The sequence below is a fragment of the Candidatus Parakkermansia intestinigallinarum genome, from assembly GCF_944389695.1.
Classification (GTDB): domain Bacteria; phylum Verrucomicrobiota; class Verrucomicrobiia; order Verrucomicrobiales; family Akkermansiaceae; genus Akkermansia; species Akkermansia intestinigallinarum.
On record NZ_CALXNG010000006.1, the window covers coordinates 56,029 to 113,699 of the forward strand.

The 57,671-nt window shown below is 63.5% G+C and carries 47 protein-coding genes (2 of these 47 only partly in view); 26 read left to right on the forward strand and 21 right to left on the reverse strand.

Features of this window, described 5'->3' with window-relative positions; genetic code table 11:
• Both AC6UAL_RS02900 and lipA read right to left on the reverse strand, forming a co-directional pair.
• Nucleotides 1-565, reverse strand: the start of a protein-coding gene (locus tag AC6UAL_RS02900) for a glutamine synthetase III family protein (RefSeq protein WP_500681859.1). The gene continues 1,541 nt to the left of window position 1, outside the view; only the first 565 of its 2,106 coding nucleotides appear in the window; the start codon lies at nt 563-565; its stop codon lies off the left edge, out of view.
• Nucleotides 566-785: 220 nt separating this feature from the next.
• Nucleotides 786-1,757 (reverse strand): lipoyl synthase, encoded by a 972-nt coding sequence (gene lipA, locus AC6UAL_RS02905; protein ID WP_500681860.1) that lies wholly within the window; start codon nt 1,755-1,757, stop codon nt 786-788.
• Nucleotides 1,758-1,858: 101 nt separating this feature from the next.
• Between lipA and obgE the strand changes: the two genes are divergently transcribed.
• Nucleotides 1,859-2,899 (forward strand): GTPase ObgE, encoded by a 1,041-nt coding sequence (obgE, locus tag AC6UAL_RS02910; RefSeq protein WP_500681861.1) that lies wholly within the window; start codon nt 1,859-1,861, stop codon nt 2,897-2,899.
• 76 nt (nt 2,900-2,975) lie between these two features.
• Nucleotides 2,976-3,737, forward strand: a complete 762-nt coding sequence (locus AC6UAL_RS02915; RefSeq protein WP_500681862.1) for a metallophosphoesterase family protein — start codon at nt 2,976-2,978, stop codon at nt 3,735-3,737.
• A gap of 217 nt (nt 3,738-3,954) precedes the next feature.
• Here the strand turns inward: AC6UAL_RS02915 and tmk are convergent, their stop codons facing one another.
• Nucleotides 3,955-4,578, reverse strand: a complete 624-nt coding sequence (gene tmk, locus AC6UAL_RS02920; protein ID WP_500681863.1) for a dTMP kinase — start codon at nt 4,576-4,578, stop codon at nt 3,955-3,957.
• 280 nt (nt 4,579-4,858) lie between these two features.
• Nucleotides 4,859-5,152 (reverse strand): 30S ribosomal protein S21, encoded by a 294-nt coding sequence (gene rpsU / locus AC6UAL_RS02925; RefSeq protein ID WP_500681864.1) that lies wholly within the window; start codon nt 5,150-5,152, stop codon nt 4,859-4,861.
• 147 nt (nt 5,153-5,299) lie between these two features.
• Between rpsU and AC6UAL_RS02930 the strand changes: the two genes are divergently transcribed.
• From AC6UAL_RS02930 to AC6UAL_RS02940, 3 genes are read left to right on the forward strand one after another with little or no spacing between them, the layout of a single operon-like run.
• Nucleotides 5,300-6,403 carry a radical SAM protein gene (locus tag AC6UAL_RS02930; RefSeq protein ID WP_500681865.1) on the forward strand — a complete coding sequence of 368 codons (1,104 nt, stop codon included), beginning with the start codon at nt 5,300-5,302 and terminating at the stop codon, nt 6,401-6,403.
• 55 nt (nt 6,404-6,458) lie between these two features.
• Entirely contained in the window at nt 6,459-7,730 is a 1,272-nt protein-coding gene (locus tag AC6UAL_RS02935; protein ID WP_500681866.1) for a radical SAM protein, read from the forward strand.
• 50 nt (nt 7,731-7,780) lie between these two features.
• The gene (locus tag AC6UAL_RS02940) at nt 7,781-8,212 is read left to right on the forward strand and encodes an exosortase system-associated protein, TIGR04073 family (RefSeq protein ID WP_500681867.1); all 432 of its coding nucleotides are present in this window, start codon (nt 7,781-7,783) and stop codon (nt 8,210-8,212) included.
• 269 nt (nt 8,213-8,481) lie between these two features.
• On the opposite strand, the gene AC6UAL_RS02945 is transcribed toward AC6UAL_RS02940, so the two are convergent.
• From AC6UAL_RS02945 to AC6UAL_RS02960, 4 genes are all read right to left on the reverse strand, one after another.
• Nucleotides 8,482-10,080 carry a phage terminase large subunit family protein gene (locus AC6UAL_RS02945; protein WP_500681868.1) on the reverse strand — a complete coding sequence of 533 codons (1,599 nt, stop codon included), beginning with the start codon at nt 10,078-10,080 and terminating at the stop codon, nt 8,482-8,484.
• Nucleotides 10,077-15,776, reverse strand: coding sequence for a hypothetical protein (locus tag AC6UAL_RS02950; protein WP_500681869.1), 5,700 nt, complete (start codon nt 15,774-15,776; stop codon nt 10,077-10,079). The genes AC6UAL_RS02945 and AC6UAL_RS02950 overlap by 4 nt, the downstream gene beginning before the upstream one ends.
• Nucleotides 15,777-15,784: 8 nt before the next feature.
• Nucleotides 15,785-17,029 carry a hypothetical protein gene (locus AC6UAL_RS02955; RefSeq protein ID WP_500681870.1) on the reverse strand — a complete coding sequence of 415 codons (1,245 nt, stop codon included), beginning with the start codon at nt 17,027-17,029 and terminating at the stop codon, nt 15,785-15,787.
• A 191-nt stretch (nt 17,030-17,220) separates the two neighbouring features.
• Nucleotides 17,221-18,804, reverse strand: a complete 1,584-nt coding sequence (locus tag AC6UAL_RS02960) for a glycine--tRNA ligase (RefSeq protein WP_500681871.1) — start codon at nt 18,802-18,804, stop codon at nt 17,221-17,223.
• Between the two features lie 182 nt (nt 18,805-18,986).
• On the opposite strand from AC6UAL_RS02960, the gene AC6UAL_RS02965 reads away from it, so the two are divergent.
• The 11 genes from AC6UAL_RS02965 (at nt 18,987) to AC6UAL_RS03015 (ending at nt 29,384) form a co-directional block, all read left to right on the forward strand.
• Nucleotides 18,987-19,802 (forward strand): hypothetical protein, encoded by an 816-nt coding sequence (locus tag AC6UAL_RS02965; RefSeq protein WP_500681872.1) that lies wholly within the window; start codon nt 18,987-18,989, stop codon nt 19,800-19,802.
• Nucleotides 19,803-20,107: 305 nt separating this feature from the next.
• Entirely contained in the window at nt 20,108-21,922 is a 1,815-nt protein-coding gene (locus AC6UAL_RS02970; RefSeq protein WP_500681873.1) for a sulfatase family protein, read from the forward strand.
• 169 nt (nt 21,923-22,091) lie between these two features.
• Nucleotides 22,092-23,156: a Rossmann-fold NAD(P)-binding domain-containing protein gene (locus tag AC6UAL_RS02975; RefSeq protein WP_500681874.1), complete on the forward strand. Its 1,065-nt coding sequence runs from the start codon at nt 22,092-22,094 to the stop codon at nt 23,154-23,156.
• Between the two features lie 216 nt (nt 23,157-23,372).
• Nucleotides 23,373-24,482 (forward strand): hypothetical protein, encoded by a 1,110-nt coding sequence (locus AC6UAL_RS02980; protein WP_500681875.1) that lies wholly within the window; start codon nt 23,373-23,375, stop codon nt 24,480-24,482.
• Between the two features lie 186 nt (nt 24,483-24,668).
• A complete protein-coding gene (locus AC6UAL_RS02985; protein WP_500681876.1) occupies nt 24,669-25,106 on the forward strand; it encodes an acyl-CoA thioesterase in 438 nt (145 codons plus the stop codon).
• A gap of 124 nt (nt 25,107-25,230) precedes the next feature.
• Entirely contained in the window at nt 25,231-25,575 is a 345-nt protein-coding gene (gene rplS / locus AC6UAL_RS02990) for a 50S ribosomal protein L19 (protein WP_500681877.1), read from the forward strand.
• A gap of 238 nt (nt 25,576-25,813) precedes the next feature.
• Nucleotides 25,814-26,257, forward strand: a complete 444-nt coding sequence (fucU, locus tag AC6UAL_RS02995) for an L-fucose mutarotase (protein WP_500681878.1) — start codon at nt 25,814-25,816, stop codon at nt 26,255-26,257.
• A 13-nt stretch (nt 26,258-26,270) separates the two neighbouring features.
• Entirely contained in the window at nt 26,271-26,729 is a 459-nt protein-coding gene (locus tag AC6UAL_RS03000; RefSeq protein WP_500681879.1) for a 6-pyruvoyl trahydropterin synthase family protein, read from the forward strand.
• On the forward strand, nt 26,726-27,940 hold the full coding sequence (locus tag AC6UAL_RS03005; protein WP_500681880.1) for an aminotransferase class I/II-fold pyridoxal phosphate-dependent enzyme: 1,215 nt from the start codon (nt 26,726-26,728) through the stop codon (nt 27,938-27,940). Before AC6UAL_RS03000 ends, AC6UAL_RS03005 begins: the two co-directional genes overlap by 4 nt.
• Nucleotides 27,937-28,569, forward strand: a complete 633-nt coding sequence (locus AC6UAL_RS03010; RefSeq protein ID WP_500681881.1) for a pimeloyl-ACP methyl esterase BioG family protein — start codon at nt 27,937-27,939, stop codon at nt 28,567-28,569. Before AC6UAL_RS03005 ends, AC6UAL_RS03010 begins: the two co-directional genes overlap by 4 nt.
• The gene (locus tag AC6UAL_RS03015; protein ID WP_500681882.1) at nt 28,569-29,384 is read left to right on the forward strand and encodes a methyltransferase domain-containing protein; all 816 of its coding nucleotides are present in this window, start codon (nt 28,569-28,571) and stop codon (nt 29,382-29,384) included. Before AC6UAL_RS03010 ends, AC6UAL_RS03015 begins: the two co-directional genes overlap by 1 nt.
• Nucleotides 29,385-29,447: 63 nt before the next feature.
• Here AC6UAL_RS03015 and AC6UAL_RS03020 read toward each other — a convergent pair whose 3' ends face one another.
• On the reverse strand, nt 29,448-30,839 hold the full coding sequence (locus AC6UAL_RS03020; RefSeq protein ID WP_500681883.1) for an O-antigen ligase family protein: 1,392 nt from the start codon (nt 30,837-30,839) through the stop codon (nt 29,448-29,450).
• A gap of 255 nt (nt 30,840-31,094) precedes the next feature.
• Nucleotides 31,095-32,948: a biosynthetic-type acetolactate synthase large subunit gene (gene ilvB, locus AC6UAL_RS03025; RefSeq protein ID WP_500681884.1), complete on the reverse strand. Its 1,854-nt coding sequence runs from the start codon at nt 32,946-32,948 to the stop codon at nt 31,095-31,097.
• A 199-nt stretch (nt 32,949-33,147) separates the two neighbouring features.
• Here ilvB and AC6UAL_RS03030 point away from each other — a divergent pair, with 199 nt between their 5' ends.
• A complete protein-coding gene (locus AC6UAL_RS03030) occupies nt 33,148-33,942 on the forward strand; it encodes a phosphodiester glycosidase family protein (protein ID WP_500681885.1) in 795 nt (264 codons plus the stop codon).
• Here the strand turns inward: AC6UAL_RS03030 and AC6UAL_RS03035 are convergent.
• From AC6UAL_RS03035 to AC6UAL_RS03065, 7 genes are all read right to left on the reverse strand, one after another.
• The gene (locus AC6UAL_RS03035; RefSeq protein WP_500681886.1) at nt 33,896-35,197 is read right to left on the reverse strand and encodes an APC family permease; all 1,302 of its coding nucleotides are present in this window, start codon (nt 35,195-35,197) and stop codon (nt 33,896-33,898) included. The genes AC6UAL_RS03030 and AC6UAL_RS03035 overlap by 47 nt on opposite strands.
• A gap of 88 nt (nt 35,198-35,285) precedes the next feature.
• Nucleotides 35,286-36,137, reverse strand: coding sequence for a LysM peptidoglycan-binding domain-containing protein (locus AC6UAL_RS03040; RefSeq protein ID WP_500681887.1), 852 nt, complete (start codon nt 36,135-36,137; stop codon nt 35,286-35,288).
• Nucleotides 36,094-36,618, reverse strand: coding sequence for a hypothetical protein (locus tag AC6UAL_RS03045; protein WP_500681888.1), 525 nt, complete (start codon nt 36,616-36,618; stop codon nt 36,094-36,096). Before AC6UAL_RS03045 ends, AC6UAL_RS03040 begins: the two co-directional genes overlap by 44 nt.
• A 76-nt stretch (nt 36,619-36,694) precedes the next feature.
• Nucleotides 36,695-36,934, reverse strand: coding sequence for an acyl carrier protein (locus tag AC6UAL_RS03050; RefSeq protein WP_500681889.1), 240 nt, complete (start codon nt 36,932-36,934; stop codon nt 36,695-36,697).
• A 198-nt stretch (nt 36,935-37,132) separates the two neighbouring features.
• Nucleotides 37,133-37,876, reverse strand: a complete 744-nt coding sequence (locus tag AC6UAL_RS03055) for a type III pantothenate kinase (protein WP_500681890.1) — start codon at nt 37,874-37,876, stop codon at nt 37,133-37,135.
• The gene (locus tag AC6UAL_RS03060; RefSeq protein WP_500681891.1) at nt 37,873-38,988 is read right to left on the reverse strand and encodes an MGDG synthase family glycosyltransferase; all 1,116 of its coding nucleotides are present in this window, start codon (nt 38,986-38,988) and stop codon (nt 37,873-37,875) included. Before AC6UAL_RS03060 ends, AC6UAL_RS03055 begins: the two co-directional genes overlap by 4 nt.
• A gap of 67 nt (nt 38,989-39,055) precedes the next feature.
• Nucleotides 39,056-39,679: a polysaccharide biosynthesis/export family protein gene (locus AC6UAL_RS03065; protein WP_500681892.1), complete on the reverse strand. Its 624-nt coding sequence runs from the start codon at nt 39,677-39,679 to the stop codon at nt 39,056-39,058.
• A 567-nt stretch (nt 39,680-40,246) separates the two neighbouring features.
• Here AC6UAL_RS03065 and AC6UAL_RS03070 point away from each other — a divergent pair.
• Both AC6UAL_RS03070 and AC6UAL_RS03075 read left to right on the forward strand, forming a co-directional pair.
• A complete protein-coding gene (locus AC6UAL_RS03070; protein WP_500681893.1) occupies nt 40,247-40,567 on the forward strand; it encodes an ArsR/SmtB family transcription factor in 321 nt (106 codons plus the stop codon).
• Between the two features lie 56 nt (nt 40,568-40,623).
• The gene (locus AC6UAL_RS03075) at nt 40,624-42,738 is read left to right on the forward strand and encodes a heavy metal translocating P-type ATPase (RefSeq protein WP_500681894.1); all 2,115 of its coding nucleotides are present in this window, start codon (nt 40,624-40,626) and stop codon (nt 42,736-42,738) included.
• A 109-nt stretch (nt 42,739-42,847) separates the two neighbouring features.
• Here AC6UAL_RS03075 and AC6UAL_RS03080 read toward each other — a convergent pair whose 3' ends face one another.
• Both AC6UAL_RS03080 and AC6UAL_RS03085 read right to left on the reverse strand, forming a co-directional pair.
• Complete coding sequence (locus AC6UAL_RS03080) at nt 42,848-43,765, reverse strand: hypothetical protein (RefSeq protein WP_500681895.1); 918 nt, start codon at nt 43,763-43,765, stop codon at nt 42,848-42,850.
• A complete protein-coding gene (locus AC6UAL_RS03085) occupies nt 43,762-44,595 on the reverse strand; it encodes an ankyrin repeat domain-containing protein (protein WP_500681896.1) in 834 nt (277 codons plus the stop codon). Before AC6UAL_RS03085 ends, AC6UAL_RS03080 begins: the two co-directional genes overlap by 4 nt.
• A 58-nt stretch (nt 44,596-44,653) precedes the next feature.
• Between AC6UAL_RS03085 and AC6UAL_RS03090 the strand changes: the two genes are divergently transcribed.
• A complete protein-coding gene (locus AC6UAL_RS03090) occupies nt 44,654-46,078 on the forward strand; it encodes an ADP-ribosylglycohydrolase family protein (RefSeq protein ID WP_500681897.1) in 1,425 nt (474 codons plus the stop codon).
• Between the two features lie 180 nt (nt 46,079-46,258).
• On the opposite strand, the gene AC6UAL_RS03095 is transcribed toward AC6UAL_RS03090, so the two are convergent.
• Nucleotides 46,259-46,537 (reverse strand): 30S ribosomal protein S6, encoded by a 279-nt coding sequence (locus AC6UAL_RS03095; RefSeq protein ID WP_500681898.1) that lies wholly within the window; start codon nt 46,535-46,537, stop codon nt 46,259-46,261.
• A gap of 155 nt (nt 46,538-46,692) precedes the next feature.
• Nucleotides 46,693-47,661: a KpsF/GutQ family sugar-phosphate isomerase gene (locus tag AC6UAL_RS03100; protein WP_500681899.1), complete on the reverse strand. Its 969-nt coding sequence runs from the start codon at nt 47,659-47,661 to the stop codon at nt 46,693-46,695.
• 237 nt (nt 47,662-47,898) lie between these two features.
• On the opposite strand from AC6UAL_RS03100, the gene AC6UAL_RS03105 reads away from it, so the two are divergent.
• From AC6UAL_RS03105 to gltB, 6 genes are all read left to right on the forward strand, one after another.
• The gene (locus AC6UAL_RS03105; protein ID WP_500681900.1) at nt 47,899-48,822 is read left to right on the forward strand and encodes a dihydrodipicolinate synthase family protein; all 924 of its coding nucleotides are present in this window, start codon (nt 47,899-47,901) and stop codon (nt 48,820-48,822) included.
• Between the two features lie 35 nt (nt 48,823-48,857).
• Nucleotides 48,858-50,048, forward strand: a complete 1,191-nt coding sequence (locus AC6UAL_RS03110) for an AGE family epimerase/isomerase (protein WP_500681901.1) — start codon at nt 48,858-48,860, stop codon at nt 50,046-50,048.
• Nucleotides 50,049-50,084: 36 nt separating this feature from the next.
• A complete protein-coding gene (locus tag AC6UAL_RS03115; protein WP_500681902.1) occupies nt 50,085-51,239 on the forward strand; it encodes a 6-phosphofructokinase in 1,155 nt (384 codons plus the stop codon).
• A complete protein-coding gene (locus AC6UAL_RS03120) occupies nt 51,236-52,243 on the forward strand; it encodes a D-alanyl-D-alanine carboxypeptidase family protein (RefSeq protein ID WP_500681903.1) in 1,008 nt (335 codons plus the stop codon). Before AC6UAL_RS03115 ends, AC6UAL_RS03120 begins: the two co-directional genes overlap by 4 nt.
• A 3-nt stretch (nt 52,244-52,246) precedes the next feature.
• Nucleotides 52,247-53,359 carry a 6-phosphofructokinase gene (locus AC6UAL_RS03125; RefSeq protein ID WP_500681904.1) on the forward strand — a complete coding sequence of 371 codons (1,113 nt, stop codon included), beginning with the start codon at nt 52,247-52,249 and terminating at the stop codon, nt 53,357-53,359.
• A 384-nt stretch (nt 53,360-53,743) separates the two neighbouring features.
• Nucleotides 53,744-57,671, forward strand: the 5' portion of a protein-coding gene (gene gltB / locus AC6UAL_RS03130; RefSeq protein ID WP_500681905.1) for a glutamate synthase large subunit. It continues 593 nt past the right edge of the window; 3,928 of the gene's 4,521 nt are visible here — the first part of the coding sequence; it begins with the start codon at nt 53,744-53,746; the stop codon falls past the right edge of the window.

A 57,671-nucleotide genomic window follows, 5' to 3' on the forward strand; every position in this document is an offset into this window, starting at 1 on the left:
TGAGCACGCGGGTCGTCTGGCGAGCCACCGCCGTCATGGCGCGCAGCAGCGGCGTCTTCTTGTCGAGCGCCTCACCCGTGTACGAACAGAAAGCCGTCGGAATGCAGAGCGTCGCCGTGTTGGCCGTGCGCTTGATGAAAGCCGGCGACGTCGGATCCCAAGCCGTGTAGCCGCGAGCCTCAAAGGTCGCGCGAATGCCGCCCGAGGGGAAGGACGAAGCATCGGGCTCACCCTGAATGAGCGACTTGCCCGTGAACTCGCAAATCATGCCGCCCTTGCCGTCAGGCTCAACAAAGGAATCATGCTTTTCAGCCGTTGCATCCGTGAGCGGTTGAAACCAGTGCGTGTAGTGCGTCGCACCCTTGGAAATCGCCCACACCATCATCGCCTGAGCCACCTCATCGGCAATGCTCGGATCGAGGCGACCGCCCTTCTGGATGGTCACCATCAGCTTCTTGTACGAGGACTTCGAGAGGTATCTCTCCATCGTCTTGATTCCGAAGGTATCGCTGCCATAGAGAGCCGAAAGACCCTCTGCCGAATCAGTCATGGTGTGCGTAGACATAGTGTTTGGGGAAATGAGTCTGTGAGGCCGGAGGTGCCGAATCACGCAAGCACCTGCCTTCGCCTTTCTTTAAGCAAAGCGCGTGCCAACTTTTGCACAATCGCGGCAAATCCTGCTCTGTAAAGGCTTTTTGGGGTAAAAGAAAAAGGAGACGAGAGTTTCATATTGACAAAAATGTAAAACACTCCGATGTTGTTTGCATTTTTGTCATACATTTTTGTCAAATCAGCTCACCTCGCCTGCGGAGATCGGCGTTGATAGCCTCCATGATCTCCAGCTCGGGGCTGAAGTTGGCATCGTGGTGAGAGGAGCGGATGAGCGGGCCGCTGGCGACATGGCGGAAGCCCTTGGCAAGGCCGATTTCCCTCAGCTCGTCAAACTCTTCGGGGCGCACATAGCGAATCACCGGCAGGTGGCGGGGCGAGGGGCGTAGGTACTGGCCGAGGGTGAGCACGGTGACGCCCTGCTCGCGCAGGTCGTCCATGCTGCGCTCGAGCTCGTCGCGAGTCTCGCCCAAGCCGAGCATCAGACCGCTCTTGGTCACCACCATCCCGGGAGCCAGCTCCGACGCGCGGCGCAGCACGTGAAGCGAGCGCCGATACTGCGCGCGGAAGCGCACCATAGGCGTGAGCCTCTCGACCGTCTCGAGGTTGTGGTTGAAGATATGCGGGCGCGCCTCCATCACCGTTGCGAGAGCCTCCTCATTGCCGTTGAAATCCGACGTCAGCACCTCGATGACCGTCTGCGGACTCGCCTTGCGAATCTCGCGAATGGTCGCCGCGATGTGTCCGGCCGCGCCGTCGGGAAGGTCGTCGCGCGTCACCATCGTCACCATGGTGTGGCGCAACTTCATCTCAGCGACCGCTTCGGCCACCTTGCGGGGCTCATCGGCATCGAGCGGCTTCGGGCGAGCCGTGCGCGTCGCACAGAACCCGCAAGCACGGGTGCAGACCTCACCGCAGACCATGAACGTAGCGGTGCCGTGGCTCCAGCACTCGCCGCGATTCGGGCAGAGAGCCTCCTCGCAGACCGTCACGAGGCCATTGTCGCGCACCAGACGATTGACGTTTTTGTAAACCTCTCCCTTGGGAACCTTGACCTTGAGCCACGAGGGCTTGTGCTTCATATCATCCGTCATGCTGCCCCCTTTATGCCTGAAAGGCCGGAGAAAAGCAAGGCCAAAGGTCGGCATGAAGCAAAAAGCGGCACCTTGCGTGCGCGTGCGCGCGAAAGTTTCGCTCGGCGATAGGAATTAAGCTTGCATTCCGGTGTCAACTCCGCTATCATCAAGCCATGTTTGTCGATAACATCCGAATCTTTGCCAAAGCAGGCAAGGGCGGCAACGGTCTGGCCAGTTTTCGCCGCGAGAAGTTTGTTCCCCGAGGCGGCCCTGACGGCGGCGACGGCGGCGACGGCGGCAGCGTGATTCTGGAAGTCAGCGCGGGCACGAACGACCTGCGCAGCTACTTCTACGACCCGAAGCTGATCGCCACGGACGGCATGCCCGGCATGCACGCCCGCAAACACGGACGAGACGGCAAGACCGTCATCGGCAAAGTTCCCCCCGGCACCATCGTCTACCGCAGCAACGCCTCCACCCTGCAGGAAGCCACCTGGCTCGAACGCGAGGGCGACGGCATCGAGCTCGAGCAGATTGCCGACCTCACCGAGCCCGGCGAGCGCTTCGTTCTCTGCCAAGGCGGCAAAGGCGGGCGCGGCAACTGGCACTTCCGCACGGCCACCAATCAGGCGCCGCTCGAGTTTGAGTACGGCACCGAGGCCGAATCGGGCGTCTTTTTCTTTGAGCTGCGCCGCATTGCCGACGCCGGGCTCGTCGGCTATCCCAACGCCGGCAAAAGCACCCTGCTGGGCGCCATTTCGCGGGCCACGCCGAAAGTGGCCAGCTACCCCTTCACCACGCTGCAACCTATTGTGGGCGTCGTCGAGTTCCCGGACTACAGCCGAGCCATCGTGGCCGACATTCCGGGCATTATCGAGGGAGCCTCGCAAAACCGAGGTCTGGGGCATGAATTTTTGCGCCACATCATGCGCTGCCACCTTCTGCTGTTCGTGGTGGACATGACCGGGCTGGAGCACGACCCGATCGAGGCCATTGAAACCCTGCGAAAGGAAGTCAAGCTCTACTCCGAAGAGCTCGCCGCACGCCGCTGGGTGATCATCGCAAACAAGATGGACGGCTCCGGAGCCACCGAGAATCTCGAAGCGCTGCGCCTCCGCTTCCCGAAGCAGGAGATCATCCCCATCTCCGCCGCAATGGGTGAGGGCCTGCCGGCCTTCAAGCAGCGGCTTCAGGAGCTTCTGCAGACCTCCTGAGCTCCCGGCGCACCGCATCACCCACCCCTTTTCTCTCTCCGCACCTAGTTCTCATTCACCGCTCTCATCACTTGTCATGCTGCTGGCCATTCTCAGCGATATTCACGCCAACCTTGAAGCTCTCCGAGCCGTTCTGGCAGATGCCCGAGCGCGCGGAGCTTCGCGTTTTCTGAGTCTCGGGGATCACATCGGCTTCAACGGAGACCCCTCCGCCTGCCTCGATGAGCTGATGCCCCTGCTGCACGCCGCCGTTCAGGGCAACCACGAAGCCGCCATCACGCACCACGGTCTCTTCGGCGTTGCGCTCTACACCCGCATGATCACCAAGAGTGCCGCGATGCTCAGCAACGCGCAGAAGCAGTGGCTCGCCGCCCTGCCGCTCACCACCGTGCACGAAGGCCTGCGCCTGATGCACGCTCCGCATCGCGGGGTGCGCTGGGGGCGCGTCAGCAACTGCGAACAGGCCGCCGGCGTCTTCAGCCTCTATCCCGAAAAGCGACTTCTCAACGGGCATACCCACCGCCCCGCCGTGTTCAGCAAAAATGCGGAGGGCATCATCGAGGAGCTGAGCCCGACCTCCCCCGGTGCCGACGGCGACACCCTCACCCTCGCCCTCGACCCGCAGAGACGCTACCTCATCAACCCGGGCTCCGTCGGACAGCCGCGCGACGGCGACCCCCGCGCCGCCTACCTGCTCTTCGATACCGAGGCCGATGCCGTCACCTTCTGCCGCGTCCCCTACGACGTCGAAGCCGCAGCCGCGAAAATCGCCGCTGTCGGCCTGCCCCGGAGCTTTGCCGAAGCCCTCAAGCGCGGCGAATCACCCACGGGAGATTGATCTGCACCCGCCGACCGCGACCCGCGGCGCACCGGGCTGACTCCCTTTCGACGCGCGAGACCGACTCCGCCTCAAAGCGCCGAGCTGAATCCGTTTCGGCGCACCGAGCCGACTCCGCCTCAGAGCGCCGAGCTGAATCCGCTTCGGCGCGCGGGGCGGCGGATAGTCGGGCGCCTCAATCGCCGAGCCGGGCGCCTCAGTCGCGCAGTCAGGCGCCTCAATCGCGGCTGGCCAACATCTCGCGAATCACCTCGCGGATGCGCGCCTGCGTCTCATCGACCTCGCCGTCTGCCTCGATGCGGCGCAGCCAAGGCATCTCCATGCTCGAGTAAATCTGAGCGCAGCGCGCCAGAAAGGGCTCCTGTTCAAACGCATCGCCGGGGCCGCCGCGAGTCTTCCGGCGTTCGAGAGCCGTCTCAATCGGAATATCAAGCCAGAAGGCAACATCGGGAATCGTCGCGAAGGCTTCGTTCCACTCGCGAATATCCTCAACACCGGCGCCGCTGGCGCCTTGGTACGCCATCATGGAGAGGTAATAGCGGTCCAGCAGCACCCACTTGCCCTGCTCCAGCGAGGGCTCGATCACATCGCGCACATGCTCGCGCCTGTCCTCGAGCAGGCAGGCAATCTCATCGCTCAAGCTCAGGCGCTCGCCCGCGAGAGCCGCCTCGCGCACCTTCATACCCCAAGGACCGTGCGTCGGCTCACAGTCCGTAACCACATCAATGCCGCGTGCACGCAGATACTGCGCCAGCAGCTGAATATGCGTTGACTTGCCTGTGCCGTCAATGCCCTCAAAGACGACCAGGCAGCCCCTTAGGTGAGGAGAATCCGATTCCATGGCGAGTAGCGTAACACAGCCCCCCTGCATCAGCAAGCATAAAAGCGCCGACGCACGAAATTAAGCTTCTCCTGCCCGCGTGCCCTCAGCTCGGCCGCTCAGCGCGGGCGGGCGGGCGTCGGGCGGTGAGCGGTGAGCGGCGGACAGCAAGAGCGGGCGGCGAGCACGTCGGCGCGGGCAGGCGGCAAGCGCGGGCGGAAGAGCGGCCGGGCTAAAAAACGAAAACCCCGCCTGATTCACATCAGGCGAGGTCTCAGAAAACTTCCCGAACAATAGGGGTTCAGGCCTCAGGAGTCGCGGGGGTCACGGCAGAAGCCGGAATCTCTTCCTTGTTCGTAAAACGCCACTTGACGCTGTTGCGCTTGTTGGCGGAGCGAGCCTTGCGGCGCTTCTCATCCATGGGGCTTTCAAACGCGCGGCGGCGGCGCATTTCTTCGAGGATACCCTCGGTGTCGAGCTTGGTCTTCAGGCGCTTCAGAGCGCGGTCAATCGGTTCTCCTTTACGTACGGTGACGGAACGCATGATGTTGGTGATGTTGTTTATTTGTCCGGGAACGGGGCAGCAGAATATCACGAGCCTACCGAGCTGTCAAGAATTTTATCACGCCGAACGCAAATTTTGTGCAATGACGCACGGGGGACAGCCGCCGATGAGACCGCCGCACCGCTGCCTCAGATGAGGCTTGCCAAGGCGGGCATCGGCGGGTACAATACGCGCACCGTGGCTACGCACCCCTCTTTTTCGGAAATTGATTACGCGCAGCGTCCCTTCATTCTGTTCTGGGAGCTGACGCGAGCCTGCGCCCTCGCCTGCCGCCACTGCCGCGCCGTCGCCCAGCCTCAGGCCCATCCCGACGAGCTCAGCGCGGCGGAGGCCCTGAAGCTCGCCGACGACATCGTACGCCTCGCGCCCCCGATGCTCGTGCTGACCGGCGGCGACCCCATGATGCGGCGAGACATCTTTGAGATCATCGAGCGCGCCGCCTCGCAGGGGCAGCGCGTCGCCCTGAGCCCCGCCGCCACCCCGCGCCTCGTCAACACGGACTTTGCGCGCCTTCGCGACGCCGGCGTGCGCAGCATCAGCCTCAGCCTCGACGGCGCCACGCAGGAGCGCCACGACGCCTTCCGCGGCGTGCCGCACACCTTTGAGCGCACCCTCGAAGCGGCTCGCAAGGCCAAGGAAGCCGGCATCGAGCTGCAAATCAACACGACGGTCGCTCACTCCACCCTGGATCAAACGGACGCCTTCATCGAGCTCATGAAGCAGATTCAGCCCGACGTCTGGAGCGTCTTTGTGCTCGTGCCCACGGGGCGCGCGACGCGCGACGACCTGCCCGGCGCCGACGAGCTCGAAGCGCTCTGGAACCGCCTTGAATCGCTGCGGCGCGAGCTGCCCTTCGCCGTCAAAACCACGGAGGGGCACCACTACAGGCGCACCCTGCTGCAGGCGGCGCGGCGCACGGGGATACCGCCCAAGCACCTCGCCAAGACGCGCGACGGCAAGGGCGTCATGTTCATCTCTCACGTGGGCGAGATACAGCCCAGCGGCTTTTTGCCGCTCACCGCGGGCAACGTCCGACACGACGACCTCGGCGAGGTGTACCGCACGCACCCCCTCTTCACGACCCTGCGAAACGACGATGCGCTGGGCGGCAAGTGCGGCGTTTGCGAATACCGACACATCTGCGGCGGCTCGCGAGCCCGTGCCTACGGCATGACCGGCGACATGATGGCCTGCGAGCCCCTCTGCAACTACATTCCCGCAGCGCTGCGAAAGGCGCCGGGGCACGGCTCCGACGCCGCAGCAACCCCGACCGCCGACTGAGCAGCCCCGCTCCCCCTCCCTCTTTTTCTCCCTTCCCCGATTTCCCCCGCAACACATGATCAACATCACCCGACTCTGGACCGGCATGGCACAACCGGCCGATCACCTTCGCTACGGCAGCGGCCACGGCTCTACCGACCACCTTGCCAGCACGGCCGCCTGCACCCCGACCTCCTCGCGCACCCGCAAGCCCATCGTGGTCTGGAACATCACGCGCACCTGCAACCTGCGCTGCGTGCACTGCTACGCCGACTCGCACGCCGAAATCTACCCCGGAGAACTCAACTGGGAGCAATGCTGCGACGTGATTGACGATCTGGCCGCCTACGGCGCCAGCGCTCTGCTGCTCTCGGGCGGAGAGCCGCTGCTGCACCCGAGGCTCGCCGACCTGCTGCGCCGCGCCACCGAGCGCGGACTCAAAGTCACCATCTCGACCAACGGCACGCGCATCACCCCCGAACTCGCCCGCCTCTTCAAGGAGCTCGGCGTTGCCTACGTGGGCATCTCGCTGGACGGCATCGGTGAGGTGCACGACAAGTTCCGAGGTGTCCCGGGCGCCTTCGAAGGAGCCATACGCGGCTTCCGCCTCTGCGAAGAGGTGGGGCAAAAGACCGGCCTGCGCCTCACGCTCACGCGCAACAACGTGCAGTGCATGGGGCAGATTCTCGACTTCATCGAGCAGCAGGACATCAAGCGCGTCTGCTTCTACCACCTCGTGCCCACCGGGCGCGGCGTCGACGTCGCAAGCCTTGAGCCGAACGAAGCGCGCGCGGCGATGGACATGCTCATCGAACGCGCGAGCCGCTGGAAAGAGAGCGGTCATCCCCGCGAGCTGCTCACCGTCACGCAGCCCGCCGACGGCATCTACCTGCTGCTGCGCCAAATCCGCGAGGGCTCGCCGCTGGCCGCCGAAACGCTGCGCCTGCTGCGCTGGAACGGAGGCGGAGCCAACAGCTCCGGCCGCGGCATCGCCAACATCGACACGCAGGGCAACATTCACCCCGACCAATTCTGGCAGGGCGTCACGCTCGGCAACGTCAAGACGCAGAAGTTCTCGGAAGTCTGGGAGGCCTCGACGGCTCCCTCCGCCCCCCTGTTGCAGGAGCTGCGCGGCAGCGAGGACCCGGCCGAGCGCCAGCGCAAGCTCAGCGGCCGCTGCGCCGGCTGCGTTCACTTCGGTCTCTGCGGCGGCGGATTCCGCACCCGCGCGGCCTTCGCCAACGGTCACTGGTACGGTTCGGACCCCGGCTGCTACCTCAGCGATGAGGAAATTCACACGCCTCTGCCCGATTCTCTCGAGGAAATCCCGAAAAGTAGCACTTTCTGAGACTTTTTCTCTTGCATGAACCGGGCTAATATGGTATGACTGGTGGTGTCATGAAGCGCTTACTCCTTACAACACTCCTCTTCGCCGTTGCCGGCACTGCGTACGCCGATATTCAGGCGCCGCCCGCCTCCGAGTACACGGCTACCCGCAAGCTGGGACGCGCCATCGGCAACATTATTTATGCTGTCGAGGAAATCCCCGTCACGATGATTCGCTGGAACTCGGCACAGGGTGACTACGCCGGTTTCTCCGTCGGTATCGTCGATGGTGTCGCCCGCACCTTCACCCGCATCGGCTACGGGTTCTACGAGCTGGTGACCTTCTGGGCTCCGACCTACAAGTGCACCTACCGCCCGCCCTATCAGGGCAGCTGCGGGCGCAACGGCCTCAAAGAGTACAACGTCTGGTCGGGCTTCTCCGAATTCCCCGAAGAGCTCGGCTTCCAGAGCAAGTACAACTACAGCCGCGTTCAGGCCGACTGATCTCGGTTGACGAAAGTCTTGTCGCAGCGCCCCACCTGTCGCGACGCGGGGCGCTGTTTTGCTTTTGGGTTACGCACCCCCGACGGGACGGCGAACTTGCCCTCCGACGCCCCGAGGCGGCGATTTTTTGTTGTGATGATGCGTTGCGCCCGGTGGGGCTGCGGGGGTGGGCTCTGCTCCTCGCGGGGTGAGAAAAAGGCGCCTCCCTGCCGGCAGGAAGGCGCCTTTCACACACAACAAACGGCCCTCGGCCGCAAACCTTGCCAAGCTCACATCAGTGCGCGTCTGGCACTGTGGCGCAGCGCGACGGGAGCAACCATGCCGTGGCTGAGCGCCTCGGCAAACATGCGCGCCGCATCGGCACTGTGCGAGCAAGCGTCGTGCAGCGGAGCGTCGCGCAGCGTCCCCGAAGCCCCGGGCGGGGCCGTGCGATAGCGCTCAAGACAGCTGAGCCCCGAGGGCTCCGCCTCTCCGCGGGCATTGACCCGCTGCGCAAGCGTGCGACGGTGAAACCAACTGCGCGCCAGCAGCCCGCGCAGACCATTGATGCCTCGCCAGATATCGGGCGTGCGGGGAACGACCCGCACCGCGCTGATGCCGCAAGCGTCGAGACTCTCTACATAGGAGTGGCCGTGGGGATCGCGGTGTGCGGCATCGTGCGGCAGAAAGTGCGCGGCAATGGGGCCGTAAGCCTGTTCCCACTCGCGAATCTTTCCGGCAAAATGCTCGAGAGGCAGCTGATTGGCCGCGTAATGATCGAGCCAGTAGACCTGACCTCCGTATTGCTGAATCAGCCAGATGGCCGTGTGATCACTCAGCCCGAGATCCCACGAGGTGTAGAGCGGCTCATCGGGGCGGAACGCAAAATCGACACCGATGCGCCCGGCCTCGCGCAGCAGCGCAATCTGCGAGCCGTAGATCGCGCCGTCGTTGCCCGTGCAGAAAGCCTCCTCGGGCGTCGACGGGTACTCCTGCCGCATGGCGGCCCCCATCGTGCGCTCCATGCGTGCGTACCAGAGCCTCTGCTCCGTACTGAGCCGCACCCCCGCCTCGGCGAGCTTATCGAAATACGCCCCCATGGAATCGCTCCAGTGCGGGCGCCCCTTCAACGCGTAGTCCGGGTTGTCAAACCAGCTGAAGAAAAAGAAGCGAAAATCGAGCGGCAGCAGCTCGTCCCGCGCCGCATTCTCCATCGCCTGTTGCATCATCTCGTAATTCACCCCGTAGCGACCGCCCTCGTGGGTGCTCTCCAGAATGACGGTACCGTCCGCCGCTACCGTATTGATAGCGCCCGTGCGAATCTCGCGTGCTCGCCACGGCGCATGAACCGACACATGAGCCAGCTCGGAAACATGCAGCAACTGGAGCGTCCCGCCGCGCAGCGTCGTGCCCAGCCTCACATCACTGCCGTTGGCGAAGGCGAGCCGCGTGCGTGCATCACTCAGCGGCTTGCAGGCGCCCGACTTCATCTGCCCGCTGCGCTGCTTGATCATGGCGCCGAGGCAGGCAAGCGCCCGCTCCTCCGCCTCGGCGCCCGGCGGCTCATAGTCGAGGTGCTCCCAAGCAAAGCGCAGCTTCTCCAGCTTCTGCTCCGCATCCGGCAGCGTCTTATCAATGATGCCCGCGTGATAATTCGGCGTAAAGAGGCAGCGGTCAAGCATCAGCAAAGCCACATAAGTTGAAATGCCGAGCTGGCGCGCCTTGAGCACCGCGTTGCGAAACCAGAGCCCGCGATGCAGGCGCATCTGAGCCGCATTGAGGCGGAAGCGCCGCATGCGTCCGGCCTTATCCTCAATCCAGTAGAGATTCTGCAAGCGCCACAGCGGATCATCGAGGCGCCCGCGCAGAGGCTCGGGCAGCACCCTCATGCCCCCTCACCTCCCCGGCCCCGTGTCGACGCCCTGTTTGCGCGGCGGCGCTCGGCGCGGCTGCGTTCGAGGCAGTTGCTCAACTCGTCGATCAGAAGGCGACGCAGATCCGGGCAGCTGCGGAGGCGAGAGGCCAAACGGCGCAAGCGCTCGGGAGCCTCGGGATCACTGCCCGCCTGCGTCAGTATCATCTCGCGAGCCAGAGACAGCGCCAGCGCCTGCCCCGCACGCATCTGCGAAGGCTCCAGCTCCGCGAGCACATAGCTCAGCGATGTATCCTCGCAAAGCCTCATCACCAGCTCGCGCCAACCGAGAGCCGATGCCGAGCCGTCGAAAGACTCGCCCGCTTCCGCCATCGCCCCGTCGGGCGAACCCGCTGCGCCGGACTCATCGGCCAAGGGCATCATCGCCTCGGCTCGCGCCACGATACCGTCGAGCGTGTGCGCAATCGCCTCGCGCCCCCAGCTCGCCATATTCTCATCCGAATAGAAGCGCAGTTCAAAGGGCCGGAAGTAGTTGAGCGGCACCACACCCAGACAGAAATCCGCCGCTTGGCGCACGCGCATGCGTTTTTTGTTCTGCACATAGAAGCCGTGGCAGCAATTCACCACATAGGGGCGGCGCATCGGCACGCCGGGCGCATCGGGCTCCCCCGGCATGAGGCGGTAGAGCAACTCGGGATGCGCGGGGTCGCGATAAAGCGAGACAAGCTTCCAAGGCGACAGATCGAGAGCCTCCCCCGTCGGCAGCAAACGCACACCGCAGAGCTGCATCTCACCCTGCCCCGAAGCAGCGAGCTGCGCGTCGATGCGAGCCAGCATCGAGCGAACACCCTCCAGAGCCGGACGATCGAGCCAATTTTCGGAAAGATCCGGCAGCATCTCGCCATCGGCACCGCCATACCGCCGCCCGCGCCACCAAATCCCCTGCTCCGTCGCATACGGGCGAGAAACCACGAAACTGCGGAGCGCATCCAGCGTGCGAAGAGCCGGCATCACGCGCGCATCCTCGCTCAGAGAAGCCGGCAACTTCCCGGACTCGCTCACGCGATAATCCACCCTCGGCAGCGTTTGATTCACCACGCGGAACGGGCCGCCCGCACCGCCCACTCCATAGCGCAGATGCGTGGGCAGAACCTCCACCTCCGACGGCGGCGTCTCCACATAAGGCTCCGGCAGCATCTCGTGCACCTGTCCCGGCACGCCCGCGCTCTGAGAATAGGAGTGCAATTCGGGGAAATCGCGCAGCGTCTCTTCCAGCTGCCCGAGGCGCGTCGTCAGCTCAGCCGCGTCCGCCGAATCATCCGCAAGAGCCAAGCTCTCCCTGAGCTCCCGCTGCTCTTCGGGCTGCATGTGGCGCCAAGCATCAAGCGGATGCAGCAGCAGGTTCACGTAGTCCTGATACACATTGAACTGACCCTTCACATCCTCGAAGTGATAACACCAAGCCTGTTCGGCATTGGTGCCCGGGTCGAGCCCCAGAGAAGCACGCAACAACTCGGCCAGCCTTTCGCTCGGCTCAAACATCTCCGTCGCAAGTTCCCGCCCCTTGCCCAAGACATCACCATAGCGCCGCAGGCGCAGCATGCTGCGGCGATTCGCCCAGCGCAGCAGCTCCGGCGCGCCGCCGGAAATCGGGATACTCGTCTCGCGCTTCTGGCTTTGGTCATTGATGCGAACCTCCGGTGTCGCGCGGCAGAAAGGAGCGAGCGACAACCACTCGCGCACCGACGAGGGCAGCGACAAGCGGTCCATGTGCGTCATCATGTAAAAGAGACTGATGCGAGACAAATAACGCCCGAGCACCCGGTTGCGCCTCTCGACCGCCGCAGGCGTCGGCCCCATGCCCCTGAGGCGTGCGGCCCCTCGCGGCTCGACCATGCGGGAAATGCGCTCCACCTGACTCCCGGAAAGCAAGTGCTGCTCCCCGAGCATCCGGACAAGCTCATCGGCACGGATCGACTCGCTGTTCAACTGGCGCATCCAATACGTGTTGAAACGCGCCTGCATCAGAGCCAGCGGCGTCGCCACCGAGTAGGCATCAACATCATAACCGCCGCTCGCCTCACGGCTGAGCTGCAACTTCGGCGAAATCCCCACATTGCGCGTGCCGATGCGGAAGCGGTAACGCATCGGCTTGATATCCATCCCCGGCTGCATGCGCAGCACGGAGCCCTGCCAAAACTGACTCAGATCGCGCAGAGCCACACTGCAGAGCCTGTCGTAGGCCGAATACTCGTGCCGAGGCTCCGGCAGCCACTCGGACAATCGGAAATCGCGCCGAGCCGCCGCCTCCTGCAACAAGCGGCGAGCCGGCACCCCGTAGAGCATGAAAGCAAGCGACGACTGAGCCGCCAGCTCATTAATGGCCTGATCCGGCGTTTGGTGCCAGTGAGTCAACTCCCCGTTCGGGCGGCGCACGCGCCAGTAGCTCTTGCCGTCCTCGCCCGTACAGGACTCCAGACGGCGCCCCGTCATGCGGCTGTAGACTTCGTAAAGCCTGCGATTCTCCCTCGTGTAAGCCGACTGATCCGGCGGCTCCGCCTCGTTGAAACGCACCTCCGGCGGCAGAGCCTCCACCTGCTTCTCGTCCAGCTGCAACTCGCGAATCAGCAAATGAGCGTACGCCTGCACGGGAGACATACCGCGGGATAGCGCCGTCACGAAGTCAGGGCTGAGCGGCAGCAATTCGAAAAGAGCGCGGGCATTGGCCTCCACCCCGCTCATCACGCGCACGGCCTCGACCAGCTCGGGCGGCTGCCCGTCCAGCCCCACCCTGTTTGCATCGTGCAGCAAATTGCCGAGGTGATTCAAGAGGTGATACGGCGTCAGACGCATCCACTCCGGAGCCGACAACTGCGAACTGCGACGCGAATAAGAGCGGCTGAACTTGCTGCGGAAAAACGCACGCACCTTGCTCGGCTCCTCGCCCGAAGCCAGCCGCAGCACCACATCGCCCACCAGCCCCAGCAAATTCTGCCGCGAGCGCTCCGCCCGCTTGCGAATGACCGCCTCCGTCTCGACGGAGCGCGTCAGCGCATCCAGCGAGTAAGAGCTCAGCAAATACTGATACGAAAGGTCCTGAATCTCCGCGAAACGATCCGCGAGCACCACGCGTCTCTCGAGCTCGGCATTCGGCGCATACGCCCCGCTGAGCTCAATGCGCGAGGGGACAAGCTTCTCCGGGTGCATCAGCTCCCATTCATAGCGCAGGCGGCTGCGGTAGCCCTCCGTCAGAAGGCGGCTCTGCAAAGCTCGGGGCGTCTCGGGGCGAGCACTGAGCAAATGCGACTTGGCCCACCACTCATCCCAGAGCGGCAACACCGTGCTCAAGCGCTTCGATTTCCTGAACGCCTCCACCCGAACACCGGGACGCGACAACAACGACGCCTCGCGCGCCGCGGCATCGCCCTCGGGCGCAGGGAGCTCCGGCCGCTTTACCTGAGCACTATCAGCGGGCAGTTTCAGGAAGTCGCGAACCACCTCCGGCCGGGAAAAACCGTCGAAATACTCCGTATGGAGCAGGCGCAGCGCACGCGCGGCCTCCTCGGGGAAGGAAGGCGACGACCAGCGAGGGCTGCCGCGCAGCGCCTCGAGCAGCATCCGGCTCTGAAGATCAGGATCCGTCTCCCTCATAATCGCCTCCTTCTGTTGCTCGGAAATTCCCCACCCGAGCAGCGGAGACCCGTCGCCAAGCACCTGAGCCCGATTGCGAAAGTGGCGCAGCGACACGCGCCCGGAACCGATCAACACGTAGGGAAGCAGCATCGCCGCCTCGCGCATGTTCGTCTCAATATCCGTCACACTCTCGCCGTAAGCGCGCCAGTCGATGTGAGAAGCGGTACCGTCGATGCGAGCCGCCAGCTCCTGCAACCCGAGATCCGTCGCCGCCGCAGCCTTTCCGGCCAGCAGCAGCCGCACCCCCTCACCCGTCATATGCTCAAGAGAACGCAGCGCCGCCATCGAATACCCGGCGGCACCGGAACCCGAGGCCCGTGCAAACTCTGCAAGGGACTGCTCCAGCGCCCGGCCGCCCAGCTTGCTCATTCCGGCGTAAATCCCGGCCTGAATCGCCCCGCCGATCACCCCGGCGACCAACTGCAAATCGCGATCGCCCTCGGGTGCCCTCAAACGCGCCTCGGCCACCGACTCGCCCACGCCGCTGAGCGTCAGGCCGGCAAAGCCCGCCCCGGACGAAAAGGCCAGCACCGCGCCGGGCGTCGCCTCGGCCGCATCAATCATATACTGCTCCATGCGGGAAGCCCCCGCCGCACGCCCCAGAGGATAAACCTCGTGCTGGGCCAAGCGGCGCAGCTCCTCGTGAACCGCCAGACGGCGATCAAGAGCCTCCGCACTGCTGCCGAAACTCGTCCCGACGCGCTCATCGAGACCGCGCCCCACACCCCTCAGCACAGCCGCAGACAAATGCCCCAGCCCCTGAGCCGCACCCACACCGAGATTCAGCGCCCCGCGTCGCGCGGCACGCATCACCGAAGCAGCCGTCCCCGACCGCTGATCGGGGGACAGCCCCTGCGCGATGTGATAAACCACGTGGCGCTCATCCTCCGACATCTCGCTGAGCTCGTCCGCTGCCGCAAACAAATCCGGCGCCGCAGACAGCACATCCGAAGCCGAGAAAAACTCACTCTCCGCAGCATGATACCCCTTGAGGCCCTCGGACAAACGCGTTGCCAGCGGCAAAAAGCGTTCGCGTTGCAGGCGCCCCTCATCCAGGCCCCTTTCAACGATACGGCGGGCGGCTCTCTGCCGCCGCAGCGGCAACTCGGCCATCTCGCGCCCCGTCTCAAGAGAGCTGCGACCATCGAGCCCGGCGACGTAGGCGCGCTGATAGAGATCGGACGCCATGCGGCGCAACGGCTCCTCATCCTCGCGCAGAGAAATTGCCCGGTAAAACTCCTCCTCATTGTCGATAATGCCCATGTTGCGAGCCATATCGGCGCGCAGACGCCCCCAGTTCTCGGCAATCTCCTCGCGGGTCAGCGTGCTGTGATCGGCCACCCACGAACGATTAATCGCACTTGCCAAGCGGTAGCGCCGCTCCTCCTCGCTCAGGTCGGCCTCGTCCGCCCCGGCGCGGCGGCGCACCTCCTCGGGCACGCGGCGCAAATCGCCCACCAGCACCCGCTTCCAATAGCGAGCACTCTCCGGCGAACGCAGAAAAACACCGCTATGCCGCAAGACACTGCCTGCCCCCTCCCCATCAGCCAAGGCCTCCTCCTCTTCCGCCAAGGCTTCCTCTTCCGCCAAGGCCTCCTCTTCCGCCAAGGCTTCCTCATCCGCAACCGCTTCTTCATCCGTCAAGGCCGACTCATCCGTCGACGCCTCCCCATCTGCCGCTGCACCTGCCGCCGCCGCATCCGCCGCCCCGACATCGGGAAGCGCCGAAGCGCCTTGCGCCGACGTCGAGCTCTCCTCATCGGAAGGCCGCCGCAAAAGCCCTGTTCGTATATCATCCGGCGCGGACGCCGCAAGTCGGCTCCCCACTCCCAACAGTACCGCGCCGCCGGCCGTACCCGAGCCGACCGTACCCGAGACGCCACCCCCGACGGCACCTTCCGCCGCCGTGGCCGCCGTCGGCTCCTCCGTCCGTAGCGCCGCGCGATCCGTCGGTGCCGTCCCCATCAGCGCGACCTGCTGCTCATCAGCATCCGATGCGCCGTCCTTCACTCTTTGCATTTCTGCCGTCATACTCGATTCTCCTTCTGTTCAAAACAAACCCAACGCCCCGCAGCCTCGCGGCGGCTCTCCAGCCACGCCGCCACAGCCTCACTGCCCTCATCATGCAGCAGCCTGAAGCCCTCGCGCTGCAAGCGCAAATAAAATCGCTGCGCCGGCTCATCCGACGCACACCCGAAATAGCCGCGACCGAACCAATCGAACAGACGTCGGCTCAAACCCGCGCGATCCGACGCGCACAAGCCGCCGCCCTCACTCAAGCGCTCCAGCAACTCCGTGCGCTCCTCCGGCGGCATCGGCGCCGTCGCTATGCTCAGCCCCAACTCCGTGCGCTGCTCCTCGTCATCTCCGCACTCATCCACGCGGCGCAACCACGACGAAAAAGCCTCCGGGCTCTGCGGATGCACCTCTTGCTGCACCGCCGCAAACTGCTCATCACTGAGCAGCCCGGCCTCATGCCAAGAACGCAGCCCCTCCGCATCGAGAGCCCGCCCCGCGCGCAAATCATCCGCCATGCGAACCACGGCCTCGCGGCGCAGGCGGCGGCGCGACTCCTCGGCCAGCTCCTGCAAACGCTGCCGCTCGGGCTCTCCGGTCGGCAAAAGCTCCTCCTCCGACGCGCGGAGAGACTGCAGCGCCTGCGTCGGGTTCTCGTCAAATCGGCTGCGCCAGCGCACCAAACTGCAACGGCTGGCGACCTCGGCGCTCTTCTGCTCCATCTCGGCTTCGGGCACGAAAACACGCTGACCGGCGGACAGCCAATGCTGCGCCCTCTGCTCATCGCCGCTCGCCACCGCATCATCCAGCTGCCGCTGCCAACTGCGGCGCGAAAGCTCAATGCGATTCAGCTCATGATCGCGCTGCGACTCCAGAGAAGCGCGCGCATTCAACCAGTCGGCCATCGCCCGACCGGCAGCCCGCTGCTCCTCAGGCAACTCGGCAAGCGCCTCGGCAATGCCGGGAGCGCTCGCGCGATTCCACGCATAAGCCCAATCGCGCGGCTCCTCATCGGCCATCGCCTCACTCGTCTCGCGGCACAACTGCTGCAACTTCGCCGCCAAGCGCGCCTCATCGGCCACCTGCTCCACCTCGCGGCGCTCCTCGGCCAGCGACGAGCCCGCCTGCACCAGATCGCGCACCGCGCCTCCGAGCTGCGCCGCCGCCTGATCCTGCCCGGCAAGACCGGCGACCGGCACCCTGATGTTATTTTGCGGAGCACGCAGCATGCCCCACTCTCGCATACGTATCGGCATGCACGCATCATGCACAAGAGCACGGCGAGCGTCAACCGAGAGAGACGTCGGCGCAGCACATGCCCGCCCCTCGGCACTATGGGAGACGGGCAGCAGAAAGCCGCCTGCGGCATCATGGGGCGGACGGGCAACAAAAAGCCGCCCGCGGCATCGAGCGCGGGCGACTTGCAAACAAGCAACTGACGGGCAAATCAGTGGATGCGTCGGAGCAGCCAGTGCAGCACATCCTTGACGGCAACGCGCTCCTGCTCCATCGAATCGCGGTGGCGAATCGTCACCGTATCCTTCAGCGAAGCATCATCGCCCTCGCCCAGCGTCTCGAAATCCACCGTGATGCAGAACGGCGTACCGACCTCATCCTGGCGGCGATAGCGGCGGCCGACGGCACCGGCCTCATCGTAAAACACATTCATATACGGGCGCAGCTCGCGCTCAATCTCGTGGGCGATGCGCACCTGCTGCTCATTCTTCTTGAGCAGGGGGAAAATCGCCGCCTTAATCGGCGCCATGCGCGGATGGAAACGCATCACCGTGCGGACATCGCTCTTGCCGTCCTTGCCGAGCTCCTCCTCATCATAAGCCTCGCAGATCACCGCGAGCACCGTGCGATCGCAGCCGGCGGACGGCTCGACGACGTGCGGAATAAACCGCTCGCGCGTCGCCTCATCGAAATACTCCATCGGCTTGCCCGACCCCTCCTGATGGCGGCTCAAATCGTAATCCGTGCGATACGCGATCCCCTGAAGCTCCTGCACGCCGAAGGGGAACGCGTACTCGAGGTCGTACGTCTTCTTGGAGTAGAATGCGCGCTCGCCGTCCGGCACATCGAGAATATGAATCTTATCGCGCGGAATACCGATATTCTCATAGAAGCACAAACACGCCTCCAGCCATTCATCCGTCAGGCGCAACCCGTCCTCCGCACGGCAGAAATACTCAATCTCCATCTGCTCAAACTCGCGGGAACGGAACGTAAAATTGCGCGGGTTGATCTCATTGCGGAACGACTTGCCGATCTGAGCGATACCAAACGGCAGCTTCATGCGCGACGAATCGAGGATATTCTTGTACTGGCAGAAAATGCTCTGAGCCGTCTCAGGGCGCAACCAACCGATACTGCTCGGGTCATTCTCATCCGAAGCCGCACCGATCGTCGTCTTGAACATGAGATTGAACGAGCGAGCCTCCGTCACCAACGAACCATTGGCCGGGTTGTAGCGCACACTGTCCGTCACCTGCTCCGTCCGCTCATCGAGCAGCTCCATATCACCCGGCTGGGCTCCGTTGCCGCAAATCTGGCTGTAATACTGCAGCGCCCCCCTGCGGGCCGTCTTGGCATCCTTGTCAGAATCAGAGGGCACCAGCATCGAAAACTCCTTCTTCGTACTCCAGCTGCCATCGGCCTTCGCGGCACCCGACCACCAGAACGCCACACCACTCTGAGCCGGAATCTGATCCGCGCGAAGACGCTCCTTGCTCAGCAAACAATCGCAGAGAGGATCCGTGAAACCGCCCACATGGCCCGAGGCCACCAACACGGAATTATGCGTCAAAATCGCGCCGTCCATACCGACAATATCGGGGCGCTCCTGCACGAAAACCCGCCACCAGTAATCCTTGAGATTGCGCTTCAGCTCCGCGCCGAGAGGACCGTAATCCCAGCAACCGTTAAGGCCGCCGTAAATCTCAGCTGCCTGAAAGATAAACCCTCTGCGCTTGCAGAGGCTGACAATTTTTTCCATTCGAACCGGATCTGTCTGTGTGCGGTCTGCCATAACGCGGCTATTCTACCGCATCAGCTTGAGATTGCAAGCACAAACCGCCGGCAGCTTTTCCCGCACAGCGAGCGCCCAGAGCGGCACCCGACGCAGCTTCCGCCGTCGCAACGCCCGAATCCTACTGTATGTCAGTCATATGACTTGTCAAGTATTCGGCGATCTGATATAATGCCGCCCGCATGAACAAGAGCATTCTACCCATCTGCATTGCGGGAGCGGTCAGTATGGTGCTGGCCTCCTGCCAGTCCGACCAAAACGCCGTTTCCGGCGCCAATGTAACGACGTCCCACGGGCGTCCGGAAGCTCGCTACATGGCCCTTCCCGGCCAAGAAGCCGTCGCCGTCAGCTCAGACACGAACGACGCCTTTGATCGAGCCGTAGCCGCCTACAACAACCCGGGAATGCTCCCCGACCAAAGCAGCTACCCCAGCCCCGCGCCCCCCCCGGCCAACACCGTGCGGCAGAACGGCGGCAGTGACATCATCGACGAAGCCCTCTCCACCACCCCCCGGCCCGTCACACCTCCCGCCATTCAGCCCGACACGCTGACAAACAACGCCGGCGCGACCCCGAATCACATCACCTCCCCCACCATGAACCGTCCGACCGTTCAGCCCTCGCTGCCGTCGGCCAACACGGGCAGCGCCCTGCCGACGGGACCCGTCGACTACAGCGTGCAAATCATCAACACCACGGACGGGCGACTCTTCATCGAAGCCAATGACGCCGCCGGCGAGGTCTACCCCTGCGGCTTCATGGTCAACGGGCAAAGCTACACCACCAACAAGAAGCAGGTATCGCCCGTCCGCTGGCCCATCACCGTCGTCGTGCGCGACCCCGACCAGCCCGGAACCCCGGAAATCCGGCGTTACCGCATTCCCGCCCCGGAGAGCAACTACGCCAATAAGACCATCGGCATCTCCGTCATGAAAGGCGGCATCTACCACGCCAGTCTGGACGGCCGAGTCTACTACACCTCCACCACCGAGAACTAAAGGCTCTCTTTCCGCCAACCTGTCACCCGCGCCGCCCGCAGCGGCTCGGAGACACACACGGCCTCGCCCTGCCTCCCCGCAGAGCGAGGCCGCGTTGCAAGCGCCCCTCAGGGCAAGCGCCCCGTCAGCTGCGGCGCAGAGCCGGGAGCCGCGGCGGAACCGCGCGCACCCGTTCAGCGCCCAACACGGCGCACCAACATCCGAAACACCTCGGGAGACGGCGCCGATTTTCTCATGCGCCTGCCCTGCCCGTCAGAACTGCCGCCTTGACAAAGCGACACCATGTCTGCTAGTATAGTCCCGCTATGAAGTTCGCCCACCTCATGTCGGCCTTGGTCTGCACCGTCCTCGCAGCGATGCAGCTCGCCAAAGGCGACGACAAACGCCCCAACATCCTCTTCATCATCTCGGACGACCACGCCGCAGCGGCCTTGGGAACCTGCGATGAAGACTCCCCCATTCCCCTGCCCGGCTTCCGCCGCATGGCCGCCGAAGGCATGGTCTTCGACCGCGCCTACTGCGCCAACTCCCTCTGCGGCCCCTCCCGCGCCTGCATGCTCACCGGCCGACACTCCAACAACAACGGCTTCCTCTTCAACGACGGAGGCCCCGACTTCAACGGAGCCCAGCCCACCTACCCGAAAATGCTGCAAAAAGCAGGCTACCAAACGGGCATCATCGGCAAATGGCATCTCCAATCGCAACCGACGGGCTTTGACAACTGGCAAATCTTCCTCAACCAAGGCCAGTACTGGAACCCCACCTTCCTCGCCCCGAACGCACAGGGCAAAACCGTCAGCCACCGCGAGCCCGGCTACGTATCCGACATACTGACAGCCAAAGCCATCTCGTGGATTCACAACCGAGACCGCAGCAAACCCTTCTGCCTCGTACTCGGCCACAAAGCCCCGCACCGCAACTGGATCGTCGCCCCGCGACACCTTCGGAAAGCCCACCAACTGGCAGCCAAACTCACCCCGCCCGCCAACCTGCATGAAAACTGGGCCGAGCTGCCTGAATTCCTCAAGAACAGCCGTCAGACCGTCTCGCGCGACCTCTGCAACTGGAACGACAACCACCTCGTCCAAGAGCTCATACCCTTCGACGTGATGAAAGAAATCGTCCCCAAGAACCAGCTGCGCAACATGGTAAAAAACGGGCGCTTCAAAGGCGAAATTCCCGCCGACTTTGATTGGGGCAAACACGAACCCAAGTACGCACCCATCACCAACCTCGGCTTCAATGCACGCAATGCCGCTGATCAACCGGGGCTCAACGACCTCTACTACAACTTCTACGCCGAACGCACGCGCGAGTTCGTCAAAAACTTCAGAGCCGGCAAATACCCGACCATCAAAAAGATGACAGAACAGCGCTGGCGCTGGTACATGGAGGACTACCTCGGCACCCTCATGGCCGTTGACGAATCCGTCAACCTCCTGCTCGACTACCTCGACCAAGAAGGAATTTCGGAAAACACCCTCGTCATCTACGTCGGCGACCAAAGCTTCTACATGGGCGAACACGGCCTCTACGACAAGCGCTGGATCTTTGAGGAATCGCTGCGCATGCCGCTCATCATGCGCTGGAAGGGTCACATCAAGGCAGGCGCCCGCTCGCAGGCCCTCGTGCAGAACATCGACTACGCGCCGACCATCGTTGAACTGGCCGGAGCCGACACCCCGGAAAACACGCGCACCTTCGACGGCGTCTCCCTCACCCCGCTCTTCCAAACGGGTGATGCCCCACAGTTCCGCGAACGCACCCTCTACTACGCCTTCTACGAACAGCCCGGCGAGCACAATGCCGCCCGCCACGACGGCATCCGCACGAATCGCTACACCTTCGCCCGCATCTGGACGCCCACCGAGCAGGAGCGCAAGAGCGGCAAGCGCATTCCGTCGAACGAATGGATGCTCATCGACAACGAAAAAGACCCCGCTCAGTCTCGCAACGTCGCCTTTGATCCCGCCTACGCCTCCGTCTTTGCCGAGCTCAAGAAGCAATACGAAGCCGCCCGCAGCCAATACCGCGTACCGAGCAACCTTCCGGGCGACGGGCCGAAGAAACCGACCGTCAAGCCCAGCTGGGGCCCCGGCCCCGACGACCGCATCAAATAAAAGGCTCGTCGCAACAGGCCACATCCTTCACCAATCGCGCTGCCCGGCGGGCAGCGCGATTCTTTTTCATGCAGCGGAGAGAGGAAGAGGGAGAAAACTCCGCCAGCAGACAAAGACACCCCCTCTTCTAGCTTGCTTTTTGGAGAGAGGCAGCTATACTTGAGGGCGAATGAACGAGTACGCACAAAAAATCAAAGACACGCTCACGGCCCGCTACCGCGACGAAGAATGGCCGGCGCTGCTCCGGCAAACAGACGAATGGTCCGTGACGCGCCCCCTTGAAGGGCTCAGGATTCTCGATGCCACCCCGCTGTACTCCAACACCCTGGGCAAGTTCATGGCGCTGCTGGCAGCCGGTGCGGAGGTCTACGTCCCTTGGCGCTACCAGCTGCCGCTGGATCAGAGCGTCCTCGACCGCCTCGGCGAATACGGCGTCAAGCGCGCCCGCCGAGGAGACGACAACTTCGACATCGTGCTCGACTGCTCGGGGCAGTGTGCACAGCTGCACCCCACCCTCGGCTTCTGCGAACTGACGCGCTCGGGCGTCCCGCGCTATGAGCGCGTGCACAGCCCCGTCTTCATCGTCGACTCAAGCCGCATCAAACGCATCGAAGCCGTTCTCGGCACGGGCGAGAGCTTCTTCCGAGCCCTCAGCCAGCTCGGGCACAGCGACGTAGCAGGCCGCCGGCTCCTCGTCATCGGCTACGGCAAAGTCGGCCACGGCATCACCTACTACGCCCGCAAAAACGGCATGAAAGTCACCGTGGCGGATGAAATTGACAAATCCGGCGAACTCCCCGGCGACGTCGCCTTCGTGAACACCGGAGACCCCGAAGCCTTCCGCGAAGCCGTCCTGCACTCTTGGTGCGTCGTCACGGCCACCGGCAAAATCAGCGCCCTGCGGCACAAACTCGACGCCCCGGCCGTGATCGAATCACCCGTACTGCTCGCCAACATGGGCGTGGAAGACGAGTACGGCTCGGCCATCCCCAATCACCGAGTTCTCAACAACAAACACCCGCTCAACTTCATCCTCGACGACCCGACGAGCATGCGCTTCATCGACGCCACCATGGCTCTGCACAACGCCTGTGCCCTCGAACTGCTCATCCAGGACCTCCCGCACCGCGCCCTGAGCCCCAGCCCCGACATCGAAAAACACATTCTCGACACCGTGCGGGAAAAGGGCATCATCAGCAGCGACCTCGAAGTCGTCAACTCAGAGGCCCTCTGAGCCGAGACTCCCCCGCAGACCCGCCCGCGGCTCCGCCGACATCGGAGCCGCGGGCCGTCGCGGAAGCCTCGGCCGTGCCTGCGCCCTTCCCGCGCCGGCAAGAGCCCCGCTCCGTCCGCAAAAGAGCCGCAGCGCAAACAAGCTCCGGCATCCCACCCGCCCGAGACCTTCCCCACCCGTCCGCTCACCTTTTCCCTTCCACCCCCTCCGGCACCCATGATTCTCCGCCTGCTCAGGCTGCTGCGACTTCTCGCAGCCCTCGCTGCCGCCCTCGCCCTGCTCATCGTGCTGAGTTACCCGGACGACCTCATCCCGCGCAACCCCGAGCTGGAAGCCCAAAGCGAGCTGAGCCTCTACAAACTCCGCAGCTGCCTCTTCCTCATTCCCCTCGCCCTGCTGCTCATCATCTGCGCCGGAAAAGGCTTCACGCGCCGTCTGCCGGGCACACTCACCACCGTCCTCATCGCCGGATTTCTGGCATGGCCCGTCCTCAAGCGGCTGCGGCCCGAGCTGGTGGAACCCACCTTCGCCTACCAACCCGGCATGCTGCCCGCAGGCTTGCTGAGCACCCTCATCACCACGGTGGCCTGCACCCTGCTCTGCGCCCTGCTGCACTACTTCGCGCCTCCCCCCGTCGAGCCCGAAAACGACATCAACACCGTCGATGCCGCCGACCTCGCCCCCGAAAAAGGACGCACCGTGCAGCAAATTGCAGCCAACCCCGTCATCGTGCGACCGCGCTTCCTCTTCGGCGACCCCGACATGGCTCTCGTCGAGCGCTTCCGCTGCTTCGTGCGGGAACTCGCCCGTCGGCGCGGCCTGCGCGCCGCCGTCATCGCCGCGCTGATTCTGCTGGGGCTCATCTGGTTTGTCGCCTTCCCGCAGCTCAGCGAGCAAGAAGCCTTCGAACGCGACCTCGACCTCATGAGCCGCACCCGGCTGCTGCCGGACGGGCGCGAAGTGGCCACAAGAGCCGCCGTACACGCCGGCTACCGCGTCATGAAGCGCGCCGAAGAACAGGGCATCCTGCGCAACCTCACACGCGAACAAGCCATTGAATTGCTGCGCGTGAACCGATGGCCGGAAGCCTACCGCCGCCAAGTCCTCGACGACACTCCGCTCGTTCTGGCCTCGCAGCGCTCCCAAGCCAGCAACAGCACGCGCTTCCTGACCCTGACTGACGGGCGGCGCACCGCTGCCCTCTACCTCTACATCGGCGAAGACGGCCAAACCATCAACTTCGTCGACGCTCAAGACGCCGGTTGGGACGCCGTCGCCGACGAGAAAAGCCGCAACTTCTTCAGGCCCACCGTCATCCACTACTGAGCCGCGAAGCCCCCGCACACGCAACACCGCCCGAAGACCGCACGCACGGCACCACGCAAGCACCCGCTCACAGTACCGCCCAAAGCCCCCGCACAGCACCACGCAAGACCAAACGCGCAACACCGCGCAAGCCCGTCGACAACACTCCGCCGCAAACCGCCGCCGCAACACAGACGCCCTCCCCCCATGAGCACCACCCCCCCGCCCGCAGCGCCGCCCTACCGCACCCGCGTCGCCTTTCACCACACCGACGCAGCGGGCATCGTGCACTTTGCCAACTACTTTCTCTTCGCCGAAGAGGCTGAAACGGCTCTTCTCGCCGCCCTGAAGCTCCCCGGCCCGCGAGAAGGCATGCAGTACCCGCGCGTCAGCGCCGGCGCTGAATACCTCCGCCCCCTGCACTTCGGCGACGAAGTGGAAGTCCTCGTCCGGCTGCAAAAACTCGGCCGCAGCTCCCTGCACTGGCTCTTCACCGTCAGCGGCCCCGAAGGCACCTGCGCCCGGCTGCACATCTGCACCGCGCGGCGCAACAGCCGGGGCGAAGCCGCCCCCTACAGCCCCGAAGAACGCGCCCGACTCGAGGCCCTCATTTTGCCGCAGGCCGCCCCGTCGAACGACACATGAGCAAAAAAAACACCGCGAGCCTGCAAATTTGGGTTGCCAAGAGCATAAAAATCGTGTAGACTCTCTCACCCACCCGAGCCGAAAGGCTCTGCGTAACCATTTACATCAATCAGAAGGAGACAAGATGAACATTCTCGATACAATCGAAAAGGAACAGCTGAAGGACGACGTGACGCCCTTCAACGTCGGCGACACCGTCAAGGTCCACTGCCGCGTGATCGAAGGTGGCAAGGAACGTGTGCAGATCTTCCAGGGCATCGTGATCGCCAAGCGCGGTTCCGGCGTCAACGAGGCCTTCACCGTCCGCAAGGTGGCCTACGGCGAGGGCGTGGAGCGCTCCTTCCCCCTGCACACCCCCAAGATCGCCAAGATCGAGGTGGTGACCCGCGGCAAGGTTCGCCGCGCCAAGCTTCACTACCTGCGCAACCGCGTCGGTAAGGAGGCTGTCACGGTCAAGACCGCCCGCTGATTTCCGCGCCTGCGGCGCGCAGATCACATCTCCCTTCATCGCCCTCTCTCTGCACGGCAGAGAGAGGGTCTTGTTGTCCCCGCCACCCGGCAGCAAGCGCCTTCGACACAGGAAGACGAAGGACAGCCCATCGGCTCAGCCCCACGGCAGCCTCGGCAACCTGACGCTATGGGATCGCCGCAACAGCAGTGACTTTGCGATTGACCGCGCCGCCGTCTTGTGGCAAGATAGCTCCGCTATGTTGAAGGGTATCTCACCTCTGATCTCACCGAGCCTGCTCAAGATTCTTTGCGAAATGGGACACGGTGATGAGATTGTATTCGGCGACGCGCATTTTCCCGGCCACAGCATCGGGCCTCAGGTCGTGCGAGCCGACGGCATTCGCGCTGCGGATTTGCTGCGTGCCATTGAGCCTCTCTTCGAGCTGGACAGCTACGCCCAGCCCGTCATTATGATGGGACCGGTTCGGGGCGATACCCTCAACCCCGCCGTTGAGCAATCTTACCGTGCAGCCCTGCGCTACGACGGTCCCATTGAAAGGCTCCCCCGCAACGACTTTTACAAGCGGGCAGCGCTTGCGCACGCCGTCGTCATGACCAGCGAAACGGCGCAGTACGGCAACATCATTCTCAAGAAAGGCGTCACCCCCTCCGTCGAGATTCCCGTCCAAGACACACTCTGATTTTCCCCATCCCGTGTATCGTATTTGCAAATGTATCGAGCTTGAGAGCGGCCACCTGCTCTCCAAACATCCCGGCAAGTGCCGCTTTCCCCACGGTCACACGCGCAGCGTCGAGCTGGTTTTTGCCGCCGAAAGTTTGGATGACAACGACATGGTGATGGACTTCAAGCTCATCAAAGAGATGCTCGGCGACTTTCAGGATCGCTTCGACCACGCCCTTTGCATGAACACGGACGACCCGAATTACCCGGTCTTCCGCCGCAGCTACGGCGAGCGCATCATCCCCTTCGAGCACCAGGATCCGACCAGCGAGGCCATGGCCTACGCCGTCTATCGCCACACCGCCGAGGCGCTCAATCGGGCCATCAGCGGCGAGTTCAGCTTCAAGGCTCGAGCCTGCGTGCGGCTGGAACGCGTCCGCGTTTGGGAGACCGGCTCATCCTGGGCCGAATACAGCCCCCAAGACTCATGAGGGAGCTCGACACGACTCCGGCGTGGGAGGCGCGCCTGCAAAGCGAACTGAGCAGGCTGGAAGAGGCCGGCAATCTGCGCCGCCTGACCGAATTGCGCGCCGAGGGGCTCTACCTCGCCGGCGAGAGCGGCCGCTATCTGAACCTCTCTTCCAACGACTACTTGGGGCTCACCGCCTCCGCCTATGCCGCGCTGCCGCTTGAGGAGTACTGGGACAGCACCTTCGGTGCCTCAACCCGCTCTCCCTTCCGACACGGCAACCCCGCCTCGCGGCTCATGACGGGCAACAGCCCGGAGTACGGCGTCCTCGAGGCCGAGCTGGCGGCTCTCTACCCCGGGCGCGACGCCCTCGTCCTGAGCTGCGGCTACATGGTCAACGCGGGGCTGATGCCGGCGCTGGCCGGCGCCGATGACCTCATTCTGGCAGACAAGCTCGTGCATGCGAGCATCATCGAGGGGCTGCAGCACACAGCCGCACCCTTCCGCCGCTTTCGGCACAACGACGTCTCGCACCTCGAACACCTGCTGCGCGGCGCCAAACCCGGGCAGCTCGTCTGGGTCATTTTGGAATCCGTCTACAGCATGGACGGCGACCTCGCACCGCTGGAGGACATTCTCGCGCTGCGCGAGCGCTACGACTTCCGGCTCTACGTCGACGAGGCACACGCCTTCGGCGTGCGCGGGCCGAACGGGGCGGGCTACTGCGCCGAGCTGGGCTGCGACGAGCGCGTCGATCTGCTTGTCTGCACCTTCGGCAAAGCACTGGCGGGAGCCGGAGCCTGCGTCATTTGCTCGCCTGCGGTGAAGCGCTACCTCGTCAACAAAATGCGCCCGCTGATTTTCTCCACCGCGCTGCCGCCCTGCACCCTTGAGTGGGACGCCGCCATGGTGCACGAGATGCGCTGCGAAACCCTCGCCGCACGCGGCTACCCGAGCCTGAGCTCACTGCGCGCGCGCCTCGGTGAGCGGATAAGGCTCTTCGGGCAGCTGACGGCTCTCACCCCGCAGACTCAAATCGTCCCCCTGCCGGCAGGCAGCAACGAACGCGCTCTCGAACTGGCGGAGCGCGGTCGCGAGGCGGGGTTCTGGCTGACGGCCATCCGGCACCCCACGGTGCCGCCGGGCAGCGCCCGCATCCGCCTGTCGCTCAACGCCGCGCTCTCTGACCACCATCTGCACGAACTCGCCGCTCTATGCAACAAACTTGGTTGAAACAAGAAGGTCACCCCGACCTCGTCCTCTACATGCTCGGCTGGGCTGCCACCCCCAACGCCGTTCTGCACATTGACCCTCCGCACTGCGACGTGCTCGCCTGCTACGACCACCGCAGCATTGCTCCGATCTCCCCCGAAAGCCTTGCCGGCTACGGGCGCATTTACCTCTTTGCCTGGTCCTTCGGCGTCTGGGTCGCCGAGCAATGCTGCCGCGAGCTCAAACTGCACAAGGCCATTGCCCTCAACGGCACGCCCTTTCCCGTTGACGATCGCTACGGCATGCGCCTGCGCGTCGTTCTGCGCACGATGCAAGGTTTGGCACGGGTCGGTATGAACCCCTTTAACGACAAAGCCTACGGCGGCGTGCGCTACATCCCCGAAGGGCCCTACCCCGACCGCAGCATCGAAGAGAAAATCGACGAACTCAAGCAGCTCGCCGAGTGGAGCAAGGCGGACTCAGCCGCGCATCTGCACTGGGACGCGGCCTTCATCGGCGACAAGGATGAAATCTTCCCCCCGGCCAAGATGCGAGCCTACTGGAACTCCGTCGGGCTCGGCACGGAGTTCTCAAGCTATCACTATCCCTTTGCCGATCCGTCCATCGTGCTCAACGTCCTTGAGGGCTGATGGCCACCGATTCGCAGAGAGTGGCGCAGGCCTTTGAGCGCCATTATGCACAGTATGATACCGACGCCGTCGTGCAGCGGCACGTCGCGGCTCGGCTGGATGAAGCCATCGGGCGATTCTGCCCCGGTTTGAGCGTGCGCCGAGCCCTCGAAATCGGCATCGGAACAGGATTTCTGACGCGGCTCATCGCGCAGCGCTATCCGGAGGCGGACTGGTGGTTCAACGACCTGAGCCCGGCGGCATTCGACTGGATACCCGCCGATTTGAGCCGGGTGCAGACGCTGCCCGGAGACGCCGAGCATCTGCCCTACCCCGACGGGCTCGACCTGATTGCCGCGGCGTCCGCTCTGCAGTGGTTTGACAACTTGGGCGCTTTCTTCTCCAAGGCTTTCCGCGTGATGAACCCCGGCGGTCTGCTTGCCGTGGCCAGTTTTGCCGCAGGGCACTTCCGCGAGCTCTCCGCCCTGCAGCCGACGCCTCTCCGCTACCCCGAAGCCCATGCTTTGGCCGACTGGGCCGAGCATGCCGGATTCCGCGTTCTGCTCTGCGAGGGCTGGACGGAGACTCTTCTCTTTCCGACGATGCGAGCCTTGCTGCACCACCTGCGATGCACCGGGGTGAACGGCCGCTCAACAGCCGCCATCCGCACGCCCGCGCAACTTCGGCGCTTTGAAGAGTTGTACCGCGAGCAAAGCCGGCTGCCCGCCGACGGCCATCTTCCCCTCAGCTACTGTCCTGTTATTTTGCTGGCCTTCAAGCCCGAGCACACCGCTCCGGCAAATTTCGTTACCGCACCTCCTCCTGACTTCTGTTGAAAAAGAGCCAGAGGTCGGCACGAACGAGTAAACTCCCCGCCCCGCAACGCCTCAGCGTTCTCGTCACCGAGGGGCACTGAGGCTTCCTGCCTGAGGGGGCGGGTCCCCCGTCACCTCAGCGCGCACATCCACGGCGTCGGCAAGCCCCTTCTCCTCCTTCCAACGAAGCATGCGGGGGACGTACGTTTCCCGAGAGAAGAGCGGCCGGAGCCAGCCCTCTTCCCGAGCGTAGCAATAGAGCAACTTGGCCACCACGAAGTAGGAAATCACTTTCGCACCTGCTGCCGGCCCGTGAACTGATAAATAAAACGACCCGATATCGTTGAGACACTGGATGGTGAAATACAAATACAGGAACTGCTCCTTGCGCCCATTGTAAGCCGAGCAGGCCCTGAAGATCAGAAGCAAACCGCAGGCAAACCAGATCGACAGCACGACCAAGCCGACGTAGCCCATGCGGTGGATCGTCGTGATGATGCCGCTGTGCCAAGTACCCGATGCAGCATACTTGCGCTGATCACCCAGTGCTCCCTCGACCTTGTAGCGATACGCGCGGCGCAGGAAGCGTGCCTGCTCCTCCATGTCGACGCCGAAACCATCGCCCCATGTGTAATCTCTGATATAGCCCGTCCGCGGGTCCATGGCCCATTCCCACATCACCACGCGCCAGTCCGAAGAATGCTCAGCGTCACGCGATGCATTCTCACTCACTTGAGCACCGGGAACAATACTCAGCGTTCGCTGAATGCCCATGGGCAGGTCCAACATCAGACGGGAAGAACTCAGGAAGATGACACTTCCGTAGGACAAAAGGGCTACTAGGGCCAGCATGATGTACTCGCGCCTGACGAGAGCAATAAAGATAATCATCAGGGCCAGCACGACGAAATGCGTGCGGAATCCCGACAGGAAAACCATGCCGACACCGAGCAGGAACACGAAGAGCCAGTGAGGAGAGAGCAAAACCTTCAGCAGTCTGAAGCGGCAGACGATCAGAAGACAAATAACCTTGCCAACTTCACCCAAAGCGGTAAAGCGCGTCTCGCCCATCTGCTCACCCAGACTCGCTCCGGCCTCATTCCCGCCCCGCGCCAAATTCAACCCGGCATTGATCGTTGCAGAAACTGCAATCAGCAGCACGGCATAGCCCAGCACCTTCGTCAACTCCTGCCGCGTGCAGGGCAGCGCACTGACCGACACGTAGTAGATCATGCCGAACAGGCACCACAAGTAGACTCCGCCTCCCACAATCTTCGTGCCGCGCTCAGCCAAAAAGCCCATGAGCACGGGATGGCAGTAATAGGAGTAGGCAAACAGCGCCACCAACAGCGCCAGCGCGGCTTCCATCCACCACAAACTGCGCCATGTCATACCGGCGGAGCCGATCGTGCACAACACGCACCAGTAGACCATGATACCGGCCGAAAGCACGTAGCCGACCGGCACTTTCTCCAAGATATCAAATGAAAAGAGATTCAGGATAGGCGGCACGAGAAAGATGAGCCACCAGCACCGCCTCCCCAGGGCAATGACGGCGAAAAAGCCGGCCACTGCCACCACGAACCCGAGCCCCTCCTGTTTGCCGTCCGCAACCAGCGAACCGCCCACAAAGGCCAGCACAATCAACGCTATCGCGATGAAAGTCTTCTGAATGACGCCCGAGTTCATGTCCGGGGAAGAAAGCAGCAGATCCGAACGGATCCTGCGACTTTACAAAGCTGACGGAATCTCCTTGCCGAGCTCGGAAGCACGCCGACCCTTGCCGTCGCCGGCAATGCGCTCAAGCACCACATCGCGGTACCCCATGCCGCCGGGAATCATCGGCAGCACGTGCACGTCGTGCGGCACCATCACATCGAGCACATAGGCCTCCTTCGAGGCGAGCATGCGCTCAATGGCGGCGGGAAGATCGGCGGGTTCAACCACGCGCTCGCACTTGATACCGAAACCTGCGCAGAGCACGGGGAAGTTCGGGTAGAGCACCTCGGGCGTATGATGCGTGGGGTCATAGTGATCCTTGGGATCGGCCAAGAAGGTGTTGGCGCGGTTGGAATCGTACTTCAGGTCTTCCCACTGCACCACCATGCCCAAGTGCTGATTATCGAGGATGATGCACTTGATGGGCATCTTCTCGATCTTGATGGTCGCCAGCTCCTGCACGTTCATCAGGAACGAGCCATCGCCGTCCACGTTCACCACGGGCTTGTCGGGGGAGGCCACGTGGGCGCCTATCGCGGCCGGCAGGCCGTAGCCCATCGAGCCGAGGCCGCCCGAGGTCGAGAGGCGACGCGGCTTATCGAAGGGGAAGAACTGCGCCGTAAACATCTGGTGCTGGCCCACGCCCGTGCAGATAATCGCATCCTGACCCTCGAGCTGGCGGTGCAGCTCCTCGATAACGAGCTGAGGAGCAATCTCGTGTTCGCGCTTCTCGTAGCAGAGCGGGTACTGCTCCTTCCAGCGGCGAATAATGCCGAACCACTCGGGTCGGTTGCTCTCGGCGTACTCCCTGACCGGGTAGTTGGCCTTCTCCAAACGATCGTTGAGGTAATCGAGAGCCTCGCGGGCATCGGCGCGAATGGCGAACTCGACGCGCTTGTTCTTGTTGAGCTCCGCCGCATCCAGATCAATGTGGATGATGCGCGCATGCTCGCAGAAGGTCTTGACGGCACCCGTCACGCGGTCATCGAAGCGCGTACCGATGGCAATCACCACGTCAGCCTCATTGACCGTATTGTTCGCGTACACGGCGCCGTGCATCCCCAGCCAGCGCACGGAAAGCGGGTGGCTCTCGGGCATCGCCCCGACGCCCATGAGCGTCGTCGCCACGGGAATCTGAAGACGCTCCGCAAACTCGCGCAGAGCCTCCGACGCCCCGGCCGTCACCACGCCGCCGCCGGCATAAATGGCCGGGCGCTTCGCCGCCAGAATCACCGGCAGCACGGCATCGAGAGCCTTCTCATTCAACGGCACGTCGGGCTCATAACCGGGCAGATCCATCGGGGCATCGAAATCGGGCACGAAAAACCCCTCCTGGAAATTCTTCGGCACATCGATCACGACGGGACCGGGGCGCCCGGTGCGTGCGATGTAAAAAGCCTCGCGAACAATGCGGGGGATGTCCTCAAGCCTCGTGACCAAGTAACTGTGTTTCACGATGGGCGCCGTCATGCCAAACACGTCCGTCTCTTGGAAAGCCGAACTGCCGATCATCGAACTGCCGACCTGAGCCGTAAACGCCACCATCGGAATCGAATCGAGGAACGCGTCGGCAATCGGCGTAATCATATTCGTCGCGCCCGGGCCGGAGGTCGACATGCACACACCCACCTTGCCCGTCACACGGCCATAACCCTCGGCAGCAAACGCACCGCCCTGCTCGTGGCGAGGCAAAATCGTGCGAATGGAGGGCTCGTGACTCAGCGCCTGATGAATCGGCATGCTGGCACCGCCGGGATAGGCAAATACCACCTCGACGCCCTCACGTACCAGGCTCTGCACGAGAGCCTCGGCCCCGGTCATCATTTTACCTGCAGTCTTCGGTGTGGTGGTGGTGGAATCAGTCATAATCTTGAATATCGTTAACAGTTCTGCACAGCCTCCCGATGCGGATTCTGCGCCGCAAAGAGGGTACCATATACCGGCTCGTTTGAAAAGCCTTTTTTCTTCGGATATCATCTGCGATGCAAAACAAACAGGAGGCTCGTCGGCATGATGTCTCGGTCGGGGCTTGCACGATGCGGCAACGGCATTTATCATCATACCCATGCAACGCATGCTCGCCCTTTCGCTGCTGCTCTGCCTGAGCACTCCTCTTCACGCACAACACGCCGTCATCACGCAAGAGGAACGCCCGCAGGCAACCTCAGACACCTTGCGCCCCGGCGACAGGCTCGACGTCTTCTTTTTCCGAGACGCCGACATGAGGCTCGTCGTCATCGACGAGGCTTACCCGCGACGGTACGGCAGCCTGAAGCGAGCCCTCGAGAAGCACGGTTGCCTCGCCGGAATCAACGGGGGTTACTTCAAAGGCGATGCTCAGGCCTCTCCCCTCGGCCTCCTCGTGCACGACGGCAACATGAGTCACCCCGCAGCAAGCGGCTCTTTTGCCGTGTCCGGCGTGCTCTGCGACGACGGGAAACGCATCCGCCTCGTGCGCAGCAACAAGCTTGATACGCCCCCGACCCGCCTGCGAGAGGCCATTCAGGCAGGCCCCTTCCTCGTGGAAGACGGGAAACTCGTCAGCGGTCTCGACAAGCGGAAGCGCGCTCGGCGCAGTTTCATCGCGACCGACGGGCGCGGGCGCTGGTGCATCGGCGTCTGCAGCCCCATGAGCCTGCACGAGCTCGCGCTCCGGCTGTCCGGCGGCGCCCTGCGGGGCTTCGTCGTCCGCACGGCCCTCAACCTCGACGGCGGCAGCTCATCCGCCTTTGCAGATAGGCAAACGAGTTACTCCATCAGCAACCTCAAGCCCGTGCGCAACTACATCGGCATCGCCCCGCGCCGCGCCGGAGTCAGCCCCCGCGCCTCTTCAGCAGAAAATACCCGGCCTGCCAAATAAAGGGCAAAAAGAGCATACCCGCCGTCACCCCCAGCAGCAACCCGGCTCGAGCCTGCAAACACATCTGATAGAGCAGAACACCTGCCGAACAGAGGCAGAGCAGAGCCCCGCTGCCGCAAATCAGCCATGCGCGCCGACTGCGCTCGCCCAGCTTGAGGCTCACGGCGTTGACGATGGCGTAAATCACCAGAAATCCCAAACTGGAGAGGGCCGTCAGTTCCGTCGTGTTCGCGAGGAGCACAAACACCAGCATCAGCCCGCAGAGAAACAATACCCCCGGCCGACGCGCCCCCGGGGAGTTCGGCTTGAAGTAGCGCGGGAACTCGCGCTGCGAGGCCATTCCGCTCGGAATAGCGGAAACCGAAAAGACATCGGAGTTCATCGCCGAACAGGAAGCCATCATGGCCCCGATGCACAGCAGAATTCCCCCGCCCGCCCCCATGAAGCGCTCGGCGACAAGCGCCACCAAATGACCGCTACCTCCGGGCACATCGGCGTAGTCCACGTTGCCCACCGTGCAAAAGGCCATGAGCGAATAATATAAAGTCACCACCGTCAGGCAGAGGGCAAAGGCCCAAGGCAGCGTGCGTCTCGGCCTGCGGATGGGTTGCCGAATGGCCGCGATCAGTTCAAATCCCTGATAGCTCATGAAAATGGTCAAGCCGGTCGTCAGCACGCCCTCAAGCCCCGTCCAATGGCGGGGTGCAAAGTTGTCCCAATTCCACACGGGCGACAACAAGGCCGCCGCGATGAACACACCCATCACCAAAAACTTGCTCACATCGAGCTTCTCGCCCAGACGCCGCACCCAAGGACGCCCCGACAAATTCATCCCGGCCACCAAAATCACCCCCAAGCAAGTCGTCAGCTTCACCGCCCACGCCGCCCGCAGCCCCAGGAGGCCGGCGAGATAAACACCGAACACCCCCGCATACAGCGAAGCCACGCCCGCGTAGCAGACCACCAGCAGAAGATTGAGACTGCCTGAGAGGTAGCCCCCGCCGAAGGCCCGATCAAAGAAAGCCTCCGTACCCCCCTGCCCCGGATAGCGCAGGGTCAGGCGCAAGTAGGCGTAGGCCGTGAAACAAGCCGGCACGACGCCCCAGATAAAGGCCAGCGGTGCGCCGGCGCCCGCGCTCTCCAGCGCAGGCCCCATCGTCGCAAACACACTGCCGCCGATGATCGATCCCAGCCCGACCAGCATGGCGGAGGCAACGCCGACGAGGCCGACATCCTTCGTCAAACTCTTCTCCATATGCCTCGGGCTTTAGCATATCGAAGCCCGGCAGGCAATGAGTTAGAGCCAACCGTTAAGAAGCCGTCACGCCTCCGTCACGCTCCCGTCACTCCTCCGACACCTCTTCGGCCTCGTCGACCTCGTCAGACGCGTCTTGAGCCTGCTGAGCCTGTCGGGCTGCGCGTTCCTCTGCGTAAGCCTCCTCATCGCGCACGAGGCAAACCTCGGCGCCGGGGGCAAGCAGCAGCGCCAGTTCATTGAGATCGCGCTGCTTGAGGCGAACCGTCCGCCCGCCCCGATGCTCGGCCGCCAACACGCAGCCGGACGAAAGGACAAGGGAGCGATCGACGGCCGCCTTGCCGGTGCCGACCACGCGGGCGGTGGCGCCGCCCACCAGACACTCACAGCTTTTGAGCGCGGTGACCTCATTCTTGCCCTTGCTTCCGATGCCCTCGAGCCCCTCGATGGCGTAATCCGCCACCAGAATATCGCCGTCCCAGACGGAAGCCTCCAGATGAGCCACGTGAAGCTCAAGACGCTGATTCATGGGCACGGCAACAAGCTTCTGCCCCGCCATCAGGCGCGACGGATCGACGATGCCGTTGAGCAGCATGATGAGCTCCTGCAGGCACTTCGTGTTGCGGGCGACGCGCGCGATGTTGTCGCCGCGCTTCACGGTGTAGAGGAAAGCGTGCGGGTGCTGGCGGGACAGGTAGCGCGGCACATTGATCAGACCCGTGAGCTGACGCGCCTCGCGCCCCACGATTCCCTCCGCCGACCAGTACGGGCGCAGCAAATAGGCGGCCTCGCTGTTCTTGCCCTCGGCCATCAGGCGCCGAGCCTGAGCCAACTCAGCCGGGCGACGCGGCCAGAGCGAATAATTGGCGGGCCCTTCTTCGTCGCCCAGCAGCACGCTACAACAAACCGCGGCGCTTAAAGTCAAAAATATTGATTTCATGTGACTTCTGTATCATCTCAACCATAAACTTGAGCAAGGAAAGCTCCCAATCGTCATCCACGCCGTGAATCACGGCGCGAAAGGGATCTCCGGAACGGCGGGCATCGGCCACGACCCGCTCCTCCACCTCGCGAATGTCCTCATGAATCAGCTCGTCCTCGACCGAGGAGCGGGAGAACTGAAACCCGTAATTGATTAGCGGTTGCAGGCGAGCGCCCTGCTCCTGCATCCAGCGAAAAAAACCGGCAACCTCCGGGCTGAAGCCCTCCATCTCAATCTCCCTGAGATTCGGCGGGCGCAGAATGCGAGGGCGGTGAGCCTCCACCCATCCGGTTCTCACGCGGCAGCAGCCCACGCTGTCCATCAGCTCCGAAACCAGAGCAAAGCGGAATCGGGAATCGCCGAAGCTGTCGATCCGGCGATCCGGCACATACAGGATGCGAGACTCCTGCATGGCATAGGCGATGCGATGATGCTCCACGGCGGTACCGGCGCGAGAACAATAAAGGCGGCTCCACCCTGAGATGGAAGCCGCCTCTTGAAAAGCTCTCAGCCTATCAGGCCTTGCTCTTGTTGATGAAGTCAATCACGTCCTGAACGGACTTGAGACCCTCAGCGGCGTCCTCGGGCACCTCGATGGAGAACTTCTCCTCGAAAGCCATGATGAGCTCGACAATGTCGAGAGAGTCAGCGCCAAGATCTTCGATGAACTTAGCCTCGAGGGTGACCTTCTGGGGTTCAACGCCGAGCTGCTCGACGATGATGTCTTTAACCTGGGATTCGATGTTATCGGACATAAGATTTATGACTGAGTTTTGAAGTGCCCCCATTCTACCTCAGCTCGCAACGGCTTGCAACACCAAATTTGAAGAAAGCTCATTTTTTCGAGTTTGCTCTAGGGTGGGCGCGGGGCGCCGGGCGACTGCAACACACAGAGGCCGAGCAAGCCCCGCCCCGTCCCTCGCGGAAGCTCCGGGCGGAGGCCGCAGCGGGGCTCAGGGGTTGAGTCGGCCGGCCAGCGCGATGCCGCGGAAGGTCAGCAGCGGATCCAGCTCGGTGATCTCCGGCAGTTGAGACGCAAGCAGGGGAGCATCGCCTCCGGTCGCAATCACATAGGGTTGGCAGCCCAGCTCGGCGCTGATGCCTGCCAGAATTTCGCGAATCAGACCGCGGTAGCCCAGCACGGTACCGGCATGCAGCGCTTCGGCGGTGTTGCGCCCGATGACGCGCTCGGGCTCCTCGGGCTCGATGGCCGGCAGCTGAGCCGTGTTGCGCGCCAGATACTGCGTCATCGACGAGAGGCCGGGAGCGATCACGCCGCCGATGAAGCGGGGTTGGTTCGGCCCCTCCACCACCACGTCAAAGGTCACGGCCGTGCCCAAATCGACGGCTACGCAGGGCAGCGGGCAGCCGGCTGCCGCCATGGCGTTTGCAATGCGATCCGCGCCGAGAGTCGCCACGCCGGGGTAATCCAGCTCGATGTTGAGACGAGCCGTTCGCGTCAATCGGCAGACCGGCACGCCAACACTCTGTGCCAGCACCTCGGCCTTCGTCGGCACCACCGAACAGATGACGGCTCTCTCAAAATGCCAGCCGTGCAACAGACGCCTGACGGCAGGCGGAGAAATCGAGGCGGTCGGCAACACGCGCTGACTCGGCTGCAGGCAGCCGTCAACACTGAGCATGAATTTCGTGCGCGTGTTGGAGTTGTCGACCAGAAGAACGGAAGAGGCATTCATGAGACAAAGCGCTTCAGAGCGAGATCGACGATGGCAGGCGCACCTTCCGCGCGTCTGAGCCCGCGCATGCGAGCCCGTATCCGGCGCCAGTTCAAGGCCCGATTCTCCAGCAGGTGTTCGACGGCGCGCAGCAAATCGGAGGGGCCTTCCGCATAGAGACCGCAAGCGTCGCGGCGCAGCAGCTCGAGGTTGCCCTGCTCCTGCCCGGGCAGGGAATAATTGACGATGACGGGCAACTCGGCCGCATAGGCTTCAAACACCGTTGCCGCCCCCGCCTTGCCCACATAGAGATGAGCTTGGGCAAACAGCTCGTGCATGCGCTTCGTGCCGTCCATCAACACCAAGCGCCCCGATGCTTCCGCAGTGATGCCCGCTTGATTCAAGACCGCCGTCAGGCGCCTGAGTCTCTCGCCTGCCAGCACCGTCAGTCGGCAGCGGGGGAAGCGGCGCAGCAGGGCACCGATCTCATCCCGGCACCTCCTGATGCTGCAAAAGGCGCCGTAGAGGATGTGCAAATTTGACTCATCGGGGGCGTCCTGCCCGCCGCCGCAGCGCGCAAAATCGCGGCGCACGGGGAAGCCCGTGGCGTAGACAAGATGCTGCGGCAGGGCGTAGCGCTCGACGGCGTCGTGAGCCGAATACTCGTCCGGGACGCACACGAGAGGCGCCTTGGAGAGCATCCACGGCCGGCTGATCTCGATCGCATCCGTCACCACGAGGGCGTAGGGGACGCGCATGCCCTCGCGCTCGGCCAGATAGTCGAGCATGTAGGCGAAGAGCGGGTAGGTGCAAAAGACGATCTGCGGGCGATAGCTCTGCAGCAGATCCCGCAGCTGACGCGTGCAGTCGCGGATGATCGGCCGGGTCACCTGCCGACTCCAGTCTGCCGTATCCGTCTGAGCGTAGGTGATACCCCAGAGCCAAGGGGCGCGGCGGACGCAGAAATGGTAAAAGCGCTGGGTGAGTCTGAAGAGGCGGGGATGCGCCAGCTCGCAGACATCCGCCGTGCGCGTCTGCCAACCCAGCTCGGCGAGACGTTCCGCGAGAGCCCGCGCAGCGGCGTGATGCCCCTGACCGTAGCCGACACTCAGCAGCAAGGCCCGCCTATCCATATCGCGATCCCGTAGAGCAGACCCCGACGCCGCGGCCGAGGTATCGGACTCAAATGAACGAAAGCGCTCAGCGCCCGACGGACCCGGGACGTCCTTCAAAGGCGCCGCGCTTCTGAACGAAGATCTGATCGTCGGGCATGAGCTTCAGGTTTCTGTCCTTCGCGCTGAAGTAGTCGTAAGTGCGCGTCACGTTGCGCCTCGTCACCTGAATGTTGCGCGAGCCGTAATCCGTGATATCGCCGCACTCGAGAATCGCCTCCAGCAGCGTCATCCCCTCTCGGTACCGAACGTTTTTCTTGTTCAGCACGTAGCCCGACACCGTCACGTAGCGCACCATCGCCTCCTTGAGCTCCTCGGAGTTGACGACCGTCGCCTGCACGATGGGGCGCTTGTAAATCTGCTGTTTCACGTACTCGGAGCGAATCAAATCCTCGACCTGTCGCGCCGTCTTGCCGGCCACATAGAGCGGCTTTTCGAGGTAGGGCAGCTTGATTGTTCCGAGAGAGGCGTCCACGTTGTATTCTCCGTTGACCTTCGCAAGATCCGTCTCCGGAATATCGTTGATCCGCACCGTCACAATGCCGCCGCGAACCGCACGAGGCTCCGCCGTGACCTGCGCCGACGAAACCGATGCAAACAGGCAGAAGAACGCCAGTGCCACCAGCAGAAACTTGTCGATATACTTGAACATACTCATGTCTCTTGTCCGTTTTCCGGGGCTGCCGTCCGAGCCCATCCGCGTGAATAATAGCATGTTTCGGGTTCAAGGCAAGCAAAATCATCCGAATATCCTCCTATTCCGCCTGCCGAGAAGGGTAAAACCCAAGGCGACGGCAAGAGGGGCGGACAAAGGCTCGGGCGCATACTCGGGCGCATACTCGGACAAAGACTCGGACAAAGACTCGGACAAAGACTCGGACAAAGACTCGGACAAAGGCTCGGGACAATGCTCGGACAATGCTCGGACAATGCTCGGACAATGCTCGGGGCAAAGGCTCGAGCGCCTATTCGGGCAAAGTCTCGGGCAATGCTCGGACAAAGGCTCGAGCGCCTGCTCGGGCCGAGCTGCTGGCCGAGGTCGGGTCGAGGTCGGTCAAGGGAGCCGCCGAAGCTGCGGCAAGGGGGGCACAACCCGCTCTTTCAGGCCTCACCTTTCTCCCTCCCTGCCCTCGGAAGTGAAAAAATGCGCCTTTTTTTCACTTTGGTCTTGCCATGAGGGGCGGCAGGGTGTATTAAACATTCAAGCAACCGTTCAAATATGTGTCACAGCTTTTCTCCCGAGATGGCCGAGCAGCTTCCGCCCGATGAAGATATCTGCGATCTGGCGGATTTCTTCAAGGTCTTCGGCGACAGCTCCCGCCTCAAAGTCCTCTGGGCTCTGCACCAGGGTGAGCTCTGCGTCTCCCACGTCGCCGAGATGCTCAACATGAGCACGGCAGCCGTCTCTCACCAGCTCAAGATTCTTCGCCAAAGCCACCTCGTCCGCACGCGGCGCGACGGCAAAAACGTCTACTACTCGCTCGCCGATGACCATGTATTGAAGATTCTCGACATGGGGCTCGAGCACATCTACGAGTAATCATCGCCCGCCATCCCTGCACCAACGACACTTTTAAGCTCAACAATCAAACATCTATGCAACTATTAAAATCAATTCAAACATGGAAACACAGGCTCGACGGCTGGAAAGTCATCGGGCTCTCCGCCCTCTGTCTCGGGCTGAGTCTGTGGGGCAGTCTGGGAGGCCCGGAAGCTCTGATTCCTCTGGCTTGGGGCAGCGTGCTGCTCAACGGCGTCCCGATTCTCATCAAAGCGAGCGAGGTCATCTTTCTGCGGCGCCGCTTGAACGCGGCGGTGCTCACCTCGCTGGGCATGGTCGCTTCGCTGACCATCGGGCAATACTTTGCCGCGGGCGAAATTGCCCTCATCATGGCGATCGGCGAGATGTTGGAGCGCGGCACCTTGTCGCGAGCCCGTCGCGGCTTGCGGGAACTGCTCGCGCTGAGCCCGGATCTCGCACGGCGCCTGCGCACCGCAGAGGCGAAACGCGCTTGCTGCTGCTGCGGGAGCAAGGAGCGGAGAGGCGCCGCGGATGCCCGCCCTGCTCGAGACACCGCTCAAGCCTCTGCACAAGAGCCTGCGGCGTCCGGCAGCTGCTGCTCCGTGCCGACGCTCGCCGATGATGCCGCCGCTGCCCGCAGGGCTCGCGCCGAACGAAGCGCAGCGCCGAGCGCGGCGGCAGACGATGAGGAGCTGGTGCCGACGGACTCCCTGCGCTGCGGGGATCGCCTGCGCGTTCGCCCGGGAGAATGCATCCCGGCAGACGGCGTGATTCGGAAAGGCGAAAGCACGGTCGACCAGTCCATTCTGACGGGCGAACCGATGCCCTTGGACAAGGGCGTCAACGACACCGTCTTCGCCGGCTGCATCAACGGCGCGGGCTGTCTGGAAATCGAGGTGACGCGCGACGCCTCGGACTCATCGCTCAAGCGCCTCATTCGCCTCGTGCAGGAAGCGGGCGAGAAGCAGGCGCCGATTCAGCGCGAAGCCGACCGCTGGGCTCAATGGCTGATTCCCTTCGCCATGCTGCTGGCCCTCGCCGGATTCATCGCGCTGCGATTCAACGGCTACGGCTACGATGAGGCACTGCTGCGCGCCGTCACGGTTCTCGTGGTCTTCTGCCCCTGTTCGCTGGTGCTGGCCACGCCGACGAGCATCGCAGCAGCCATCGGGCAGGCGACGCGCCACGGCGTCATCATCAAATCAGGCGAAGCGCTGGAAGTACTCGGCCGCGTCGATACGATCGCCTTCGACAAAACCGGAACCCTGACCTGCGGACGCCCTGAAACGGCAGAAGTCATCAGCACGGGATCCCTGAGCCGCGACGAGCTGCTGCGCACGGCAGCAGCTCTGGAGACCGGCAGCGAGCACCCGCTGGCACAGGCCATTGTGCGCGCCGCTTCGGGCAGCGGCAAGCTTCCCGCCGCCGAGCATTTCCGCGCCACGGCCGGACGCGGCGTTGAAGCGGAGATCTCGGGGCGGCGCTGGCTCTGCGGCAGCGAAGCGGCTCTGATCGAAAACGGCGTCGCTCTGAGCGACGAACAGCGCGCCAAACTCGATGAGCTGCGCCGCCGAGGCATGGCAACCGTTCTGCTGGGCAGCGACGGGCGCCTCGAAGGGCTGTTGGCTCTCTGCGACAACGCGCGGGCTGAAACGCGGGACGTGCTGGCGGAGCTGACGCAAAAGCGCATCATGCTCACCGGCGACCACGAGACGGCGGCGCGCCGTCTGGCTGCCGACGTGGGCATCGACAGCGTGCACGCCTCCCTGCTCCCCGGCGACAAAGCGGCCCTCATCGAGTCGCTGCAGAAACAAGGGCACCGCGTCGCCATGGTCGGCGACGGCATCAACGACGCACCGGCTCTCAAAACGGCGCAGGTCGGCATCGCCATGAGCAAGCCCGGCAGCGACATCGCGACCGAGGCGGCCGACGTTGCGCTGATGCAGAACGATCTCGCCCGCCTGCCCTACCTCATGAGGTTGGGCCGCGCCACCATCAACACGATTCGCTTCAACATCGCCCTCTCCCTCACCATCAACATCATCGCCGTGACCATGAGCCTCATGGGGCTGCTCAACCCCATCACGGGAGCACTCGTGCACAATGCCGGCTCGGTGCTGGTCGTTTTCAACGCGGCTCTGCTCTTTGATCGCCGCTTCGATACGGTGAAGAAGAAGGCGCAGTCATAAAAATCGCCGCCGCCATCCGGCTCCGGCACCTCCCCGCAGCGGGCGAGCGCGCCGGAGCCGCACGCGAGAAGCCTCGGCGCCGGACGGGCGCCGAGGCTTGCTTCAGCGATCAGTTTCGGATGGTGTGCGGATTATTCGAAGGGTTGTTGGAGGCGGGCAGCTCTCCCTTCGGGCGCAGCCCCGAAGAGCCGCCCGAACGAGGGCGCACGACGGGTCTCGGGCGCACGACGGGTCTCGGGCGCACGATCGGGCGGGGTCTCACGATGGGGGCGGGGCCGATGGACGGGCCGTAGTAATAGGGCGGCACCACGATGGACGGCCGGGAAGGCGGCACCACCACGGTCGTGTTGCCGCTGTTGTTCTCGGCCTTCTCGACTTGCTTGCGCAGGTCGGCGATCTCCTGCTGCAGGCGTTTGTTGTCGGCCTTGGCGTCGTCGAGCTGCCTTTCGAGAGACTCGATTTTGTCGCGGAAGGCTTTTTCCGTGCGCTCGCGCTCCAGATAATCCTTGCGGGCGTCCTCATAGAAGGGCTGAGAGGTTTTGACGGACGCCGCGAAGCGCTCCGCCTCATTGTCGAGGCCGAGGCGCTCCGCCTCCCGCTTGTTCCAGAGCGAGGCGAGATATTCGGCGACGCGGGCATCGAGCGACAGGAGCGGGCCGGAAAGCCCCAGCACGTCCGCACCCGTCATGTAGCGCGGGTGCAGCCCGGCATCCTGAAGGCTGCGGCGGATTTGATCTTCCTTCTCCTGCTGCCGGGCGCGGCGCTCATCTTCGGCCCGCTTGATGGCATCGCGGCGGGCCTTGACGTCTTCGGGGCGCATCTCGAAGCGCTCCTGAAGTTCCGGCGGAAGCAGCTCGGCCTTGACCTTGCGCATGCCGCCGTCGAAGCGAACCTGCACAAAGTCAATGCCGCTGCGGATCACCTCGGCGGAGGGCAGGACGGTCGAGTCCGTCAGCACAAAGTCCTCGGCGAGGCAGACGGCACCGGTGACGGAGCTGAGGCAAAGGGTCAAAAGCAAGCGTTTCATGGTGTCTTGGCGGTGTTGAGCAGTTGGTCGATTTGAGAGTTGACGGAGTAACCGGCCGCATCGCGTCCGTCGTTGTTGCGGTGGGTCGGGTCGGCGCCGGCTTCCATCAGGAGGCGCACGCAGATCGGGTCATCGGCGATGACGGCATGAATCAGCGCCGTGGATTGATCGGCATCGGCCAGGTTGGGATCAGCGCCGGCCTTGAGCAACTGCTCGACGATGTCGGCATGACCGGACAGAGCCGCCGCACAGAGCAGTGTGCTGCCCTCCACTGCGTCGTTGACGCCGACGCCCGAGCGCAGCAACAACTCCAAACTCTTGCTGCGGCGATTTTCCGCTGCGAGCAGAGCCGCCTTGCGCTTCATCTCCACCGGGATCTCCGCCTCCGCATTCAACAAGCGCTCCAGCAGGTCAATCTTGCCGAGGCTCGCCGCCAGCGTGAGCAGAGACTCACCGTTTTCATCAGGCGCACAGGGGTCGCCGCCCTTCTTCCACGCCTCGTAATGGCTGCGGTAAGCGGCGGAAAGCTCCTCGTTTGATGCGCCCCGCCCGCTGCCGACAAAGAGCAGAGCGGCCGTCAGCAGATAAAGCGTGCCCCACACGGCACCGGACGCCCCGCCGCGATGCGCGATCGCGCGAGCCAGCGCCAGCGTGAAATAAACAAAACACAGAGTCACGCAAACCGTGAGCAGCAGCGCATCGGTGCGACCACTCACCTCCTCGTCCACCGCCATGCCCGCGAAGCGATAGAGGACGAAGCAAAGCACCGCCACAAAGGCCAGAGGATTGACGAACTTGCCCATTTCATCGCTGTATAGCAGAATCGGCACCAAGTGTCGAGCTTTATTTCATCCTTGTCTGACAGCATCTTTCTGCTATAGTAAAGCCATGAGCCGACTTTCCATCCCCGAGTACGTGATGGCCTTGGCGCACGTGGCTGCGCTGCGCTCCGAAGACCCCTACCGCAAGGTGGGCGCCGCCGCTCTCGACAAAGACAACCGCGTGATCGGCACGGCCTACAACGGGCTCTTTCCCGGCTTTACGGCACCCGAGGGCTTCTGGGCCTCGCGAGACGAGCGCCAGAAGTTCATGATGCACGCCGAAATCAACCTGTGCAGTCTCTTCAAGCGCGGAGAGGCCCGCATCGTGGCCTGCACCACCATGCCCTGCACCTCGTGCATGCAGGCTCTGTGCGCGCATGGCGTGCGCACCATCTACTACGGCGAGAACTACGCGGCCTCCGAAGCGCCGGCCATTGCCGAGCTATACGGCGTCGAGCTCATTCATGTGCCCGACTACCCGCTGGCGCACGATTTCCCGCTTGTGCATGACCATCCGATCGGGGCCTGCGGCGGAGGCGGCAAGGCGGAGGACGCAAGCGGCGAGCACAAGGCGGAGGCGCTCAGGGACAAAATCATGGGCTGCCTTACGGGGCTGATGTGCGGCGACGCCTTGGGGGCTCCCGTCGAGTTCAAATCCGCCGAGATCCTGCGGCGGCTCTTCCCCGACGCTGTGCCCGGCATGCAGCAGGGCTGGGGCACAACCGCCCACGTCGCTCCGGGAGATGTCACGGACGACAGCGAGATGGCTCTCTGCCTGCTCGATTCGCTCTGCCGCTGCAAGACCTACAACGCCGCCGATGCCTTGGCCGCCTACCGCCGCTGGCTCGCGACGGATCCGCCCTCCGTCGGCCTCACCACGGCATCCGCGCTCTGCGGGCAGGCGCAGCCTCAGTCTCAGGCCAACGGGGCGCTGATGCGCGTTGCCCCGATCGCTGCCTTTTCCCTGCTGCATCCGGAGCTCGACTGGCAGAAGGCCGCCGCGCAGGATGCCGCGCTCACGCATGTGCACCCCCGCTGTGCCTGCGCCAACATCATCTTTGTCGAAGCGCTGCGCCTCGCCATGCAGGGAGAGGCAACCGAAAACATCATCGCGGCGGCCGTCGCGCGCTCCCGCCGCCTCGGCGACCGCGAACTCGAGCTGCGCCTCGCCGCCGCCCGCATGGGCGAGCCGGACTATGAGGACCATGCCGGCTGGGTCGAAATCGCCTTTCAGTCAGCCTTCAGGCTGCTGCTGACGACCCCGGACGCCGAAGCCGTCGCCCCCGCGCTCTGCCGTCTCGTCGCCCGAGGCGGCGACACGGATACCAACGCCGCCATTGCGGGAGCCCTGCTCGGTGCGCGCTTCGGTCTGCGTGCCCTGCCCGTCGCGTGGCGACGCGCGATTGAAGCCGCTTCCCTCTCTCGCCCCGAATGGCTGCGCCCGGCGCGGGGCCTCGCTCAGCTCCGCGAGCTCTGTTCCGCCCTCTGCTGAGGCCGCGCCCCGCCCCGGGGCTCATCGCCGCTTGCAGGACGGCCGCACGCCGGCTTGCAGGACGGCTGCACGCCGAGCCGAAATCGCGATCGAGCCCGCCGTGGCGCCCACACACAAAAAAATCAGGAGCCTCCCGAAACGGAAAGCTCCTGTGAAAGGTGCAGATACTGAAGCGAGCCCTTACTTGACGCGGTAGTACTGGTAGTGGACGCGATCGTCGATGGACAGAGCCTCGCGAGCAGCACGCGGGACGGAGGGCTCAGCCTCGAAGGAGAAGCTCATGTACTGACCGAACTTCTGGTGGTCGGACTCATAAGCGAACTCACGGCGACCCAGGTTCTTGGTCTCGGTAACCTTGGCGCCAACGGACTCAAGCTTCTCCGTCATCGCGGCGGTCAGCTCGTCAAGCGTGGCAGATCCCTTCATATTCAGGACGATCAGTGCTTCGTACTTTCTCATAACTGTGATTGATGTAAGATATCGGGCTTATTCAGTAAAGCGGGGCGTATGATGCACCTTTTCCGCACGGAATGCAAGCCTAAAATGTGCCTTGAATCAATTTTTTGCATTCAAGGGGCAGGCATTCGGAGCGGCGCGAGGCGGCCGCGCAGCCGTCAGATGAGTTTGAGGCGCACCAGATCCTGCGTATCGATCAGGCCGACGGGAACGCGCTGTGCATCGAGCACGACGAGATCATCAATGCGGCGGTCGCGCAGCGTCTTGACGGCGGTGATGGCCAGCTTGTCGGCCTCGACGTAGACGGGATTCTTCGTCATGAGAGCAGCCACGGGCTTCTTGCCGCAGAACTCATCCTGCTGGTAGGCGCGGGCAAAGTCACCGTGCGTGAAGACGCCGGCGAGCGTGCCGTCCTCATGCGTCAGCACGCAGGCACCGGCGCGCGCCGCCGTCATGGCGATGATGCACTCCGCCACCGTAGCCGTCTCGGGCAACTTGGCGAACTCGCGGCGCATAATGTCGCTGATGCGAGTCAGAAGAGCGCGGCCGAGCGAACCGCCGGGGTGGCTGCGGGCGAAATCCTCCTTGGTGAAGTGGCGCGCCTCCAGCAGCGCCATGGCAAGAGCATCGCCCATCACCAGCATCGCCGTCGACGAAGACGTCGGGGCGAGATTCAGCGGGCAGGCCTCGTGAGAAACCGCCGTATCCAGCACGACATCAGAGAGCTGGCCGAGCGTCGAGCCCGGCTTGCCCGTCATGCCGATAATCGTCATATCGTAGCGCTTGAGGAAGGGCATGAGCGTGAGCAGCTCCGCCGTCTCGCCCGAAAACGACATCGCAATACAGGCGTCACCGTCCTGCACGATACCGAGGTCGCCGTGCAGCGCATTCATGGAATCGAGAACGATGGAGGGAGCGCCCGTCGACGTCAGGGTCGCGGCAATCTTCTCACCGACGAGACCACTCTTGCCCACACCCACAATGATAATCTTGTGACCACCGTCAATGGCCAGGCGCAGCGCCTCCACGGCCCGGGTGAAACTGTCGTCGAGACGGGCGGCAATCACCTTGAGCGCCTCAATCTCGTCCTCAAAAACCTTTCTGCCTCTGATCGTGTGATCTGTCATATACGAATAATGTCTTACTCGCGGCACTCTAGCACAGAAAACGCCCCGCTGCAATAAAAAAACGCCCGCCGCGCACCCGAGAAAAGAAGCGCATGCAGCGAAGGGAGCGGAAAGGCCGCGCCGCTGCTCCGCCCGCTCGGAAATTCTGCCGAACAGGCGAAAAAGAGCTTGATAACAGGCTCTTGCTGCATTATGATGCCGATAGGGCATCTGTGCCCGCACATTTTTTGCAACACTATGGACACCTCACTGAAACTTCACGGTCTCGTTGCGGCCACCCACACCCCCATGAAGGCGGATGGCTCGTGCAATCCCGACGCTGTCGATGCACAGGCCGCCTTCCTGGCCTCTCAGGGCATCAAGCTCGCCTTCATCACCGGTTCGACGGGCGAATCCGCCCACATGCAGCTGGCGGAACGCAAGGAAAACATGGCCGCTTGGGGCGAAGCCGGAGCCAAGCACGGCATCCGCTTCGTCGTCCACACCGGCGGCAACAGCGTCTATGACGGGCGCGAGCTGGCGGAGTACGCCGTCAAGTGCGGCGCGGCCGCCACGGCCAGCAACTCCCCCTGCTACTTCAAGCCGGGCAGCCTCGACGCGCTGGTCGACTGCTGCGCCTTTGAGGCCTCGGGCGCCCCGGATCTGCCCTATTACTTCTACGACATCCCTGCGCTCACCCACGTGTCCTTCAACCCCTGCAAGTTCATGGAGGCCGCGGCAAAGAAGATCCCGAACTTCTGCGGGCTCAAGTTCACCAACCCCGACCTCGCCCTCTACATCGAGGCGCTCAACTACGAAGGCGGCAAGTACGACTGCCCGTGGGGTGTTGACGAGTGGTTCCTCGGGGCTCTGGCCACCGGAGCCAAGGGCGGCGTCGGCTCCTCCTTCAACTACGCGCCCAAGCTTTATCAGGACATCATCCGCGCCTTTGAGGCGGGGGACATCGCCGAGGCTCGCCGCCTCCAGCAGCTCTCCGTCAAGATGATCAACATCATCGCCTCCAAGGGCTACATGGGCTGCTGCAAGGCCATCATGGGCTGGTGGGGCGTCGACCTCGGCCCGGCTCGCCTGCCCATGGGCACCCCCGATCAGGCAACGCTGAAACAGCTGCGCGACGAACTGAGCGCCATCGGTTTCTTTGACTGGGCCATCAACAAGTAACGAGCGCGACGAACCCCGCCAACACACGAGCCATCATGGACACGCAAGCACTCGGGCAATTCTACCGCGACAAGTTACTCAACGAGGTCGAGCCCTTCTGGTTTCCCCGTGCGGTCGACACGGTCAACGGCGGCCTCTACCACTGTTTTGACGCCGACGGCACGCTGGTGGACAGCGACAAGAACGTCTGGGCGCAGGGCCGCATGGCGTGGATGCTCCTCACCTGCCACAACAGCATCGAGAAGCGCCCGCAGTGGCTCGAATACGCCGAAAGCGCCATCCGCTTCCTCGAAGAAAAATGCGTCGACCCCGCTGACGGCCGCATGTACTTCCACGTCACGGCAGAAGGCACCCCGATACGCAAGCGCCGCTACGCCTACAGCGAATGCTTCGCCGCCATCGCCTGCGCGGCTCACTACGGCGCGACGGGCAATCCCCGCAGCGCCGAGCGCGCCCGCCATTGGTTTGACATCTTTGCCGACATCTTCTTTACGCCGGGCAAGATGCAGCCCAAGACGACGGGTCTGCGCCCCTCCGAAAATCTGGGCTGCCGCATGATCATGCTGGTGACCTGCCAAGAGATGCGCAAATACCTCGGCGACGCCGACGGCACCTACACGGCATGGATCGACCGCTGCATCGACGACCTGCGCCGCCTCTTCATGAAGGAGGACATCAAGGCCGTGCTCGAGAACGTCGCCCCCGACGGCTCCATCATCGACCACTTTGACGAGCGCACGCAGAACCCCGGCCACGCCATCGAGGGCGGCTGGTTCATCCTCGAGGAAGCTCGGCTGCGCGGCAACGATCCCGCCCTCATCGAGACGGGTTGCAAGATGATCGACTGGTCGCTCGCCCGCGGCTGGGATCCGAAGTTCGGCGGGCTGCTCTATTACACGGACGTCTTCGGCGGCCCCGTGCAGGAGTACTGGCACAACATGAAGTTCTGGTGGCCGCACGACGAAGCCCTCATCGGCACCTGCCTCGCCTACGTCATGACAGGTGATGAGAAATACGCGCAGTGGCATCAGCGCGTGCACGACTGGGCCTTTGAGCACCTTCAAGACCACGAGCACGGCGAATGGTACGGCTACTGCGAGCGCGACGGCTCCCCGGCCAACGGCCTCAAGGGCAGCATGTGGAAATCCTTCTTCCACCACCCCCGCGCCCTTTGGAACTGCGCCCACTACTTCGGAGCCATTCCGGCGGCCAAGCCCTGCAAATAAACACCTTCACCCTTCTTCCACACACACGTCACATCCATGATTATCGGCATCCTCAACTCCGGCGGCGATTGTCCCGGCATCAACGCAGTCATTGAAGGTTTCGTCACTTCAGCCTACCGGCGGGGCTGGCGCGTGATCGGTTTCCACGACGGCTTCGAAGGTCTGCTCCCGGTTGCGGGCGGGCGCCGCTATGAGATTCTCACCCCGATCAAGACGCACAAGATTCGCTCGGTCGGCGGCACCATCCTCGGCACGACGAACACCGGCAACTTCAACGTCCGCACGAACAAGGTCGGGCGCGCCTCCATTGATAAAGACGTCATGGCGAAGGCCAAAAAGACCATCACCGCTCTGGGGCTTCAGGCTCTGGTCGTCATCGGTGGTGACGGCTCGGCCAAGACGGCGCAACTGCTCTCGGAAGAAGGGCTGCCGGTCATCAGCATTCCCAAGACCATCAACAACGACCTCTGCATCGCCTCGGACTACACCTTCGGCTTCCAGAGCGCCGTCTCCGTCGTCACCGAATCCATCGACCGCATCCGCACGACGGCCAACTCGCACCAGCGCATGATGGTCATCGAGGTGATGGGCAACCTCTCGGGGTGGATCGCGCTGCACAGCGGCATCTCGTCCGCTGCCGACGTCGTGCTCATCCCCGAAATTGAGTTTGACCTCAACAAGGTCGTGGACTGCATCAAGACCCGCAAGGCGAACGGACAGCGCGAAATCATCGTCGTCGTCGCCGAAGGCGCGCGCATCAACGGCCAGCTCGTCACCGTCCGCAACACCGAGAACGGCGATGAGCGCCTCGGCGGCATCGGCAACCGCCTCGCACGCGAGCTTGAAGAGCTCACCGGTATCGAGACGCGATACTGCGTGCTCGGGCACACCCAGCGCGGCGGCTCGCCCTGCGCCTTCGATCGCATCCTCGGCATCCGCTTCGGCGTCGAAGCCGTGCGGCTCATCGAAGAGAAAAAATTCGGCACCTCCATTGTTCTGGAGGGACTCAACGTGGGCACCGTCACCATCGACGAAGCCGTCAGGAAGCCGCGTCTCGTGCAGCCGGACAGCCAGATTGTGCAAACGGCTCGCGACTTGGGCATCATCTTCGGCGACCGTGAGCCCGGTGCGCTGAACGGCAGCCGTCCCACCGCGAAAACGACGCGCAAGAGCAGCAAATCGGCATCATGACCCCCCTCCGCATCAAAGCCGCCGTTCTCGGGCTTGCCGGGCTGCTGTTCAGCTCCTGCGCCGGTACGGTCGGCCAGGCTCCGCCTCAGGCGCCACAGCCGAGTTACCTAGCCCTCGAAGTCTCGACGGGGCGCATCCTGTACTCGTCCAACGCCAATGAGCGCCGCCCGATCGGCATGCTGGCCAACGTCGTCACCGCTGCCGTCGTGCTCGACTGGGTCTCGCAGCAGAATGTGAGTCTCGACACGCTCATCACCGCCCCGATGCAAGTGCTTGAGCACCCCAACACCAACCTGCTCGGTCTGGTGCCCGGGGCTCGGCTCACCCTGAGAGACGCGCTCTACTCCGCGCTGCTCTGGGACGACAGCAGCGCGGCCATCACCTTGGCATACGCCTGCGGCTCCGTCATCAGCCCGAGCGATCCCATCGGCGCCTTCACTACACAGATGAACCGCTTGGCACGCGGCTCGCTGAAGATGGATTCAACCGTGTTCAAGGGCCCCAGCGGCGCCACCATCTCGCAGTCGACGGCGAGGGACATGGCCGTCCTCTCCATGTACGCCATCGACAACACGACCCTGCGCACCATCTGCTCGCAGCGCAGCGCCCAGGTGAGCATCTACATGCCCGACGGCGCGACCAAGCAGCGCAACGTCATCAACACCAACCGCATGCTCTCATCGGGCGAAGCGGTGGACGGCATCAAGGCCGCGCGCTCGCAGAGTGCCGGCTGCTGCCTGCTGGCCACGGCGCGACGCGCCTCGATCAAACTGCCCAACCCCTTGACGGGCAGAGATTCGACCTACGCCCAGCGACTGCTTATCGTCATTCTGGGCATGCCCTCTCCGCAGCAGCGCTACGCCCTTGCCAACAACTTCATGCGCGACGGTTGGCAGGAATGGCGCAATTGGCAGCTCACCAGTGACACCTCGAAGAGGGAGGAGTTCATCCTCATGCCGAGCAACAATACCACCTCCACATCCACCCACACCCCCACCAGATAACTCATGAACATCGGTATTCTCAACGCCGGCGGCGACTGCCCCGGGCTCAACGCAGTGATTGAAGGCGCCGTTGCCGCCGCCTCTGCCCGCGGCTGGACCGTCTACGGCTTCTACGATGGCTTTGAGGGTCTGCTCTCCACCCCCGAAAACGAACGCTATCGCATCCTCACCCCCCAGAACTGCCACAACATCCGCTCAACCGGCGGCACCATTCTGGGCACGGTCAACAAAGGCAACTTCACGGTCAAAAGCGGTGTGGGCGGCCGCCTGCAGATTGCAGACGACGTTCTGCGCCGCAGCAAAGAAACCGTCGAGAGGCTCGACCTCAAAGCGCTCATCGTCGTGGGCGGCGACGGCTCCCAAACCATCGGTCTGGAGCTGCGCCACATCGGCCTGCCCATCGTCGGCGTGCCCAAAACCATCGACAACGACCTCGGCGCCACCGACTACACCTTCGGCTTCTGGACGGCCGTCTCCGTCGTGAGCGAAAACCTCGATCGCCTGCGCACCACCGCCTTCTCACACCAGCGCATGATGGTCGTCGAGGTGATGGGTCGCCATGCCGGATGGATCGCCCTCTACGGCGGCATCGCCGGCGGTGCCGACGTCATCCTGCTGCCGGAAATCGAGTTCACGCTCGAGGACATCGTGCGCAAGGTTGAACTGCTCAAGGCACTGGGGCAGCGAGAAATCATCGTCGTGGTCAGCGAAGGCGCCCGCATCGGCGGCAAGCTGCTCACCCTCGATGAAGAGACGAAGGGCGAGGTACGCCTCGGCGGCATCGCCGCCTTCCTCTCGACCAAGCTCGAAACCCTCACCGGCATCGAAACCCGCTACTGCGTGCTCGGTCACATCCAGCGCGGCGGCGACCCCATTCCCTTCGACCGCGTGCTCGGCGTGCGCTGCGGAGCCAAGGCCATCGACCTCATCGAAGAGGGCAAGTTCGGCGACACCGTCGCGCTGAGCCGCAACGACATGGTGTCCATGCCCATCGAAGAAGCCGTCAGAACCCTGCATCTGGTCGACATCCAGAGCCAGATCGTCACCGCCGCCAAGGAAATCGGCATCTCGTTCGGCGACGAATCCCTGCAGCTCAAACAAGCCGCGCAGAACTAACGGGACGCCGAGCCCCGTCGCCTCGCGAACAGCAGAGCGGCATGGGCATCGGATTCCCGCCAAAGCCCCTTCACTCCCCCGCAGGCATGCCCCTGCGGGGGAGTCTTTGTTTCCGGCCTCCCCTCCTTCCCCTGCCCTCCCTTCCCGACTTCTCCCTCCTTTCCGGCCGTCCCTCCTATTCGGCCACCCCTCGTTCCGGCGCCGACTCCGACGCGGGCGCGAAACACGGCGCACAAACTCGCGACGCCTCGAAATCCTTGTTTAGCAGTAGGGGATAGAGCCCTAACCCTCAAATTTTGATTGCAAAAAGGCCCCCTCTGTGCTACTCTCGCCCCCGCAGGCAATGCTGTGGATGCCTGCCAACCCCATAACCAGACAACGCCAGTGAGTACAAGTGCATATTATCCTCAGGCTCAGGGCCTGTATGATCCCGCTCAAGAGCATGACGCCTGCGGCGTCGGCATGGTCGTCGACACCCTCGGTCGCGCCTCCCACAGCATCATTGAGAAGGGCATCACCATCCTTGAGAGACTTCTGCACCGAGGCGCCACCGGCTGCGACCCCGAAACGGGCGACGGCGCCGGCATGCTGATGCAGATTCCCCATGAATTCTTCTCAGCCGTCACGAAGTTCAAACTACCTGCCGCCGGACACTACGCCGTCGGCATGTTCTTTTTACCCAAGGAGAAAGTCCCCTGTGCCGTCTGCCGCGCCAAAGTTGAAGAAGCCGTCAGCGCCGAAGGCTTCGACTTTCTCGGCTGGCGAGAAGTGCCCGTCGACGAGAGCAAAATCGGCCGCCTTGCCCGCGAGAGCGCCCCTCTCATCGAGCAATGCTTCATCGCGCCGCAGAACAAAGAGCTCAGCGGCGACGAACTCGAGCGGCGCCTCTACATCCTGCGCCGCGTCATCGAGCACGGTGTTGCCCGCGAGCAACCGAAGCTCGGCGACCGCTTCTACATCCCCTCTCTCTCCTCGCGCACCATCGTCTACAAAGGACTTCTGCTCGCGCCGCAACTGCCGCTCTTTTACGCGGACCTCGCCGACGACCGCTTCAAGAGCTGCCTGGCCATCGTGCACCAGCGCTACTCCACCAACACCTTCCCGAGCTGGCCGCTCGCGCACCCCTTCCGCTACATGGCCCACAACGGCGAAGTCAACACCCTGCGCGGCAACCTCAACCAAATGAGTGCGCTTGAGAGCAACCTCGCCAGCCCCCTCTTCGGCGACGACATCGCCAAAATCCTGCCCGTCATCCCCGCCGGGCAGAGCGACTCGGCCAGCCTTGACAACGCCCTCGAACTCCTCGTCACCGGCGGGCGCAGCCTGCCGCACAGCATGATGATGCTCGTGCCGCAAGCCTTCGGCAGCCGATACTTCATCGGCGAAGACCTGCGCGGCTTCTACGACTACCACTCCGGCTTCATGGCACCGTGGGACGGCCCGTCCGCCGTCTGCTTCAGCAACGGCCTCGGCGCCGGCGCCATCGTCGACCGCAACGGCCTGCGACCCGCTCGCTACGAACTCGACGACAACGGACTGTTCATTCTCGCGAGCGAAGCCGGCGTGCTCGACACCGACCCCGCCCACGTCATCAAACGCGGCTGCCTCACCCCCGGAGACATCATCTGGATCGACTTCGCCCGCCGCCACATCAGCTACAGCGCCGAAATCAAAACCCGCGTCGCACGCCGCCGACCCTACCGCCGCTGGTGCCAAGAGAACCGCATCAAAATCCACGGCTTCTTTGACAGCGTCAACGCGCCCGAAGTCAACCCCAACCAAATCTTCTCGCGCCAAGTCCTCTTCGGCTACACGCAAGACGAACTCGAGCACTTCATCATGCCCATGGCCAACAGCGGGCACGACCCCGTCTACGCCATGGGCAACGACGCCGCGCTCGCCGTCCTCTCCGAGCGGCCGCAGCTGCTCTTCAACTACTTCAAGCAGCAGTTCGCGCAAGTCACCAACCCGCCCATCGACCCGATACGCGAGCAGCTCGTCATGTCGCTGACCACCTTCATCGGCAACCCCGCGAACATCCTCGACGAGACCCCGCAGATGGCGCGACTCATCAAGCTGGCGCGGCCCATCCTCACCATGAGCGACCTCGAAGCGCTCAAGAGCAACAAAGAGCCCGACTTCCGCTGCATCACCCTCTCGACCGGATTCTCGGCGCTCTCGAAAAACGGCCTGCAGGAAGGCCTCGCCGAACTCGAGCGCGAAACCGAACAAGCCATCCATAAAGGCTACCGCATCATCATCCTCTCCGACCGCACCCTCTCGGGCAACGAAGCCCCCATCCCGAGCCTGCTGGCCGTCGCCGCCGTCAACGCCAAGCTGCGCGAAATGGGCGTGCGCACCGGCACGGGCGTCATCGCAGAAACGGGCGAAGCGCGGCAAGTCATGCACTTTGCCCTGCTGCTGGGCTACGGCGCCACCGCCGTCTGCCCCTGGCTGGCCTTGGGCACCATCGTCAACCTCGCCCGCGAGGGCAAGCTGAGCGAATCCGTCTCGGCGACCAAGGGCATGGAGAACTATCTGGAAGCCGTCGACTTCGGCCTGCTCAAAACCATGTCGAAGATGGGCATATCGACCCTCCGCTCGTACCGAGGCGCCCAAATCTTTGAAGCCATCGGTCTGGGAGACGACATCGTCGAGCGCTTCTTCCCCGGCACCGCCTCGCGCATCGGCGGCATCGGCCTCAGCGAAATCGCGGCCGAATCCGTCGAGCGCCTCAACCGCAAAAAAGCCCTGCAATTCGAGCCGCAAACCGAACTCGAAAACGCCGGCCTCTACAAATGGAAGCGCGGCGGCGAGAAACACATCTGGACGTCGAAAGTCATCGGCCAGTTCCAGAAAGCCCTGCGCAACGAAGACTACGCGCAATTCAAAGTCTTCTCCGAGATGGTCAACGAAAACACCGAGACCCTCTGCACCCTGCGCGGCCTCTTCGGCTTTGCGGAGACCAAAGCCATTTCCCTCGATGAAGTCGAGAGCGAAGAAAGCATCATGAAGCGCTTTGTCTCGGGCGCCATGAGCTTCGGCGCCCTCTCGAAAGAAGCGCATGAAGCCATCGCCATCGCCATGAACCGCATCGGCTCGATGAGCAACAGCGGCGAAGGCGGCGAAGACCCCGCGCGCTACACCCCCCTGCCCAACGGAGACAGCACCTGCTCGGCCATCAAGCAAATCGCCTCCGGCCGCTTCGGCGTCACCGCCGAATACCTCGCCAACGCCCGCGAACTGCAAATCAAAGTCGCGCAGGGCGCCAAACCCGGCGAAGGCGGCCAGCTGCCCGGCGGCAAAGTCGATGAAGAAATCGCCCGCGTGCGCCACGCCACCCCGGGCGTCACCCTCATCTCCCCGCCGCCGCACCACGACATCTACTCCATCGAAGACCTCGCCCAACTCATCTTCGACCTCCGCAACGCCAACCCCGACGCCCGCGTCAGCGTCAAACTCGTCTCCGAAGTCGGCGTCGGCACCGTCGCCGCCGGCGTCGCCAAAGGCGGAGCGGACATGGTGCTCGTCTCCGGCCACGACGGCGGCACGGGCGCCTCGCCCCTCACCTCCGTCAAATACGCCGGCATGCCTTGGGAACTCGGCGTCGCCGAAACGCACCAGACGCTCGTCCTCAACGGGCTGCGCGAAAACATCCGCCTGCAGACCGACGGACTCATCAAAAACGGGCGCGACGTCATCATCGCCACCCTGCTGGGCGCGGAAGAGTACGGCTTCGCCACCTCGCTCATGATCGCGCTGGGCTGCATCATGGCTCGCGTCTGCAACAAAAACACCTGCCCCGTCGGCGTCGCCACGCAAGACCCCGAGCTGCGCAAGCGCTACCGCGGCAAGCCGGAGAACATCATCACCTTCCTGCGCTTCGTCGCCCGCGAAACCCGCGAATACCTCGCCGCGCTCGGCCTGCGCAGCATCGATGAAGCCGTCGGCCGCGCCGACCTGCTGCGCGTCGACAAAGCCCTCGCGTACTGGAAGACGAAAAACCTCGACTTCTCGCGCATCATCCGCCCCGAAGCCCTCAACGTCCACGGGCGAGCCGACCACCGCAACCGCTGCGCCGTCTACGACGAAGCCCTCCTGCCGCAGCTCGCGCCCGCCCTCGACGAAGGCAAAGCCGTGAGCCTCGAACTGACCGTCCGCAACACCGACCGCGCCGTCGGCACGCGCCTCTCGTACCTCATCGCCAAAAAGCACGGTCACGCCGGCCTGCCCGACGAGAGCATCTGCCTGAACATGACGGGCACCGCCGGCCAGAGCTTCGGCGCCTTCCTCGCGCACGGCGTCACCCTCC

Coding starts and splice junctions, on each gene's coding strand:
- ilvB (WP_500681884.1), bottom strand. CDS start 32,948: ATGACTGATTCCACCACCACCACACCGAAGACTGCAGGTAAAATGATG.
- AC6UAL_RS03015 (WP_500681882.1), top strand. CDS start 28,569: ATGGCCACCGATTCGCAGAGAGTGGCGCAGGCCTTTGAGCGCCATTAT.
- AC6UAL_RS02975 (WP_500681874.1), top strand. CDS start 22,092: ATGAACGAGTACGCACAAAAAATCAAAGACACGCTCACGGCCCGCTAC.
- lipA (WP_500681860.1), bottom strand. CDS start 1,757: ATGCCGACCTTTGGCCTTGCTTTTCTCCGGCCTTTCAGGCATAAAGGG.
- AC6UAL_RS03115 (WP_500681902.1), top strand. CDS start 50,085: ATGATTATCGGCATCCTCAACTCCGGCGGCGATTGTCCCGGCATCAAC.
- AC6UAL_RS03075 (WP_500681894.1), top strand. CDS start 40,624: ATGCAACTATTAAAATCAATTCAAACATGGAAACACAGGCTCGACGGC.
- AC6UAL_RS03100 (WP_500681899.1), bottom strand. CDS start 47,661: ATGACAGATCACACGATCAGAGGCAGAAAGGTTTTTGAGGACGAGATT.
- AC6UAL_RS03120 (WP_500681903.1), top strand. CDS start 51,236: ATGACCCCCCTCCGCATCAAAGCCGCCGTTCTCGGGCTTGCCGGGCTG.
- rplS (WP_500681877.1), top strand. CDS start 25,231: ATGAACATTCTCGATACAATCGAAAAGGAACAGCTGAAGGACGACGTG.
- AC6UAL_RS03070 (WP_500681893.1), top strand. CDS start 40,247: ATGTGTCACAGCTTTTCTCCCGAGATGGCCGAGCAGCTTCCGCCCGAT.
- AC6UAL_RS02950 (WP_500681869.1), bottom strand. CDS start 15,776: ATGCAAAGAGTGAAGGACGGCGCATCGGATGCTGATGAGCAGCAGGTC.
- AC6UAL_RS03030 (WP_500681885.1), top strand. CDS start 33,148: ATGCAACGCATGCTCGCCCTTTCGCTGCTGCTCTGCCTGAGCACTCCT.
- AC6UAL_RS02965 (WP_500681872.1), top strand. CDS start 18,987: ATGAACAAGAGCATTCTACCCATCTGCATTGCGGGAGCGGTCAGTATG.
- AC6UAL_RS03040 (WP_500681887.1), bottom strand. CDS start 36,137: ATGAAATCAATATTTTTGACTTTAAGCGCCGCGGTTTGTTGTAGCGTG.
- AC6UAL_RS02935 (WP_500681866.1), top strand. CDS start 6,459: ATGATCAACATCACCCGACTCTGGACCGGCATGGCACAACCGGCCGAT.
- AC6UAL_RS03125 (WP_500681904.1), top strand. CDS start 52,247: ATGAACATCGGTATTCTCAACGCCGGCGGCGACTGCCCCGGGCTCAAC.
- AC6UAL_RS03060 (WP_500681891.1), bottom strand. CDS start 38,988: ATGGATAGGCGGGCCTTGCTGCTGAGTGTCGGCTACGGTCAGGGGCAT.
- AC6UAL_RS03105 (WP_500681900.1), top strand. CDS start 47,899: ATGGACACCTCACTGAAACTTCACGGTCTCGTTGCGGCCACCCACACC.
- AC6UAL_RS03080 (WP_500681895.1), bottom strand. CDS start 43,765: ATGAAACGCTTGCTTTTGACCCTTTGCCTCAGCTCCGTCACCGGTGCC.
- AC6UAL_RS03065 (WP_500681892.1), bottom strand. CDS start 39,679: ATGTTCAAGTATATCGACAAGTTTCTGCTGGTGGCACTGGCGTTCTTC.
- AC6UAL_RS02915 (WP_500681862.1), top strand. CDS start 2,976: ATGCTGCTGGCCATTCTCAGCGATATTCACGCCAACCTTGAAGCTCTC.
- AC6UAL_RS02960 (WP_500681871.1), bottom strand. CDS start 18,804: ATGGCAGACCGCACACAGACAGATCCGGTTCGAATGGAAAAAATTGTC.
- tmk (WP_500681863.1), bottom strand. CDS start 4,578: ATGGAATCGGATTCTCCTCACCTAAGGGGCTGCCTGGTCGTCTTTGAG.
- fucU (WP_500681878.1), top strand. CDS start 25,814: ATGTTGAAGGGTATCTCACCTCTGATCTCACCGAGCCTGCTCAAGATT.
- AC6UAL_RS02940 (WP_500681867.1), top strand. CDS start 7,781: ATGAAGCGCTTACTCCTTACAACACTCCTCTTCGCCGTTGCCGGCACT.
- AC6UAL_RS03005 (WP_500681880.1), top strand. CDS start 26,726: ATGAGGGAGCTCGACACGACTCCGGCGTGGGAGGCGCGCCTGCAAAGC.
- AC6UAL_RS02955 (WP_500681870.1), bottom strand. CDS start 17,029: ATGCCGATACGTATGCGAGAGTGGGGCATGCTGCGTGCTCCGCAAAAT.
- AC6UAL_RS02945 (WP_500681868.1), bottom strand. CDS start 10,080: ATGAGGGTGCTGCCCGAGCCTCTGCGCGGGCGCCTCGATGATCCGCTG.
- AC6UAL_RS03050 (WP_500681889.1), bottom strand. CDS start 36,934: ATGTCCGATAACATCGAATCCCAGGTTAAAGACATCATCGTCGAGCAG.
- AC6UAL_RS03110 (WP_500681901.1), top strand. CDS start 48,858: ATGGACACGCAAGCACTCGGGCAATTCTACCGCGACAAGTTACTCAAC.
- AC6UAL_RS03090 (WP_500681897.1), top strand. CDS start 44,654: ATGAGCCGACTTTCCATCCCCGAGTACGTGATGGCCTTGGCGCACGTG.
- AC6UAL_RS02970 (WP_500681873.1), top strand. CDS start 20,108: ATGAAGTTCGCCCACCTCATGTCGGCCTTGGTCTGCACCGTCCTCGCA.
- obgE (WP_500681861.1), top strand. CDS start 1,859: ATGTTTGTCGATAACATCCGAATCTTTGCCAAAGCAGGCAAGGGCGGC.
- AC6UAL_RS03035 (WP_500681886.1), bottom strand. CDS start 35,197: ATGGAGAAGAGTTTGACGAAGGATGTCGGCCTCGTCGGCGTTGCCTCC.
- AC6UAL_RS02985 (WP_500681876.1), top strand. CDS start 24,669: ATGAGCACCACCCCCCCGCCCGCAGCGCCGCCCTACCGCACCCGCGTC.
- AC6UAL_RS03055 (WP_500681890.1), bottom strand. CDS start 37,876: ATGAATGCCTCTTCCGTTCTTCTGGTCGACAACTCCAACACGCGCACG.
- AC6UAL_RS02980 (WP_500681875.1), top strand. CDS start 23,373: ATGATTCTCCGCCTGCTCAGGCTGCTGCGACTTCTCGCAGCCCTCGCT.
- AC6UAL_RS03095 (WP_500681898.1), bottom strand. CDS start 46,537: ATGAGAAAGTACGAAGCACTGATCGTCCTGAATATGAAGGGATCTGCC.